Origin of the sequence: Aeromonas sp. QDB54 (assembly GCF_027707385.1) — a bacterium.
Classification (GTDB): domain Bacteria; phylum Pseudomonadota; class Gammaproteobacteria; order Enterobacterales; family Aeromonadaceae; genus Aeromonas; species Aeromonas hydrophila.
In genome coordinates this window covers 1-57671 of the sequence record NZ_JAPCIT010000008.1, presented here as the reverse complement: position 1 = coordinate 57671, position 57671 = coordinate 1, and the positions used below count along the sequence as shown (strand labels likewise).

The 57671-nt window shown below is 62.4% G+C and carries 50 protein-coding genes, 1 tRNA gene and 1 rRNA gene (1 of these 52 running past the window's edge); 19 read left to right on the top strand and 33 right to left on the bottom strand.

Annotated elements, in window-relative coordinates; genetic code table 11:
- Together PG881_RS09840 and PG881_RS09835 are read right to left on the bottom strand one after the other, a co-directional pair.
- A protein-coding gene (locus tag PG881_RS09840) for an ATP--cob(I)alamin adenosyltransferase (protein WP_146062447.1) crosses the window boundary here: on the bottom strand, positions 1–529 show its 5' portion. It extends 5 nt beyond the left edge of the window; 529 of the gene's 534 nt are visible here — the first part of the coding sequence; its start codon is at positions 527–529; its stop codon lies beyond the left edge, outside the window.
- A gap of 87 nt (positions 530–616) precedes the next feature.
- Positions 617–1759, bottom strand: coding sequence for a DUF5610 domain-containing protein (locus PG881_RS09835; protein WP_113994443.1), 1143 nt, complete (start codon positions 1757–1759; stop codon positions 617–619).
- A gap of 170 nt (positions 1760–1929) precedes the next feature.
- Between PG881_RS09835 and trmA the strand changes: the two genes are divergently transcribed.
- The 4 genes from trmA to PG881_RS09815 all read left to right on the top strand — a co-directional run bounded on the left by trmA (position 1930) and on the right by PG881_RS09815 (position 5602).
- On the top strand, positions 1930–3063 hold the full coding sequence (gene trmA / locus PG881_RS09830) for a tRNA (uridine(54)-C5)-methyltransferase TrmA (protein ID WP_270799636.1): 1134 nt from the start codon (positions 1930–1932) through the stop codon (positions 3061–3063).
- 149 nt (positions 3064–3212) lie between these two features.
- Positions 3213–3923: a two-component system response regulator RstA gene (rstA, locus tag PG881_RS09825; protein ID WP_025202500.1), complete on the top strand. Its 711-nt coding sequence runs from the start codon at positions 3213–3215 to the stop codon at positions 3921–3923.
- A gap of 116 nt (positions 3924–4039) precedes the next feature.
- The gene (gene rstB / locus PG881_RS09820) at positions 4040–5365 is read left to right on the top strand and encodes a two-component system sensor histidine kinase RstB (protein ID WP_017409702.1); all 1326 of its coding nucleotides are present in this window, start codon (positions 4040–4042) and stop codon (positions 5363–5365) included.
- 54 nt (positions 5366–5419) lie between these two features.
- Positions 5420–5602 carry a hypothetical protein gene (locus PG881_RS09815; protein WP_010635722.1) on the top strand — a complete coding sequence of 61 codons (183 nt, stop codon included), beginning with the start codon at positions 5420–5422 and terminating at the stop codon, positions 5600–5602.
- 76 nt (positions 5603–5678) lie between these two features.
- On the opposite strand, the gene PG881_RS09810 is transcribed toward PG881_RS09815, so the two are convergent.
- The 3 genes from PG881_RS09810 to rpmE form a co-directional block, all read right to left on the bottom strand.
- Complete coding sequence (locus PG881_RS09810) at positions 5679–6935, bottom strand: malic enzyme-like NAD(P)-binding protein (RefSeq protein WP_024945532.1); 1257 nt, start codon at positions 6933–6935, stop codon at positions 5679–5681.
- Positions 6936–7116: 181 nt separating this feature from the next.
- Positions 7117–8550, bottom strand: coding sequence for a DUF2867 domain-containing protein (locus PG881_RS09805; RefSeq protein ID WP_065475069.1), 1434 nt, complete (start codon positions 8548–8550; stop codon positions 7117–7119).
- Positions 8551–8717: 167 nt separating this feature from the next.
- Entirely contained in the window at positions 8718–8933 is a 216-nt protein-coding gene (rpmE, locus tag PG881_RS09800) for a 50S ribosomal protein L31 (RefSeq protein ID WP_016352348.1), read from the bottom strand.
- A gap of 147 nt (positions 8934–9080) precedes the next feature.
- Here rpmE and priA point away from each other — a divergent pair, with 147 nt between their 5' ends.
- Positions 9081–11288, top strand: a complete 2208-nt coding sequence (gene priA, locus PG881_RS09795; RefSeq protein ID WP_270799626.1) for a primosomal protein N' — start codon at positions 9081–9083, stop codon at positions 11286–11288.
- Between the two features lie 79 nt (positions 11289–11367).
- On the opposite strand, the gene PG881_RS09790 is transcribed toward priA, so the two are convergent.
- From PG881_RS09790 to ilvG, 7 genes are all read right to left on the bottom strand, one after another.
- Positions 11368–12489, bottom strand: a complete 1122-nt coding sequence (locus PG881_RS09790; RefSeq protein ID WP_270799625.1) for a hypothetical protein — start codon at positions 12487–12489, stop codon at positions 11368–11370.
- A 152-nt stretch (positions 12490–12641) separates the two neighbouring features.
- Positions 12642–13748, bottom strand: a complete 1107-nt coding sequence (gene ompA, locus PG881_RS09785) for a porin OmpA (protein WP_270799621.1) — start codon at positions 13746–13748, stop codon at positions 12642–12644.
- 245 nt (positions 13749–13993) lie between these two features.
- Positions 13994–15514 carry a threonine ammonia-lyase, biosynthetic gene (gene ilvA / locus PG881_RS09780; protein ID WP_011707857.1) on the bottom strand — a complete coding sequence of 507 codons (1521 nt, stop codon included), beginning with the start codon at positions 15512–15514 and terminating at the stop codon, positions 13994–13996.
- A gap of 3 nt (positions 15515–15517) precedes the next feature.
- Positions 15518–17359, bottom strand: a complete 1842-nt coding sequence (gene ilvD, locus PG881_RS09775; RefSeq protein ID WP_113994435.1) for a dihydroxy-acid dehydratase — start codon at positions 17357–17359, stop codon at positions 15518–15520.
- A gap of 145 nt (positions 17360–17504) precedes the next feature.
- Positions 17505–18449, bottom strand: a complete 945-nt coding sequence (locus PG881_RS09770) for a branched-chain amino acid transaminase (protein ID WP_270799616.1) — start codon at positions 18447–18449, stop codon at positions 17505–17507.
- A 12-nt stretch (positions 18450–18461) separates the two neighbouring features.
- On the bottom strand, positions 18462–18713 hold the full coding sequence (gene ilvM / locus PG881_RS09765; protein ID WP_005306810.1) for an acetolactate synthase 2 small subunit: 252 nt from the start codon (positions 18711–18713) through the stop codon (positions 18462–18464).
- Positions 18710–20356 carry an acetolactate synthase 2 catalytic subunit gene (gene ilvG / locus PG881_RS09760; protein ID WP_270799613.1) on the bottom strand — a complete coding sequence of 549 codons (1647 nt, stop codon included), beginning with the start codon at positions 20354–20356 and terminating at the stop codon, positions 18710–18712. The genes ilvM and ilvG overlap by 4 nt, the downstream gene beginning before the upstream one ends.
- Before the next feature lie 383 nt (positions 20357–20739).
- On the opposite strand from ilvG, the gene PG881_RS09755 reads away from it, so the two are divergent.
- From PG881_RS09755 to PG881_RS09745, 3 genes are all read left to right on the top strand, one after another.
- Positions 20740–22254, top strand: a complete 1515-nt coding sequence (locus PG881_RS09755; RefSeq protein WP_270799611.1) for a YifB family Mg chelatase-like AAA ATPase — start codon at positions 20740–20742, stop codon at positions 22252–22254.
- Between the two features lie 120 nt (positions 22255–22374).
- Positions 22375–23289 carry an acyltransferase gene (locus PG881_RS09750; protein ID WP_270799608.1) on the top strand — a complete coding sequence of 305 codons (915 nt, stop codon included), beginning with the start codon at positions 22375–22377 and terminating at the stop codon, positions 23287–23289.
- On the top strand, positions 23283–24239 hold the full coding sequence (locus PG881_RS09745) for an acyltransferase (RefSeq protein ID WP_016352357.1): 957 nt from the start codon (positions 23283–23285) through the stop codon (positions 24237–24239). Before PG881_RS09750 ends, PG881_RS09745 begins: the two co-directional genes overlap by 7 nt.
- On the opposite strand, the gene PG881_RS09740 is transcribed toward PG881_RS09745, so the two are convergent.
- A complete protein-coding gene (locus PG881_RS09740) occupies positions 24185–24670 on the bottom strand; it encodes a DUF523 domain-containing protein (protein WP_270799606.1) in 486 nt (161 codons plus the stop codon). The two genes, PG881_RS09745 and PG881_RS09740, sit on opposite strands and share 55 nt — an antisense overlap.
- A 96-nt stretch (positions 24671–24766) precedes the next feature.
- Positions 24767–25417: an NUDIX hydrolase gene (locus tag PG881_RS09735; RefSeq protein WP_270799603.1), complete on the bottom strand. Its 651-nt coding sequence runs from the start codon at positions 25415–25417 to the stop codon at positions 24767–24769.
- A 75-nt stretch (positions 25418–25492) separates the two neighbouring features.
- Between PG881_RS09735 and PG881_RS09730 the strand changes: the two genes are divergently transcribed.
- Both PG881_RS09730 and pncB read left to right on the top strand, forming a co-directional pair.
- Positions 25493–26128 carry a nicotinamidase gene (locus PG881_RS09730; protein ID WP_011707867.1) on the top strand — a complete coding sequence of 212 codons (636 nt, stop codon included), beginning with the start codon at positions 25493–25495 and terminating at the stop codon, positions 26126–26128.
- Positions 26129–26229: 101 nt separating this feature from the next.
- Positions 26230–27408 carry a nicotinate phosphoribosyltransferase gene (pncB, locus tag PG881_RS09725; protein WP_270799601.1) on the top strand — a complete coding sequence of 393 codons (1179 nt, stop codon included), beginning with the start codon at positions 26230–26232 and terminating at the stop codon, positions 27406–27408.
- A gap of 75 nt (positions 27409–27483) precedes the next feature.
- Here the strand turns inward: pncB and PG881_RS09720 are convergent, their stop codons facing one another.
- From PG881_RS09720 to rph, 9 genes are all read right to left on the bottom strand, one after another.
- A complete protein-coding gene (locus tag PG881_RS09720; protein WP_043126077.1) occupies positions 27484–28092 on the bottom strand; it encodes a thiol:disulfide interchange protein DsbA/DsbL in 609 nt (202 codons plus the stop codon).
- A 137-nt stretch (positions 28093–28229) separates the two neighbouring features.
- Positions 28230–29219, bottom strand: coding sequence for a serine/threonine protein kinase (locus PG881_RS09715; RefSeq protein ID WP_017409685.1), 990 nt, complete (start codon positions 29217–29219; stop codon positions 28230–28232).
- Between the two features lie 91 nt (positions 29220–29310).
- Positions 29311–30759, bottom strand: coding sequence for a cytochrome c oxidase accessory protein CcoG (ccoG, locus tag PG881_RS09710; RefSeq protein WP_016352365.1), 1449 nt, complete (start codon positions 30757–30759; stop codon positions 29311–29313).
- Positions 30760–30958: 199 nt separating this feature from the next.
- Positions 30959–31222 carry a YihD family protein gene (locus PG881_RS09705; RefSeq protein ID WP_005306857.1) on the bottom strand — a complete coding sequence of 88 codons (264 nt, stop codon included), beginning with the start codon at positions 31220–31222 and terminating at the stop codon, positions 30959–30961.
- A gap of 30 nt (positions 31223–31252) precedes the next feature.
- Positions 31253–32407, bottom strand: a complete 1155-nt coding sequence (locus PG881_RS09700; protein ID WP_270799596.1) for a GGDEF domain-containing protein — start codon at positions 32405–32407, stop codon at positions 31253–31255.
- Positions 32408–32532: 125 nt separating this feature from the next.
- Positions 32533–32922, bottom strand: a complete 390-nt coding sequence (gene cueR / locus PG881_RS09695) for a Cu(I)-responsive transcriptional regulator (protein ID WP_010635698.1) — start codon at positions 32920–32922, stop codon at positions 32533–32535.
- Positions 32923–32932: 10 nt separating this feature from the next.
- Complete coding sequence (locus tag PG881_RS09690) at positions 32933–35365, bottom strand: heavy metal translocating P-type ATPase (protein WP_270799594.1); 2433 nt, start codon at positions 35363–35365, stop codon at positions 32933–32935.
- Between the two features lie 179 nt (positions 35366–35544).
- Positions 35545–36198, bottom strand: coding sequence for an orotate phosphoribosyltransferase (gene pyrE / locus PG881_RS09685; protein ID WP_270799592.1), 654 nt, complete (start codon positions 36196–36198; stop codon positions 35545–35547).
- A 74-nt stretch (positions 36199–36272) separates the two neighbouring features.
- Entirely contained in the window at positions 36273–36989 is a 717-nt protein-coding gene (rph, locus tag PG881_RS09680; RefSeq protein ID WP_039213069.1) for a ribonuclease PH, read from the bottom strand.
- 146 nt (positions 36990–37135) lie between these two features.
- Here rph and PG881_RS09675 point away from each other — a divergent pair, with 146 nt between their 5' ends.
- On the top strand, positions 37136–37999 hold the full coding sequence (locus PG881_RS09675; protein ID WP_042067209.1) for a YicC/YloC family endoribonuclease: 864 nt from the start codon (positions 37136–37138) through the stop codon (positions 37997–37999).
- Between the two features lie 166 nt (positions 38000–38165).
- Positions 38166–39233: a glycosyltransferase family 9 protein gene (locus PG881_RS09670; protein ID WP_270799587.1), complete on the top strand. Its 1068-nt coding sequence runs from the start codon at positions 38166–38168 to the stop codon at positions 39231–39233.
- Here PG881_RS09670 and PG881_RS09665 read toward each other — a convergent pair.
- The 6 genes from PG881_RS09665 to rfaD form a co-directional block, all read right to left on the bottom strand.
- A complete protein-coding gene (locus PG881_RS09665) occupies positions 39169–40281 on the bottom strand; it encodes a glycosyltransferase family 9 protein (RefSeq protein WP_270799585.1) in 1113 nt (370 codons plus the stop codon). The two genes, PG881_RS09670 and PG881_RS09665, sit on opposite strands and share 65 nt — an antisense overlap.
- A gap of 55 nt (positions 40282–40336) precedes the next feature.
- Positions 40337–41365, bottom strand: a complete 1029-nt coding sequence (locus PG881_RS09660; protein WP_270799583.1) for a glycosyltransferase family 9 protein — start codon at positions 41363–41365, stop codon at positions 40337–40339.
- An 82-nt stretch (positions 41366–41447) separates the two neighbouring features.
- Positions 41448–42113, bottom strand: coding sequence for a glycosyltransferase family 25 protein (locus PG881_RS09655; RefSeq protein WP_270831933.1), 666 nt, complete (start codon positions 42111–42113; stop codon positions 41448–41450).
- On the bottom strand, positions 42110–43324 hold the full coding sequence (locus PG881_RS09650; protein ID WP_270799580.1) for an O-antigen ligase family protein: 1215 nt from the start codon (positions 43322–43324) through the stop codon (positions 42110–42112). The genes PG881_RS09655 and PG881_RS09650 overlap by 4 nt, the downstream gene beginning before the upstream one ends.
- Positions 43325–45088, bottom strand: coding sequence for a polysaccharide deacetylase family protein (locus tag PG881_RS09645; protein WP_270799577.1), 1764 nt, complete (start codon positions 45086–45088; stop codon positions 43325–43327).
- Between the two features lie 109 nt (positions 45089–45197).
- The gene (gene rfaD, locus PG881_RS09640; protein ID WP_024945510.1) at positions 45198–46154 is read right to left on the bottom strand and encodes an ADP-glyceromanno-heptose 6-epimerase; all 957 of its coding nucleotides are present in this window, start codon (positions 46152–46154) and stop codon (positions 45198–45200) included.
- A gap of 156 nt (positions 46155–46310) precedes the next feature.
- On the opposite strand from rfaD, the gene PG881_RS09635 reads away from it, so the two are divergent.
- The 5 genes from PG881_RS09635 (at position 46311) to PG881_RS09615 (ending at position 52373) form a co-directional block, all read left to right on the top strand.
- Entirely contained in the window at positions 46311–46955 is a 645-nt protein-coding gene (locus PG881_RS09635; RefSeq protein WP_011707886.1) for a TetR/AcrR family transcriptional regulator, read from the top strand.
- A 115-nt stretch (positions 46956–47070) separates the two neighbouring features.
- Positions 47071–48261 (top strand): glycine C-acetyltransferase, encoded by a 1191-nt coding sequence (locus tag PG881_RS09630; protein ID WP_219255706.1) that lies wholly within the window; start codon positions 47071–47073, stop codon positions 48259–48261.
- A 56-nt stretch (positions 48262–48317) separates the two neighbouring features.
- Positions 48318–49346 carry an L-threonine 3-dehydrogenase gene (tdh, locus tag PG881_RS09625; protein WP_270799573.1) on the top strand — a complete coding sequence of 343 codons (1029 nt, stop codon included), beginning with the start codon at positions 48318–48320 and terminating at the stop codon, positions 49344–49346.
- 200 nt (positions 49347–49546) lie between these two features.
- On the top strand, positions 49547–50002 hold the full coding sequence (locus PG881_RS09620; protein WP_024945508.1) for a c-type cytochrome: 456 nt from the start codon (positions 49547–49549) through the stop codon (positions 50000–50002).
- A gap of 85 nt (positions 50003–50087) precedes the next feature.
- Complete coding sequence (locus PG881_RS09615) at positions 50088–52373, top strand: putative bifunctional diguanylate cyclase/phosphodiesterase (RefSeq protein WP_041216899.1); 2286 nt, start codon at positions 50088–50090, stop codon at positions 52371–52373.
- Positions 52374–52380: 7 nt separating this feature from the next.
- Here PG881_RS09615 and rep read toward each other — a convergent pair whose 3' ends face one another.
- Positions 52381–54393 carry a DNA helicase Rep gene (gene rep, locus PG881_RS09610; protein WP_270799570.1) on the bottom strand — a complete coding sequence of 671 codons (2013 nt, stop codon included), beginning with the start codon at positions 54391–54393 and terminating at the stop codon, positions 52381–52383.
- Positions 54394–54545: 152 nt separating this feature from the next.
- Here rep and PG881_RS09605 point away from each other — a divergent pair, with 152 nt between their 5' ends.
- A complete protein-coding gene (locus tag PG881_RS09605; RefSeq protein ID WP_270799568.1) occupies positions 54546–55766 on the top strand; it encodes an aminotransferase class V-fold PLP-dependent enzyme in 1221 nt (406 codons plus the stop codon).
- A gap of 13 nt (positions 55767–55779) precedes the next feature.
- The gene (locus PG881_RS09600) at positions 55780–56214 is read left to right on the top strand and encodes a SufE family protein (protein WP_270799566.1); all 435 of its coding nucleotides are present in this window, start codon (positions 55780–55782) and stop codon (positions 56212–56214) included.
- Between the two features lie 21 nt (positions 56215–56235).
- Here the strand turns inward: PG881_RS09600 and tcdA are convergent, their stop codons facing one another.
- The 3 genes from tcdA to rrf form a co-directional block, all read right to left on the bottom strand.
- Complete coding sequence (gene tcdA, locus PG881_RS09595) at positions 56236–57072, bottom strand: tRNA cyclic N6-threonylcarbamoyladenosine(37) synthase TcdA (RefSeq protein ID WP_270799564.1); 837 nt, start codon at positions 57070–57072, stop codon at positions 56236–56238.
- A gap of 147 nt (positions 57073–57219) precedes the next feature.
- Positions 57220–57296: transfer RNA gene (locus PG881_RS09590), tRNA-Asp, on the bottom strand.
- A 96-nt stretch (positions 57297–57392) separates the two neighbouring features.
- Positions 57393–57507, bottom strand: a 5S ribosomal RNA gene (rrf, locus tag PG881_RS09585).
- Positions 57508–57671: the final 164 nt, after the last annotated feature.

Here is a 57671-nt window from a genome sequence, read left to right as displayed (position 1 = left end):
AGTTGATGCTGACGTAGGGTACCTCGTCCACCTGCCACAACTGCTTGAGGTAGACGGTCAGCACGAAGAAGAAGTTGGCCAGCAGGTTGGCGAACCGATAGAGGATGGGGTCGAAGCGCACCCCGCTCTCTTCCAGCCGCACCAGCAGCCGCACCACCTTCTTGCTGCCGCAGCGGCACAGGTGCAGGGTCGGGATCGGCTGCGGCCCTTGCGGCAGCACGAAACCGGTGACCCGGCCGCGACTCGCCTCGTTGTAGTGATCGTAACGCCCCTTCAGCCACACCAGATCTTCCTCGAAGATGCCGAGCCTGCCGCGCACCGAGCCGTTGAGGTTGTAGATAAGCCGCTGCAGCGCCGCGAGATCCGCCTGCATGGGCGCAATCTCGGCCTCCGGAGCCAGGTGTGACAATACGGCGCCCACCTGGCAGCAGAGCTCGTCGGTGGCGATCTCGTAGTCACACTGGAACTGGGTTTCGAAGATGAAGGGGTAGCAAAGCTCGCGCTTGTCTCTGGGCTTTTTCGGGTTCATGGGCTGACCGGATCGGGAAAAAGGCCAGTTTGCCAGCCCCCGCAGGAGCTGGCAAACGGCCGGTCATAGTCCTCGATTCGAAACGGTTCAGACGCTCTTGCTGCTGGCATCCGTCGCCGGCTGGAACTGGCCGATCATCCGCAGCGCATCCAGCATCCGCTGGTTGAAGCTGGTGAAGCTGCCCACCTGGGCCGGATCGCTCTGGCCACGGGCCGCCAGCACCGCCGGCGTCAGCGCCTGCTGCTGGGATGCCGGCAGCAGAGAATCCGCCTGCTGCTGCACCTGATCCAGCTTGGGCAGGTAGTCCGCCAGCGGCTTGAGCATCTCCTGCAGGGAGTGCGCCCCCTGATAGGTCTGGCTTAGCTTGAGGCTCTGCTTGAGCTTGAGCGAATAGGAGGCCAGCTGGCTGTCATCCAGCTTCAGCTCGCCCGCCTTCTTCAACAGGTCGTCGAAATTGCCGGAGAAGAAGTTGCCGGCCAGATCGTCGATCCCCTTGACCAGCTTGCCGATGGAGTCCATCTCCTCGCTGCTCAGGTTGCCCTCCAGCGAGAAGCTGAAGCTCTGGCTCGACTTGAGGCTGAACTGGCTGCCGCTGTCATCCTTCTGGGACTTGGTCTGCCAGCTGTCGTTGAAGCGCAGCACCACCTTGTCGCCATCCTTGGTCTGGATCTCCAGCGAGCCCTGCTGGCGGCTGGCCATCTCGGCCTGGCCCATGTCGGTGGTGGAGACCTTGCCGAAGAACTCCTTCTCGAACTGGTCGAGCCCCTCCTGGATCAGCTTGTAGCTCTGATCCATGCCGGTCTTGATGTCTTCGTTGTCGGCCCAGTCGCCGAGCTGTTTCCTGGCGTCACCAAAGCCCTTGTCCACCCCCTTGCGGGCCTGTTCCATCATGCCGGTCAGGCTGTCATCCGACTTGCCGTCGGCCCGGGCAGCCCCCAGCCGGCCGGTGACGAACTGCAGCACGTTGTCGGCCACCGACTGAAAGTCGAACAGGGTATCCGGGGTCACCGCCTCCGGCTGATCCTGCGCCTTGGGCGCCTTGTAGCCCTGGCCATTGATCTCCAGCGCGAACTGCAGCGCCTGCTGCACCAGCACCTGCGCCCATTTCGGCGCCTTGTGCAACGAGACTTCGTCCCCGTTGCTTACCGGCTTCGAGTCCGCCTGCTGGGGCGATTTGGGAGCAACACCCACTCCCTTGGGTTGGGCCGCGCCCACTCCGTCGATCTGCATAATGTGTCCTCCCACCATGCCTGTAGATCAGCTATCGGCCTGACTGCACACTTCTTGACCACAAAATACTGGACAATCTGCGGCGGCCTTTTAAAATCGGCCCCCTTTGGGTGGCTGCAGGCTTCCCCCGATTTCGACCCGGCCAGACCGGTGTGCATGTGAGGTAAATCATGACCCAATCCCAGCAGGTTTCCGCCGACCCGGCGCCCCTTCGAACCCCGGCCGACTACCAGGCCCAGCTCGACGAGAAGCGCGAGCGCCTCTGCGGGTTGTTTGCCGACTTCACCCTGCCTGCGCTGGAAGTGCACGCCTCCCCCGCCGAACACTACCGGATGCGCGCCGAGTTTCGCATCTGGCACGACGGTGACGACCTGTACCACTGCATGTATGCGCCGGCCACCAAGGAGATTATCCGGGTCGACCAGTTCCCCACCGCCAGCCGTCTCATCAACCAGCTGATGCCGGTGCTGCTGGAAGGGCTGCGCCCGCACCCCGTGCTGCGCCGCAAGCTGTTCCAGATCGACTACCTCTCCACCCAGTCCGGCCAGATCTGCGTCAGTCTGCTCTACCACCGCAAGCTGGAGAGCGAGTGGCAGCAGGCCGCCGAAGCGCTGCAGGCCGACCTGCGGGCCAAGGGATTCGAGCTGCAGCTGATTGGCCGCGCCCACAAGCAGAAGATCTGCCTGGGGGAGGAGTTCGTCATCGAGCGGCTGACCGTGCAGGGCCGCGAGCTGGTCTACAAGCAGGTGGAAAACAGCTTCACCCAGCCCAACGCCGCCATCAACGAACAGATGCTGGGCTGGGCGCTGGACGTGACCAAGGGGAGCGAGGGCGACCTGCTGGAGCTCTACTGCGGCAACGGCAACTTCTCCATCGCCCTGGCGCAGAACTTCCGCAAGGTGCTGGCCACCGAGATCGCTAAGCCGAGCGTGGACTCCGCCCAGTTCAACATCGCCGCCAACGGCGTCGACAACCTGATCATCCTGCGCATGTCGGCCGAGGAGTTCACCATGGCGATGCGTGGCGAGCGGGAGTTCAACCGCCTCAAGGGGGTGGATCTCGGCGCCTACCAGTGCAACACCATCTTCGTCGACCCGCCCCGGGCCGGCCTCGACGACGCCACCGTCAAGCTGGTGCAGGATTACGACAACATCCTCTACATCTCCTGCAACCCCGAGACCCTGCAGGCCAACATGGCAGTACTCGGCGAAACCCACGATATCGCCCGCTTCGCCCTGTTCGACCAATTCCCCTGGACTCACCATATGGAAGCCGGCGTCTATCTCAAACGCAAGGCAGGCTGATGCCGCCGGGGCATAATTCCCAGCTCGACCAGCAAAACAAGACAGGGCCCGCGGGCCCTGTTTGATTATTTAACCCTGTGCATGGGGCGGCCGGAGCCGCTATGCTGGCGGCACGCGCATCCGCGCCACAGTCTGGGTGTCATGCCACCATGCAACGCATTCTTTTTGTTGAAGATGATCCCGAGATAGGCCAGCTCATCAGCAGCTGGCTGGCCCGCCACGACATGGAGGTGCTACTGGAGCCGAGGGGCGATCGGGCGCTGGCCAGGGTCGAGGCCGAGCAACCGGACCTGGTGCTGCTCGACATCATGCTGCCAGGTCAGGATGGTCTATCCCTGTGCCGGGATCTGCGCCCGCGCTTTGCCGGCCCCATCGTCATGCTCACCTCGCTGGACAGCGACATGAACCAGATCCTGAGCCTGGAGCTGGGCGCCAACGACTACATCCTCAAGACCACGCCGCCCCCCGTGCTGCTGGCCCGGCTGCGGGTCCAGTTCCGCCAGCAGGGACAGCAGGCCCCGCAGCCCGTGGTCGCCAGCACGCCGCCCCAGCGCCTGCAGTTCGGCCGGCTGCAGATCGACGGCCCGGGCCGGGACGTGCGCCTTGACGGCGACAGCATTCCGCTCTCCACCGCCGATTTCGATCTCTTGTGGGAGCTGGCCTGCCACGCCGGCCAGATCCTGGGGCGGGAGGCGCTGTTTCGCAGCCTGCGCGGTCGCGACTACGACGGCCAGGATCGCAGCATGGACGTGGCCATCTCCCGCCTGCGCCGCAAGCTGGGGGACGATACCAGCAACCCGACCCGCATCAAGACGGTGCGCCAAAAAGGCTACCTGCTGGTGCCCCACGCCTGGGAATAAGCCCCGCCGAATGACCTTGATGCTCTCTGCTCCCTTCTCCCCTTGCGGGAGAAGGGTTGGGGATGAGGGGGCAACAAGGCAATGCCCAGACGCAACCCAGGCAAGAGGAGAGCCCGATGCGCCGCCTGTTTATCCAGTTCTATCTGCTGCTGATCGGCTGTTTCACCCTGGCCATCCTGCTGGTCGGCATGGTCTATCAGGTCACCGCCGAGCGGGCGGGAGATCGCTATCTGGAGCGGATGATGCAGGGCTCCCTCGGCCTGCTCACCGGCGAGCTGGCCCGCTTGCCGCCGGAGCACTGGCCCGCCCGCATGGCGGAGCAGAGCCGCCAGCTCACCCTGCCACTGCAGATCGGCGCCCTCGCCAACCAGCCGCTGGCCAACGAGGATCAGGCCTTTCTGGAGGCGGGCAACATCGTCATCGTCGAGGAGGATGACACCTTCCTGCAGCGCATTCCGGGCACCGATCAGGTGCTGATCGTCGGCCCCGTCCCCTATCTCTCCTACCTGCACGAACTGCACTGGGTCGACGTGGGGCTGCTGCTGGTCATCGGTCTCTCGCTGGGGCTGCCGATCCTGCTCTGGCTGCGCCCGCACTGGCGCGGCCTGCAACAGCTCGAACAGACCGCCCGCCGGGTCGGCGACGGCGATCTCTCCTGCCGCACCCGTTTGCCGCCCGGCAGCAGCCTGGGCCGGGTCGGCCGCACCTTCGACCAGATGACCGAGCAGCTGCAAGCCATGCTGGCCAGCCGCAAGCAGCTGACCGATGCCATCGCCCACGAGCTGCGCACCCCGCTGGTGCGGCTGCGCTACCGGCTCGCCATGCTGGATCCGGCGCCCTCGGCCGAGGAGCAGCAGGGGCTGGAGCGGGATCTCGGCGCGCTGGACGCCCTCATCGAGGAGATGCTCACCTACGCCAGACTCGATCGCCCCGAGCTGCCGCTGCAGTGCAGCGAGCTGGAGCTCGGCAGCTGGGCGGGCAGCCGCCTTGCCGACTGGCAGGCGCTGCGGCCGGACAAGCGGCTCGACTTCGTGCGCCCGGCCATGGCCCTGCCCTGGCGCGGCGATACTCGTCTGCTGGATCGGGCGCTGGAGAACCTCATCGGCAACGCCCTGCGCCACGCCGCCGGCCGGGTGACCCTCAGCATGGCGCGTCAGCAGGATCTCTATCTGCTGGAGGTGGCCGACGACGGCGCCGGCATCGATCCCGCACTCGCACCACAGATCTTCGAGCCCTTCGTGCGGCTGGATCAGAGCCGCGACCGACGCACCGGCGGCGCCGGGCTGGGGCTGGCCATCGTACGCAGCATCGCCCGCCACCACGGCGGTGAGGTGCAGCTGCTGCCCAGCAGCAGCGGTGCCCGTTTCTGCCTGATGCTGCCTGTACATTTGGATACAAACCGTCACCAGTCACTCACTGAACCGCAGGTCGAACAGCCCTAGGATGAAGTCATGGAGAAACGCTCCATGTCATCAACCCGAATGAGGAACTGGAATATGAACAAGCTGATCCCCCTGAGCCTGGCTGCTGTCTTCGCCCTGACCTCCGGCTTCACCATGGCTGCCACCCCGACCAAGGCTGCCGCTCCCCAGGCTACCCAGACCAAGGTCGTGAAAAAACACCACAAGGCTGCCCACGCCAAGGCGCCGGCCGTCAAGGTTGCTCCCAAGACCAAGTAATCGACCAACAAGCTTCCCGTAATAAAAAGGGGCCCCGACATGGGGCCCCTTCTGTTTTCTGCGCGCTTGCCTTGGCTCAGCCCAGCATGTAATCCGCTGGCAGGGCGATGCGGGCCACCCCGGACTCCACCGCTGCCAGTGCCACGGCACGGGCGACGCGCGGCAGCAGACGGGCATCCATCGGCTTGGGAATGACGTAGTCCTTGCCGAAGGCTAGCTCGCTGACGCCGGCGGCGGTCAGCACCTCGGCCGGTACCGGCTCCTTGGCCAGACCACGGATCGCCTCGACTGCGGCGATCTTCATGGCATCGTTGATGCGGCTGGCACGGGCGTCGAGGGCGCCGCGGAAGATGAAGGGGAAGCAGAGCACGTTGTTGATCTGGTTCGGGTAGTCGGAACGACCCGTGCCCATGATGAGATCCTTGCGCACTGCGTGAGCCAGCGCCGGCTTGATCTCGGGGTCCGGGTTGGAGCAGGCGAAGATCACCGGGTTGGGCGCCATCAGCGCCACCGCTTCGGCAGGCAGCACATCCGGGCCAGAGACACCGACGAACACGTCCGCCCCGTCGATCACCTCCATCAGGGTGCGCAGGGGGGTGTCATTGGCGAAGCGCTGCTTGTACTGGTTGAGATCGGTGCGACCGCTGTGGATGACGCCCTGACGATCCAGCATGAAGATGTTGTGGGGCTTGGCACCACACTTGATCAGCAGCTCCATGCAGGCGGTGGCGGCAGCCCCGGCGCCCATGCAGACGATGCGGCTGTCGCCAATCTGCTTGCCCTGCACTTCCAGCGCGTTGAGCAGGCCGGCGGCGGTGACGATGGCAGTACCGTGCTGATCATCGTGGAACACCGGGATGTCGCAGCGCTCGATCAGCGCCTGCTCGATCTCGAAGCACTCGGGGGCCTTGATGTCTTCCAGGTTGATACCGCCGAAGGTGTCGGCGATGGCGGCGACCGTGTCGATGAACTGGGCGCTGGTCTCGTGCTTCACTTCGATGTCGATGGCGTCGATGCCGGCAAAGCGCTTGAACAGCAGGGCCTTGCCCTCCATCACCGGCTTGGAGGCCAGCGGACCCAGATTGCCCAGCCCCAGGATGGCGGTGCCGTTGGAGATGACGGCCACCAGGTTGCCCTTGCCGGTGTAGCGGTAGGCATCAGCCGGGTTGGCGGCGATCTCGCGTACCGGCTCGGCGACGCCCGGGCTGTAGGCCAGCGCCAGATCGCGGGCGGTCTCGGCGGGCTTGGTGAGGGCGATGGCGATTTTGCCCGGCACGGGCTGGGCGTGGTAATCGAGTGCTTGTTGACGAAGATCGTGACGCTGATCGGACATGGGGGACCCCGATACGGTAGTGAATTGAGTGGTGCATTGGCTCGCCCACGGGCGAGGGCTGGGGATCATAAAGAAAACCATCGGGCTTTCACAGAGGAAAGTATCGTCACCCAGCCACTGACAAGCCAGTAATTAGCATGTCATGCCAACCAATAATACCCATTTAGTTATAGATATGGTTTCACCCCATCACCGGAATGCCGGCTTTCGCCTCCGCCTGTCTGGCGATCGCCTCCGTCATGCCCTGGAAGATGAAGAGGTGGAACGGCAGCATGGCGAGCCAGTAGGCCAGTCCCCAGGCCCCCTGTGGATGCCAGTGGGCCGTCACCTTGAGCCGGGTCAGCCCCGACTCCTCCGGCAGTATGTTGAACTCCAGCCGGCCGACGCCGGGGGCCCGCATGTTGAACAGCAGATCCAGCCTGCGCCCCTCGTCCACTCCGAGGATCTGCCAGGAGTCCAGCATGTCCCCCTTCACGAAGCGATCCGGATTGGTGCGACCGCGGGTCAGCGCCGGGCCGCCGATCAGGTGGTCCATCCATTCGCGCACCACCCACAGCTGGTTCATGTAGAAGTAGCGCTGCTCGCCCCCCAGCTGCTGCAGCACCTGCCACACCACCTCGGGCGAGGCGAGGCAGATGGCATCGCCGCTGGCGGTGCGATCATAGAAGCCGTACTCGGGATGGCGCCAGCGCAGGCCGAGCGGGGTCTCCTCCCCCTGCTGCTCGGCGCCCAGCCGCTGCTCCAGAGAGAGGCTCTCGGCCAGCGCCTCGTCGAAGCTGAGCAGGGTTTGCGGCAGCAGGGCCCGCAGCGGGCCGTCGTCGGCCGGGATGTCGTGCTTGAGGCCACCCACCAGCGCCTTGGCCACCGGCTGCGGCACCGAGGTGACAAACTGCAGCCACCAGGCGGAGAGGCGCGGGCTGAGAAACGGCAGCGGGATGATGGGGCAGCGCTTGCCGATGTGGGCGGCGAACTTCTGCAACTGCTGCTGATAGCTGAGCAGCTCGGGACCGGCGGCGTTGAAGATCTGGCCATCCACCCCGTCGGCCTCCACCAGTCCGCCCAGATAGTGCAGCAGGTTGGAGAGCGCAATGGGCGGCGTGCGCGAGCGCACCCACTTGGGCGTCACCATCATCGGCAGGTTGAACACCAGATCCCGCATCACCTCAAACGCCGCTGAGCCGGGCCCCACTATGATGCCGGCGCGCAGCTCCACCGTCGGCACGCCGGCGCTCCGAAACAGCTCGCCGCAATAACGGCGGGAGTTGAGGTGACGGCTGTTGCACTGCGCCGGCTGGATGGCGCCCAGATAGATGATGCGACGCACCCCGGCGGCGCGGGCGGCGGCGGCGAAGTTCTTCACCCCCTGCTGCTCCAGCCGGTGGAAGTCGGCCCCCGCCCCCATGGCGTGCACCAGATAGAAGACGGTGTCGATGCCGGCCAGGGCGGGCAGCAATGTGATCGGCTTGAGGCTGTCGGCAAGGCGAAACTCTACCCCGGGCGGCAGACGGCAGGGGCGCCGCGCCCCGGCAATCACCCGATAACCCAGTTCTTGCAGATGGGGTACCAGGTAAGAACCTATGTAGCCCGCCGCCCCCATCACCAGACAATCACGCATCTGCACACTCCCTGTCTTGCCCATGTTACCGCCCCTCATCTCCACCCCTGCTCCCGCAAAGGGAGAAAGGAGAGTCCCACCATAGGGCAAAGCGGGCCGTTACAGAACGCCGACCAATAAAAAAGGCGCCCATCGGGCGCCTTTTTCAGAATTCTTCAGAAGTAGAATTACTTCTTGGTGGTCATCGCACCGAAACGCTTGTTGAACTTGTCTACGCGGCCGCCGCTAGAAACTTCTTTCTGCTTGCCGGTATAGAACGGGTGGCACTCGGAGCACACGTCCAGGTTCAGATCTTTACCCAGGGTAGAGAAGGTGTTGATGACGTTACCGCAAGAGCACTTGGCGGTGATGGCTACGTAGTCAGGATGGATACCAGCTTTCATGGACAACCTCAATTATCAGGCCGTGTCGCTATCCGATCTTCTGTCGGACACCACACGATTGTTGAACACAGTTTCAAAGGCTGCGAATAATATAGGAAATGCCTGAGTTCAGGCAAGTGGCTTCGCAGAAAAAATAGGCAATCTCTGGTGAATTCTTCCCAAACGCTGGATCTGGTTCGTGTGGCTGTGCCGGTGCCGTTACGCCGTCACTTTGACTATCTCTCCCCCTTACCTTTGCCTGCTCCCGGCTGCCGGGTCGAGATCCCGTTCGGCCCGCAAACCCTGGTCGGGCTGGTGGTGGATCACCCCGTCGACAGCCAGGTGCCGCGCAACAAGCTCAAGCCGCTCAAACGCGTGCTTGATAGCGCCCCCGTGCTGGGGCCCGACATTCTGGCGCTGATGAACTGGAGCGCCAGCTACTACCAGCATCCATTGGGGGAGGTGCTGCCCCACGCCCTGCCGGTGCTGGTGCGCAAGGGGGAGCCCGCCGCCTATCGCGAACTGGAATTCTGGTTCGCCACCGAGGCCGGCATGGCGATCGATCTCAACGAGCTCAAGCGGGCCGCCAAACAGCAGCAGGCCCTCGCCCTGCTGCGCAAGGGGCCGCAGACCCCCTCCGCCCTCAAGCAGGAGGAGATTTCGAGCGCCGCCCTCACCGCGCTGGAGAAGAAGGGACTGCTGGAGAAGCGCTCGCTGGAGCCGAGCCATGACGGCGACTGGGTCGCCCGCTTCGAGCCGGGTGAGGGGCTGCGCCTCAACGGCGAGCAGGCGCTGGCGGTCTCCGCCGTCACCAGCCAGAGCGACCAGTTTGGTGCCTTCCTGCTGGATGGCATCACCGGCTCCGGCAAGACCGAGGTTTATCTGAGCATCCTCGAGCCCCTGCTCAAGGCAGGCAAGCAGGCACTGGTGATGGTGCCCGAGATCGGCCTCACTCCGCAGGCCATCAACCGCTTCCGGCGCCGCTTCAACGTGCCGGTGGTAGCGATGAACTCCGCCATGAACGACCGGGAGCGGCTCGACGCCTGGCTCGCCTGCCGCGACGGCGGTGCCGCCATCCTGATCGGCACCCGCTCCGCGGTGTTCACCCCGTTTCACAACCTCGGCATCATCATCATCGACGAGGAGCACGACGGCTCCTTCAAGCAGCAGGACGGTTTTCGCTACCACGCGCGGGATCTGGCGGTGATGCGGGCTCATCGTGCCGGTATCCCCATTTTGCTTGGCTCGGCTACCCCGTCGCTGGAGACGCTGCACAACGCCCGCAGCGGCAAGTATCACCACCTCACGCTCACTCGCCGCGCCGGTAACGCCCAGACTGCTCGTCAGGTGATCCTGGACATCAAGAATGTGCGGCTGCAGGCCGGGCTCTCCCCCCAGCTGGAGCAGCTGATGGCGGAACATCTGGCGGCGGGCAATCAGGTGATGCTGTTTCTCAACCGCCGTGGCTATGCCCCGGCTCTGATTTGCCACCAATGCGGCTGGAGCGCCGCCTGCGAGCGCTGTGACGCCTGGTACACTTGGCATCAGGCCGGGCGGCGGCTGCACTGCCACCACTGCGACAGCGTCCGACCCCTTCCCCACCACTGCCCCGAGTGCGGCAGCAACGAACTAATCGGCTCCGGCGTTGGCACCGAACAGCTGGAGCAGCTGCTTAGCACCGTGTTCCCGCAATATCCGGTGGTGCGCATCGATCGGGACAACACCCGTCGCAAGGGGGAGTTGGAAACCCACCTCGGCGACATCAAGGCGGGCAAGTACAAGATCCTGATCGGTACCCAGATGCTGGCCAAGGGCCACCACTTCCCGGATGTGACGTTGGTGGGGCTGCTGGATGTGGATGGCGCCCTGTTCAGCGCCGATTTTCGCGCAGCCGAGAAGCTGGCCCAGCTCTACACCCAGGTGGCGGGCCGCGCCGGCCGCGCCAGCAAGCCGGGGTTGGTGGTGCTACAGAGCCACCATCCGGAGCACGCCCTGCTGCAGGATCTGACCCAGAACGGCTATGGCCACTTCGCCGACACGGCGCTGAAAGAGCGCCGCCTGCTGGGGCTGCCACCGTTCAGCTATCAGGGGCTGTTTCGGGCCGAGGCCAACGGCCGCGACGAGGTGCAGCTGTTCCTCAGCCGCCTCGCCGATACCCTGCGCAGCGCCCGTTATCCCCATGTTCAGGTGCTGGGGCCCATCAGCGGCTTCATGGAGCGCAAGGCGGGCAAGTTTCGCATGCAGTTGCTGGTGCAGGGGCCGAACCGGGCGCCACTGGCCCAGTTGCTGGATTGGGCGGTGAAGGAGCTGGAGGGGTGGCCCGAGACCAAACGGGTGCGCTGGAGCCTCGACATCGACCCCACCGAGCTGAATTGAGTCAGGTTCTGGTCGCAGAGGGTGAAACGGCCGCCGACGTGCGGCGTCAGCGACCGGGTTTGCCATGCGGGTGCGGGGGTCAGACCCGCAGGTCGACCTGCTGCACCCAGCCTCCCTTGCCCTGCTCGGTCACATAGAGACCGGACTGGCGCAGCACCCCTTGATTGCCGCTTTCCCCCAGATGGTTGAAGGGGGTCTCGAGAGGATGCAACAGGATGGCGCCGATCCCCAGCTCCACCAGGGCAATAGGAGACTGTTCCGGTTGCCAGAACTGCAGCGCCGAGAACTGGCTGTCCCGCTCGTCCAGCACCCCGTTCCCATCCTCATCCAGGGTCGCCAGCTCGCCAAAACCGTTGCCGGAGCGGGCCCCGAACAGCTCGCCGCCATCATCTATGGTACCGTTGCCGTTGCGATCCAGCGCCACGAAGCCGCTCCCCTCACTCAGGCCGGGCAGGCTGTCCGCCTTGCCATCCTGATCGATGTCGAAATTGACCCGGGCGTCGGTCAGGCCGGCTATCTTGCCGTCCAGGCTGAGCACCAGCGGATCCTTGAGGGCATTGAGGGTGGTACGGCGCTGGCTGATGTCGAGCTGGCGCCAGTCCAGCACAAAACCCAGATCCAGCTGCAGGGTCTGGCCATCCTGGGTCTGCACGTTTGCCGCCGCCACCACGTTGAGCTGCTCTTTTTGCAGCAGGCTGTCGGTCACCTCCACCAACTGATCCGGCTCGGCGGCGGACTGAGTCCCCTCACCCGTCGGCGCGGGTACTCCCTCCGCGCTCTGGTCGGCCGGTTTGATCGGATCCGGCAACTCTATCTCGTGGCCCAGCATCGCCTCGATCATCAGCTTGATGAGCCGCTGGCGGTTGTCGAGCCCGTCGTTGGGAATGCCATCCTGCTCGCCCTTGCCGGCCTCGGCAGGCTTGGCGGGTGCCGGTGTGGGGGCCGCTGGCACCGGGCCGGCAGCAGTACGGCTGACCATCTGCAGCGTCAGCAGGCTGCTGCGGGTGAAGGTGAGCTGGCTGCTGCCTGCCGCAGGCGTCGAGTCCGCCGGCACCGTGGCAGGGGACTGCACCTGGCTGGCAGCCGGCACGGGGCCGAGCCGGCGCACCTTGCGGGACTGCGCCTGTTGCTGCTGGTATTGCACCTCCCCCTGGAGGTCGTAGTGATCGATGCGCATATCTTCGCCCTCGGCGCCATACATCTGGTCAGTTATCGACCAGCTGCCGGGGTAGGCTTAACACCGATTGGCTATATCAGGAGGCTGCGGTATCGGCATCTGCACATAACCGCCCCCGCTGGCGGCAATGAAAAGGGAAGCCTAAGCCTCCCTTGTCGTTCATGCTGCCACCGTGGTCATTGCGCCGGTTGGGAGACCCCTTCCAGCCGCACTTCCACTCGCCGATCCGGTGCCAGACAGGCGATCAGCGCCGGTTTGGAGCCGCTGCTGCAGTTGTTGCCGGTGATCGGAGAGGACTTGCCGCGCCCCTCGACCCGCACCTTGTCGGCAAACAGTCCCTTGGCGATCAGGTAGTCGGCGACGCTGCGGGCGCGCTGCTCGGAGAGCGCCTGGTTGTAGGCGTCAGAGCCGATGCGATCGGTGTGGCCGATCACGGTCGCCACCCCGTCTTTCGGATTGGCCGCCACTATCTGGCTGAACAGGTTGTCGAGCGCCTGGCTGGCAGCCGGCTTCAGGGTCGCCTTGTTGAACTCGAACAGTACGTCCGAGCTCAGGCTGAAGGTCTTGGGCACCACCACCACGGCGGGAGCCGGCGCCGCAGCCGGGGCCGGAGCAGGCGCCGCCACTTCGCCACCCTGCTGGCCGAAGCGATAGAGCATGGCAAACGCCAGCATGCCGTTGTCCATCTCGATGCCGGAACGATCGAGGGAGGTATCCCCGAGCGGGGTGGTGTACTGGTATTCGAGGCGGGCGGCCCAGTCACGGTCGATGGCGTATTCAGTCCCCAGCGCCCCGACGAACACGGCGCCATGCTTGTTGCCGGTATCCTTGATGAAGTCGGTGGCCGTCTGGGCCGACAATTCGCTGTTGGTCCAGGCGTAGCCGCCGCCGAGCCGGCCGTAGAGATCCAGCGCATCGTTGACCGGGAACCCTATCTTCATGGTGGTCTGAATCATCTGGCTCTTGGCTTCCCCTTCCACCCTCACCCCGCTCAATTCGCCGGACGAGGTGTACTTGCCGAACCAGTCATAGCCGAATTCGAAGCCCAGGTTGGGGTTGAGCTGATAGCCGGCAAAGGCGCCCAGCCCGAGCGTATCCTTGCTGGTGCTGGTGTTCTGCAGCGCCCCCAGAGTGTCGGAGACGACCTGCTTCTGATCCACGTCGAAGAACTTGGACCAGCCGGCCTTGCCGCCGGCGTACCAGGTGTTGTCCTGAGCGGCAGCCTGCACGGCCCCGCTGACGAGCAGGCCGCTGACCAGCACGGCAAGTATCGATTTGTTCATGGTGAAAGCCTCTGCAATGAGTCGTGATGGGCGCTCTTGCGCCTCTCTTCCCTGATGGGGCAAACGGCCCCGTCCATCAGGTTATCCCATCTGTTGCCAGCCTCAAATGACTTGGGACTCAAGAGTGTGAAGCGCACGGCATTCCCGGCAGGAAAACGCCCCATGCAGGGGGTATCCGCGGATGTGCCGGCCAGCGCCATGAAAAAGGGAGGCCGATGGCCTCCCTCTTGTTGCTTGCAACCCACCTAGCTGGCCAGAAACAGCCGGTAGGCGGGGTCGTCACTCACCTCTTTCCAGCCGTAGCCAATCTCGTGCAGGTAGTCGTGAAAAGCCGCCACGTCCTCGTCCGGCAGCTCAAACGCACAGAGCACCCGGCCATAGTCGGCGCCGTGGTTGCGGTAGTGGAACAGGCTGATGTTCCAGCGACAGCCGAGGGTCTCCAGAAAGCGCATCAGGGCGCCAGGCTGCTCCGGAAACTTGAAGCTGTAGAGGCGTTCACCGAGGGGCCGGGCCGGGCGGCCGCCAATCATGTAGCGCACGTGGTTCTTGGCCAGCTCGCTCTCGGTCATGTTGACCACCGGATAGCCGTTGCCACCGAGCTGATCGATGATCTGGCCCAGCTCCTCGTCACCGCCGGTGAGGCGCACCGAGACGAACAGCGACGCCTGCTCGGCATCCGCATAGCGATAGTTGAACTCGGTCACCATGCGCGGCCCGAGCTGACGGCAGAAGTCGAGGAAGGCCCCCTTGCGCTCGGGGATGGTCACCGCCAGCATGCCCTCGCGCTTCTCGCCGATCTCGCAGCGCTCCGACACGTAGCGCAGGCTGTGGAAGTTGACGTTGGCGCCGGACAAAATGGCCGCCATCCGCCCCCCCTTGACCTGCTCCCGCTCGCTGTAGGCCTTCAGACCCGCCAACGACAGGGCGCCCGACGGCTCGGCGATGGCGCGGCAGTCGTCGAAGATGTCTTTCAGCGCGGCGCAGATCTGGTCGTTGGAGACGGTCACCACCTCGTCCAGATACTGGTTGCACAGGCGGAAGGTCTCCTCGCCGATGCGCTTGACCGCCACTCCGTCGGCAAACAGCGAGACCCGTTCCAGATTGACCGGCTCGCCCGCTGCCAGCGCGGCCTTGAGGCAGGCGGAACCCTCCGCCTCCACCCCGATAACCTTCACATCCGGCAGCAGCTGCTTGATGTAGACCGCCACCCCGGCGGCCAGTCCGCCGCCACCCACCGGCACGAACACGTGGGTGAGATGGGTATCCTGCTCCAGCAGCTCCTTGCCGATGGTGCCCTGGCCGGCGATCACCTCGACGTCGTCAAACGGCGGGATCAGGGTGTAGCCCTCCAACTCGGCGAGGCGGCGGCTCTCGCCGTAGGCCTCGTCGAAGCTGTTGCCAAACAGCATGACGTTGCCGCCCTGCCGGCGCACCGCGTCAATCTTGATGTCCGGCGTGGTCTTGGGCATCACGATGATCGCCTTGATGCCGAGCTTGGCGGCCGACAGGGCGACCCCCTGGGCGTGGTTGCCGGCGGAGGCGGCGATGACGCCGCGCGCCTTCTGCTCCTCGGTCAGAGTGGCAATCTTGTGGTAGGCGCCGCGCAGCTTGAAGGAGTGGACCGGTTGCAGGTCCTCCCGCTTCAGGCTGACGTGATTGCCGAGCCGCTCGGAGAGTTTTTTCAACGTTTGCAGGGGGGTGACTCGGGCCGCCTCATAGACGGGGGAGAGCAGCACCTTGCGTAGATAATCCGCCGCAGAGACCATGGTTTATTCCCCCAGCATCGAACGATCGCGCACCGCGCCCTTGTCGGCGCTGGTGGCGAACATGGCGTAGGCGCGCAGGGCAAAGGAGACCTGACGCTGGCGATCGAGCGGCTTCCAGCCACGGGCTTCAACGGCGACGCGGCGGGCAGCCAGCACGCTGTCGGCCACCTCCAGCACCATGCTGCGAGCCGGGATGTCGATGTTGATGATGTCGCCATCCTCCACCAGACCGATAGTGCCGCCGGAGGCCGCCTCCGGCGAGACGTGGCCGATGGAGAGGCCCGAGGTGCCGCCGGAGAAGCGACCGTCGGTGATCAGCGCACACGCCTTGCCGAGCCCCATGGATTTCAGATAGGTGGTGGGGTAGAGCATCTCCTGCATGCCGGGGCCCCCTTTCGGGCCCTCGTAGCGGATCACCACCACTTCACCGGCCTTGACGGTGCCATCCAGAATGCCGGCAACCGCCGTGTCCTGGCTCTCGAATACCCGGGCCGGGCCACGGAAGGTGAGGTTCTCCTCATCCACCCCGGCGGTCTTGACGATGGCACCGTTCAGCGCCAGGTTGCCGGCGAGCACGGCCAGGCCCCCTTCCAGGCTGTAGGCGTTGTCCAGCGAGCGGATGCAGCCTTCGGCGCGGTCCAGATCCAGCTCGGGCCAGCGGCAATCCTGGCTGAAGGCCTTGGTGGTGCGGATCCCGGCCGGGCCGGCGCGGTAGAAGTCCACCACCTCCTGACTGGGCTGGCGGCTGACGTCATATTCGGCCAGCAGCTCCAGCAGCGAGGTTCCCAGCACGTTGCGGGTGTCCCCGTGCACCAGGCCCGCTTTTTCCAGCTGACCCAGAATGGCGACCACGCCGCCGGCGCGGTGCACGTCTTCCATGTGGTATTTCTGGGTGGAGGGTGCCACCTTGCACAGCTGCGGCACCTTGCGCGACATGCGGTCGATGTCGGCCATGGTGAAGTCGACCCCGGCCTCCTGGGCCGCCGCCAGCAGGTGCAGCACGGTATTGGTGGAGCCGCCCATGGCGATGTCGAGCGCCATGGCGTTCTCGAACGCCGCCTTGGTGGCGATGTTGCGCGGCAGTGCCGAGGCATCGTCCTGCTCATACCAGCGTTTGGCCAGGGTCACGATGCGCTGGCCCGCCAGCTTGAACAGCTGCTCGCGGTCGCTGTGGGTTGCCAGCAGCGAGCCGTTGCCCGGCTGGGAGAGGCCCAGCGCCTCGGTCAAGCAGTTCATGGAGTTGGCGGTAAACATGCCGGAGCAGGAGCCGCAGGTAGGGCAGGCACTGCGCTCCACCTGTTCGCTCTGGGCGTCTGAAACCTTGGGGTCGGCGCCCTGGATCATGGCGTCCACCAGATCCAGCTTGATGATCTGATCGGAGAGCTTGGTCTTGCCCGCTTCCATCGGGCCGCCGGAGACGAAAATGACCGGGATGTTGATGCGCAGGGCGGCCATCAGCATCCCCGGGGTGATCTTGTCGCAGTTGGAGATGCAGACCATGGCGTCGGCGCAGTGGGCGTTGACCATGTACTCCACCGAGTCGGCGATCAGCTCGCGCGATGGCAGGGAGTAGAGCATGCCGCCGTGGCCCATGGCGATGCCGTCATCCACGGCGATGGTGTTGAACTCCTTGGCCACACCGCCGGCGGCTTCAATCTCCCGCGCCACCAGCTGGCCCAGATCCTTGAGGTGGACATGGCCCGGCACGAACTGGGTGAAGGAGTTGACCACGGCGATGATGGGCTTGCCGAAATCCTGATCGGTCATTCCGGTGGCACGCCACAGGGCGCGGGCCCCGGCCATGTTACGTCCGTGGGTGGTGGTGGCGGATCTCAACTTCGGCATGTCTCTACTCCCTGAATGCCCAGCGGGCTCATTATCTTTGGAAATGAAAAAGTGACTCTCGGATCGGGAATCGATCCTGGTGAGGGCACCGCGCAGTGCCCTGACCGGAAGCGACTCGGGGAGGCATGACGCCTCCCCTCTCTCATCAGTCGTTGACTGGCGTCAGCCAGCCCCACTTGTCTTCGGTCTGACCGGTGAACAGGCCGAAGAAGGCGTTTTGCAGCTGCTCGGTCACCGGGCCGCGGCAGCCAGCACCCACCTTCATCCGATCGACGGAACGCACCGGCGTCACCTCGGCCGCCGTGCCGGTCATGAAGATTTCGTCTGCCACATAGAGCGCCTCACGGGGCAGCGCCTGCTCGCGCACCTCGTAACCGAGATCGCGGGCCAGCGTCATGATGGTGTCACGGGTGATGCCGGGCAGGATGGCGGCGGTAGCGGGCGGGGTGAACAGCACACCGTTCTTCACCAGGAACAGGTTCTCCCCCGCCCCTTCGCTCAGGTAGCCGTTCACATCCAGCGCCAGCCCCTCGGCGAAGCCGTTGCGCTTGGCCTCGCGGCTGATCAGCTGGGAAGACAAATAGTTGCCGCCGGCCTTGGCGCCGGTGGGAATGGTGTTGGGAGCGAGCCGGTTCCAGGAGGTGACGCACACATCCACCCCGTTTTTCAGCCCCTCTTCCCCCAGATAGGCGCCCCACGGCAGGGCAGCCACCATCAGGTCGGCCTTGGCATCCAGCGGCGGATGCAACCCCAGCCCCACGTTGCCGACAAAGGCCAGCGGGCGCAGGTAGCCACTCCTCAGGCCGTTCTCGCGCACCACGGTGCGGCAGGCTTCATTCACTTCGGCCTCGCTGTAGGGGACGTCCATCCAGTAGATCTTGGCGGAGTCGAACAGGCGGCGGGTGTGCTCCTGCAGACGGAAGATGCAGGTGCCCTTGGGGGTGTCGTAGGCGCGCACCCCTTCGAACACCGAGGAGCCGTAGTGCAGGGCGTGGCTCATCACGTGCACCTGGGCATCCTGCCAAGGCACCAGTTTGCCGTTGAACCAGATGTATTGCGGGTGGGTGGCGGATTGGGAAGGCTGTGACATTGGCTTGGCTCCTTAAGCTCTGATCCGGGGTTGCTGTTCCAGTGCATCGACCCGGGAAACGTCCACCAGCTTCACCAGCTGGCTCCACAACTGCTGGATGGGACGCACCGACTCGACAGTAACCGTGATCCGCAGTTGTTGGCAATCCTGCTCCATGTTGAGGGCGCAGAGGTTGAAACCGCGGTGACGAACCACCCGCAGCACCCGCTCCATCACTTCGGGTCTGGGCTGGGCATGGATTTGCAAGGTATTGAACTGACTCATGGGCGTTGCTCCATCATCTGGTGGTTGGCGACTCCTGGCGGAACCAGGGGCCAGACGTTTTCTTCCTCTGAAATGGCCACATGCAGCAGGTAGGCACTCTCGCTTGCCAGCAGGCGATCGAGGGCGCCGGCTATCTGATCCTTGCATGTGATGGTTTCGCCGGGGATGCCGAAGGCGGCAGCCAGGGCGATGAAATCGGGGTTGTCGGAGAGGATGGTCTCGCTGTAGCGGCCGTCGAAGAACAGCTCCTGCCACTGGCGCACCATGCCGAGGCGCTGGTTGTCCAGCAGCACCATCTTCACCTTGAGCTGGGCACGGCGGATGGTGCCGAGCTCCTGCACGTTCATCATGAAAGAGCCATCGCCGCTCACCAGCACCACTTCATCCTCCGGGCGCGACATCTTGGCGCCGATGGCGGCGGGCAGGCCGAAGCCCATGGTGCCGAGACCAGCGCTGGAGAGGTGGTTGCGCGGGCTGGTGAAGCGCATGTGCTGGGCCACCCACATCTGGTGCTGACCCACGTCGCAGGCCACCACGCTGGTCTCCGGCAACCTGGCAGAGAGCTGCTTGAGCAGGGCCGGGGCATAGATGGGCTGACCGGGATGGTCGTAGCGAAAGGCATACTCGCGGGCCATGTTCGCGCAGTGCTCACGCCATGGGTCGATGGAGAGGGACATGGCGAGGCGCGGCAGCACCTGTTTCAGATCCTGAGTGATGCCCACCTCGGCGGCGCGGCGCTTGCCGAACTCGGCGGCGTCCACATCGAGGTGGATCACCTTGGCTTCGGGGGCGAACTCCTCCAGCTTGCCGGTCACTCGATCATCGAAACGGGCACCCACCACCAGCAGCAAGTCGCACTGCTGCACCGCATAGTTGGCCGCCTTGGTGCCGTGCATGCCGAGCATGCCAAGGTAAACGGGGCTGTCGGGGTCGAGTGCACCTATCCCCTTGAGGGTGGTGACCGCCGGCATGCCGGTGGCGGCGGCAAAGTCGCGCAGCTGCTGCTCGGCATTGGCCATGCCTACCCCGCCACCAACGTAGAGCACCGGGCGCTCGGCAACGGCCAACAGGGTATGGGCGGCCGTCAGTTCGGCCTGGCTCAGATGCTCGGGCTCAGCCACCGCAAACAGCGGACTCTGGGTTGGCACCTTGGCCAGTTGCACATCCTTGGGGAGATCGATCAGCACCGGGCCCGGGCGCCCTTCACTGGCGATGGCGAAGGCTTCGGCAATGACCTGCGGCAGATCGGCCACATCGGTCACCATGAAGGAGTGCTTGGTGCAGGAGAGGGACATGCCGAGCACGTCGACCTCCTGAAACGCATCGGTCCCGACGGCGGCGCAGGGCACCTGACCGCTGATGGCCACCAGCGGCACCGAATCGAGCAGCGCCTCCGCGAGGCCAGTTACCAGATTGGTAGCGCCGGGGCCGGAGGTGGCGATGCAGACCCCCACCTGACCGGAGGCGCGGGCATAACCCACCGCCGCCATGGCGGCACCCTGCTCGTGGCGGCAGAGCTGATGGGCCAGGCCACCGTCATACAGGGCATCGTAGACCGGCATGATGGCCCCGCCCGGGTAACCAAACACCTGAGTCACACCCTGTTGCTTGAGAGCCTGTACCAAAAACTGCGCGCCGTTCATCTGGAAAATCCTGTCCTGTGGTCGAAAAAAAACCCCCGAGCTGTGAGGCTCGGGGGTCGCTTGTTTCGTTCTGTCCGGTGGTGGGTCTATCCCTTGTTCCGTGCAGCTAAACGAGCCCCGAGCGGTGAGATAATAATCACCACTAGGACCACAATAATGCTGACGAAACGGGAGGCCATGTTCATAGTTACAACCGGAAATCCTGTGAAATTGGGCGGTTTTTACCGCGAATGGCTATTAGAACTAGCACGGTGATTTTTATTGGGCAAGCGTTTTTTGCCTGACAAGACTCTGATTTTGACTGAGTCCGAACGCGTCGATTGGAACAAAAAACTGATAAAAAACGGTTAACCAGCATATACATCAAACCAAGGACGGGATTTATGTCATTAGCTGTGGTTTATAGCCGTGCCAGCTTGGGTGTCGCGGCCCCGCAAGTGACGGTGGAGGTACACCTCTCCAACGGTTTGCCCGCCTTCAACATGGTGGGCCTGCCGGAAACCTCGGTGAAGGAGTCGCGGGATCGGGTGCGCAGCGCCCTGCTCAACGGCAATTTCGAGTTCCCGAGCAAACACATCACGGTCAATCTGGCCCCCGCCGATCTGCCCAAGGAGGGGGGCCGTTTCGATCTGGCCATCGCCATCGGCATTCTCGCCGCTTCCAAGCAGATACCCGCAAAATACCTGCTCGATCACGAATTTTTAGGCGAATTGGCCCTGACCGGCGAGATCCGTCCCGTGCTCGGGGTGCTGCCCGCCGTGCTCGCCTGCCGGGATGCGGGGCGCACCCTGCTGGTACCGCGGGAGAACGGTCCGGAGGCTTCCCTCATCCAAGACGCCGAAGTGCGCACCGCCCACCAGCTGCTGGCCGTCACCGCCTGGCTGGCAGGCCAGTACGAACTGCCACTACCGGATCCCCAGACCACGGAGGCCCTGCCCGATGTGCCGGATCTGCAGAACGTGATCGGCCAGTCCCAGGCCAAGCGAGCGCTGGAGATCGCCGCCGCCGGCAGCCACAACCTGCTGTTCATCGGCCCGCCCGGCACCGGCAAGAGCATGCTGGCCAGCCGCTTGCCCGGCATCTTGCCGCCGCTGAGCGAACAGGAGGCGCAGCAGACCGCCGCCATCCACTCCATCGGCGGCCTCACCCCGCGCGCCGGTCACTGGCACCATAGGCCCTACCGCACGCCGCACCACAGCGCCTCGGCAGTGGCGCTGGTGGGGGGTGGCAGTCACCCGCGGCCCGGTGAAATATCCCTGGCCCACAACGGGGTGCTGTTTCTGGATGAACTACCCGAGTTCGAGCGCAAGGTGCTCGACTCCCTGCGCGAGCCGCTGGAGACCGGCCATATCACCATCAGCCGGGCCGCCCGCCAGGTGGATTTTCCCGCCCGCTTCCAGCTGGTCGGCGCCATGAACCCCAGCCCTTGCGGCCACTATGGCGATGGCCAGACCCGCTCCAGCCCGGATCAGATCCTGCGCTACCTCGGCAAGCTCTCCGGCCCCTTTCTCGACCGCTTCGACCTGACGGTGGAGGTGCCACTGCTGCCCAAGGGCAGCCTGACCGGCAAGGCGGAGCGGGGAGAGTCGAGCCAGCAGATCCGCGAACGGGTGCTGTGGGCGCGGGAGCGCATGCTGAGCCGCAACGGCAAGCTCAACAACCTGCTTGATAGCCGTGAAATCGAAGAAATTTGCCGCTTGTCGCCGCAGGATGCCGAGTTTCTGGAGAACGCCATCCAGAAGCTGGGGCTCAGCATCCGGGCCTGGCACCGCATCCTGCGGGTGTCGCGCACCATAGCCGATCTGGCAGGACGGCAGGTCATCGAGAAGGAGCACCTGATCGAGGCGCTCGGCTACCGGGCCATGGACCGGCTGCTGTCGCGGCTGCGCAGCGGCTGATACGGGGCAGGAAGCGACCGCGATGGCCCCTTGCATGGTCTCGCGGGCCGTCGGCTGATATTATGGCCACAGATCTGACCACTTGATGGCCCCTTATCGACAGCAAGACGGACCCGACCCATGCCCAACAAGCTGATTGAGCGACTGCGCGGCAGCCTCTCGACCCTGCTCTATTTTCTCAACACCCTGTTCTGGTTTATCCCCATCCTCACGCTGGGCCTGCTCAAGCTGTTGCTGCCCCTCAAGGGCTGGCGCACCCTCTGCAACGCGCTGCTGGATGGCAGTGCCAGCTGCTGGATCGGTTTCAACAACCTGATCCAGAAAACCATCATCAGAACCCCTTTCGATGTGGTCGGAGTGGACAAAGGGCGCCGGAATGAGTGGTATATGGTGATTGCCAACCATCAATCCTGGGTCGACATACTGGTACTGCAGCGGATTTTTAATCAAAAAATCCCCTTCCTGAAGTTTTTCCTCAAGAAAGAACTGATTTGGGTACCTTTTCTCGGCCTGGCCTGGTGGGCACTGGATTTCCCCTTCATGCGGCGATATTCGCGCAAGTTGCTGGAAAAGAAGCCACATCTGAAGGGAAAAGACATAGAGACCACACGCCAGGCCTGTGCCAAGTTCCGCCATATTCCGGTGAGTGTGATGAACTTCGTGGAGGGCACCCGCTTCACCGCCCGCAAACACGACAAACAGGCAGCACCCTATCGCCACCTGCTGCACCCGCGGGCGGGCGGCATCGCCTTCACCCTGGCGGCCATGGGTGATCAGCTGCACAAGCTAGTGGATGTGACCATCGCCTATCCGGACGGCATCCCCAGTTACTGGGACTTTATGTGCGGTCGAGTCAAGGAGATCAAGGTTCGAGTCCGCTTTTTGCCGATCGAACGCAATCTGGTGGGGGATTACTTCAATGACCCCGAGTTCCAACAAGAGTTTCAACAGTGGCTGAACGGGATCTGGCACGAGAAAGACCAGACCCTGGATCAGCTGCTGGCGAACAAGACGCCCTCAACGACGCCATGCTAACCCTGCTCCCGGGTCCGCTGGTGCTGCTCATCAGCGCCGGCCTGACCATACTGTTTACCGCCCTGTGCGCCAGCCTGATCCTGCTGGTGTCACTGGCCAAGCTGCTACTGCCGATCCCGGCCTTTGGCCGTGCCTGCAGTCGCCTCAACAACCGTTTCATGCGCCTGTGGCTGGCCTGCAACGCCCTGGTGATCCGCCTCACCACCCGCATCGACTGGCAGGTGGAGGACGACACCCGGCTGCGCAAGGATGGCTGGTATCTGATCGTCAGCAACCACATGAGCTGGACCGATATCGTGGTGCTCGGCCACCTGTTCCGTGATCGGCTACCGGTGCCCAAGTTCTTCATGAAGCACGAGCTGATCTATATCCCGCTGCTGGGGCTGGCCTGCTGGGGGCTCGACATGCCCTTTATGCGTCGCTACTCACGGGAGTTTTTGCTGAGGAATCCGCATCTGCGCGGCAAAGACATCGAGACCACCCGCAACGCCTGCGAGAAGTTTCGCCACATCCCCACCACCGTTATCAACTTCGTGGAGGGGACCCGCTTCACCGAGGCGAAGCGCGACGCCTCCCGCTCCCGTTACCAGCACCTGATGTCGCCCAAGGCGGCAGGGCTGGCCTTCACTCTGGCGGCCATGGGAGAGCAGTTCGACAGCCTGATCAACGTCACCATCAGCTACCCGGACAACCCCGAAACCCCGTTCAAGGATTTCCTGATGGGGCGGATGAAGCGCATCCGGGTACGGATAGAGGAGCTGCCGGTGGATGAGCAGCTGGTGGGGGATTACTTCAACGACAAGCAGTTCAAACGCGGCTTCCAGCAGTGGCTGAACCAGCGCTGGCAGGAGAAGGACGCCGTTCTGGCGCAGTGGCAGGCGGCCGATGCAGCGGCTCAGGCCGAGCCGCAGGCAGCCAAGGCGAGCGCCGAGGCCAGCTCGGGCAGCTGATCCTCGCTGAACACCCGGATGCCGTGGCTGCGCAGCAGGGCCGTGGTCATGCCCTCGCCCGCCACAGAGACACCCTCGAAGCGGCCGTTATAGATGCGACCGCTGCCGCAGGAGGGGCTCCCCTCCTTCAGCAGGGCGAAGCGAATGCCCTGAGCCTGGCAGAGTTGCAGCGCCAGCCGGGCGCCGTGATCGAACTCTGCCGTCACATCCACTCCACCCTCGGTCACCACCCGCTCGCCCTGCCGTTCGGCAGGGGGGCGCGGGGTCGGCAGGCCGCCCGCCACCTCGGGGCAAAACGCCAGCGCTCGCCCTTCAGCCCCCAGCTCGCGCAGCCAGTCGCTGACGATCCCCTTGCTCTGACCGTCGTAGCGCACCGGCTGGCCCAGCAAGCAGGCGCTTACCAATACCTTGTGCACGCTGGCCTCACTCATGCTTTGCTCCCCCGCTGGCTAAAATCTGGGCCCTCGTCGCGCAACGAACATGGGCCCAGCAGGCACTCACCAATATCTTGTGTACACCTGCGCCACTCATGCTTCCGCTCCGTTCATCACCTGATCGAACATCACGCAGCAGGGGCTCTCCATCCGGTAGAGAATGGCGGGGCGCTGCTTGCCGGTGCGCTTGCGACCGGTATCCAGCAGGATGCCGGCACGGTGGATCCGCTTGCGAAAGGCCGCCGTGTTCATCGGCGTCTGCAGGATGATTTCGAAGGCCCGCTGCACCTCGGAGAGGGTGAACTCGGCCCCCAGCAGTTGCAGCGGCAAGGTGCTGTAGCGGCTCTTGATCCGCAGCCGCTCCAGCCCCCGGGCGATCAGCTGGGTGTGGTCGAAGGCGAGGCTGAGCCCTGGCAGGTCACAGAGCGGGTGCCAGCAGCCGTGCACGGCTTCGACCTCGGAGTCCACCAGGCAGAGATAGACCAGGGTGGTGGACCAGCCACGGGGATCCCGCTCCAGATTGCCGAGGGTGCAGACCTGCTCGCTGTAGCAGTGGCCCAGCCCCCACTCGGTCAGCAGGCGATGGCGAGCCGCGTCCAGATCCCGATCCCGGGTCTCGTCGATGCGCAGCGCCGGCAGTTGCCAGCAGCGGGCAAAGGGCGGGCGATCGCGGGTCTCAAGCAGCAGCTCGAGCCGCTCCTCGTTCAACCGCAGCACCACCATATCCAGACTCATTCTCAACATGCCGATCGCCCTGCTCGCCTTCGATTAATGTTTGGTAGATAATATCACACGAATAGTATGTGCAGGAGCCACTCTATGGGAACCGTCGCCAGCCTGGATATTGATGCGCAGAAGGGCTTTACCCCCCTCTGCCCGAACGAACTGCCCGTCGCGGGCGGGGATGATATTGTGGCTGCGCTCAACGCTCAGGCCACCCTCGCCAGCCTGCGGATCGGCAGCAAGGATTCGCATCCCGCCAACGCCGCCTGGGCCGTCAGCGATCCCGCCGGCATGTTGCTGCCGCTGGATTTGCCCAACGCCGACCTTACCTGGCCGGTACACTGCGTGCCGGGTACCCGCGGCTTCGAACTGCTCGACGGCCTGCCGGCCCCGGTCGATTACGACTTCTTCGTCTGGAAGGGGGTCGAGCCGGATCTGCACCCCTACGGCACCTGCTTCCACGATCTGGCCGAGCGCCGCAGCACCGGACTCATCGAGTTTCTGCACGCTCGTGGCGTCACTACCGTACTGGCCGGCGGCCTTGCCACCGACTACTGCGTCAAGACCAGCGTGCTGCAGCTGCGCCGCGCCGGTTTCCGGGTGATAGTCCATCTCGATGCCTGTCGTGGCATCGCCCCCGAGACGGTTGCCAGCGCCCATACCCAGATGATCGAGGCCGGCGCCGAACTCGCCCAGAGCCTGATCGATGTACAACGCCTGCTGGACGCCTGATATGCCCCTCATTCTCATCAGCCTGCCCGATACCGGCGTCTGCAATCTACAAAAGCGGCAGGGGAGCGCTCTTGCGTTCACCCGCCTGCGGGGAGTCTGATATGCCACCCATACTCAACAGCCTGCTCGATACAGATGCTTACAAGCTGCACATGCAGCAGGCGGTGTTCCATCGCTATCCGGATGCCGAGGTGGTGGCCGAGTTCCACAGCCGCAACGAAGAGGATCTGCTGCCCATGATGGGCCAGATCGAGGAGCAGCTGCACCTTGCCGGCTCATTGCGGCTGACCAGGCCCGAGCTCAACTTCCTGGCCGAGCGCCCCTTCTTTACCGCCGATTATCTGGATCACCTGCGCCGCAAGCCGCTGGATGCCTCCCTGCTCAAGGTGTTCGAGCAGGATGGTCGCATCAACGTGCGGGTCGAGGGCCCCTGGCAGGACGTGATCCTGTGGGAAATCCCGGTGCTCGCCATCATCAGCGAGATGCGCAACCGCTTCCGTTACCCCCAGTTTGGCGTCAGTCAGGCGCTGGAGCGGCTCGATCAGAAGATCGACAAGCTGGAGCGGGAGCTGAGCCGGGAAGAGATGAACGAGTTCAACCTCATCGACTTCGGCACCCGACGCCGTTTCTCCCTCGCGGTGCAGGATGCGGTGGTGGGTCGTCTCAAGGAGCGGCTGCCGGCGTTTCGCGGCACCAGCAACTACCTGCTGGCCCAGAAATATGGCCTGCCGGCGGTGGGTACCCAGGCCCACGAGTGGTTCCAGGCCCACCAGCAGCTCGGCTTCCCGCTCGAACACAGCCAGCGGGCCGCCCTCACCAGCTGGCTGGATGAATTCACCAATCACCTCGGCATCGCGCTCACCGACTGCATCACCATGGATGCCTTCCTGCGCGACTTCGACTTCGAGCTGGCCAGCCGCTACCAGGGCTTGCGCCACGACTCCGGCGATCCCGTGGTGTGGGGCGAGAAGGCCATCAGCCACTATCAGCGGCTCGGCATCGACCCCACCGAGAAGACGCTGGTGTTCTCCGATGGCCTCAACCTCGACAAGGCGGTCGAGTTGTTCCGTCACTTCCGTGGTCGCATCAACACCAGCTTCGGCATCGGCACCAAGCTCACCTGCGATCTGCCCGGCGTCAACCCGATGAACATCGTGTTCAAGCTGATGGAGTGCAACGGCGGCCCGGTCGCCAAGATCTCCGACAGCCCCGGCAAGACCCTGTGCCGGGATGCGGACTTCATCCGCAACCTCAAGCAGGCGTTCCACGTCGGGGTCTGACCTCGGCCAATCTGATGGCAAACAAAAAGCCCGCCGGTTTGCACCGGCGGGCTTTTTTCATCGGGTCTGGCGGGATCAGTCTTTCTTGGCCAGCAGGAATTTCACCAGCTGGTTGAACTGCTCCTGGGAAGTAATGGATTCGATCTTCACCATGTACTTGCCATTGACCAGGAAGGCCGGCACACCGCGGATGTTGTAGCTCTCGGTGTTGCGGTCAAACTGGGAGACCATGCCGGAGACGGCGAAGCTGTCGACGGCACCGTCGAACTCCTCGGCCGGCACGCCGTTGTCCACGAAGATCTGCTTCACGTCGGTACGGCTCTGCGGGTACTGACGCTGGGTGTGGATCTTGTCGAAGATGGCCGGGGTCAGCTTGCCTTCAACGTTCAGCAGGCTGGCAACGGCGTAGGCACGCTGCATCTCTGGACCCATCTCGCGGCCCAGGAAGGCCACCGGGTTTTTCTTCATCGGCACGCCTTCCGGCAGGTTCTTCTTCAGATCCTCGGCAATCGGCTCGAACTTGGCGCAGTGGGGGCAGTAGTAGGAGAAGAACTCCAGCACTTCCGGTTGGGCGCTACCGGTCTGTTTGACCACATCGTAGTTGACGCCTTCCTTGAATTCGGGGGCGGCGTGAACCATGGGGATCATCAGCATGGCAGCAAGGAAAAATAGTACTTTTTTCATGACGTTTCCTGTTAAGGGATCACTGTGAGGCACGCCCGGCGAACCGAAGCAGTGCCAAGCCTATTGCGTCACCACTGCGCAGTCAATGGTCAAGCTGGGTGCGCGAGTCCCGTCTGCCGCCCGCTCTCTTTCCCTCATCACCAGCCCGGCGTCAGCGTCAGGGGCGGTGCCTTGAGCGCTTCCAGCTGGTCGTGCAGGGTCGCTATCTGCTGGCGCCAGTAGTGATCGGTGTTGAACCAGGGGAAGTGGCGCGGGAAGGCGGGGTCTTCCCAGCGCCGGGCCAGCCAGGCCATGTAGTGGACGATGCGCATGGCCCGCAGCGGCTCGATCAGCGCCAGCTCGCGCGGGTCGAACTCCATGAACTCCTCATAGCCCGCCAGCAAGGTATCGAGCTGGATCAGCTGCTCGTGCCGCTCGCCGCTCAGCATCATCCAGAGATCCTGAATCGCGGGGCCGCTGCGACAGTCATCGAGATCGACGAACATGGGGCCGTCGCGCCAGAGGATGTTGCCCGGGTGACAATCGCCATGCAGGGAGATCTGGGCCACGTCCAGGGTCATGGCGTCACTGACATGCTTGATCAGCTCGTCCAGTACCCCAAAGAAGGACTTGGCCAACCCGCTCGGCAACCACTCGCCGGACGCCAGCAGCTGACGCGGCTCGTGCAGCATGCTCTCCACATCGAGCCGGACTCGGTGGTGGAAGGGGCGGCTGGCACCTATCTGGTGGATGCGGCCGAGATAGCGCCCCACCCACTCCAGCTGGTCGAGGTTGTCCACCTCGAACTGACGCCCCCCCACGCTCTGCCAGATGGCGAAGGGGTAGCCCTGATGCTCCAGCAGGGTCTCACCGGCAAAGGCGATGGGAGCGGCAACCGGGATCTCCGCCTCATTGAGGCGGGCGGCGAAGTCGTGCTCTTCGAGGATCTGGGCCCGGCTCCAGCGACCGGGACGGTAGAACTTCACCACGTAGCGGCGACGATCTTCATCCTGAAACTGGTAGACCCGGTTTTCGTAGCTGTTGAGTTCGATGAGACCGGAGTCGATACGCAGGCCGCTGAGGTCCAGCGCATCCATGATGAGATCGGGATTGAGGTCGGAATAGTTGAAACGCATGTCATCCACCATGAGAAAGGGGCGCCGTTGCGCCCCATTCTATCACTACTGCTTATCATTGCCGCGCCCGATGACCGGCTAAAACCGGCCATGGCGACGGCGGTCACAGCCGGCTGATGAACTTGCTGGGCTGGCGCAGGATCCCCTTGCTGTCGTCCGCGGCCGCCCCTTCGCGTTTGAGCACGAAGCGGATGTCCAAGGTCGGCTTCTTCAGGTTGAAGGGATCCACCGCCACGCTCACCGGCAGGGTGAAGATCTCGCCCGCCTTCAGAGTCACCTCGCGCGGGCCGAACCATTCGTGCTCCGGCAGCCCCTCCACATCCAGCTGATAGGTCTGGGGATGTAGGGTCTTGTTGAGGATCTTGAGGGTGTAGGTGTTCTCGATGAGCCCCTCGCTGTTCTCGCGGAACAGCTGGTTGCGATCCCGCAGGATATCGAGCCCCATCGGCATGATGGACATGGCGTTGTAGACGAACACCCCCAGCATCACCGCCATCACCAGGCCGTAACCAATCAGCTTGGGCCGCGCCACGTGGGTGGAGTCGTTTGCCAGCTTGTGCTCGGTGGTGTAGCTGATGAGCCCCTTCGGATAACCCATCCGCTCCATGGTCTGATCGCAGGCATCGACGCAGGCACCGCAGTTGATGCACTCGTACTGCAGGCCGTCGCGGATGTCGATGCCGGTCGGGCAGACCTGCACGCAGAGGTCGCAGTCGATGCAGTCCCCCAGCCCCAGCGCCTTGGGATCGGCCTTACGGGCACGGGCGCCACGGGTTTCACCGCGCTTGGCGTCATAGCCGACGATGAAGGTGTCCTTGTCGAACATGGCGGACTGGAAGCGAGCATACGGGCACATGTGAATGCACATGATGGCGCGCATCCAGCCGGCGTTGCCGTAGGTACAAGCGGCGAACAGCACCACCCAGAAGATGACCCAGCCGCTGGCCTGCAGGGTGAAGAAGTCCGGCACCAGCTGGAACACATCCTGGAAGTAGGCGACGAAGGTGAGGCCGGTACCCAGCGACAGCAGGATCCAGGCCAGATGCTTGGCCCCCTTGCGGGCCAGCTTCTCGGCGTTCCAGGGCGAGGCATCCAGCTTGCGGCGCTTGTTGGCCGCCCCTTCCAGCTTCTCTTCGAACCAGATGAACATGAAGGTCCACACCGTCTGCGGGCAGAGGTAGCCGCACCAGACCCGGCCAAGGAAGGTGGTCACGAAGAAGAGCCCGAAGGCGGCGATCATGAAGATCCAGGCCAGCAGGGTCAGGTCCTGCGGCCAGATGGTGGCACCGAAGATGTGGAACTGCTGGTGACCGATGTCGAACAGCACGGCCTGGCGACCGTCATAGCGCAACCAGGGAATGGCGACGAAGAGCACCACGAAGAACCAGCCCATGGCCTTGCGCACCCGCTGCCAGTAGCCGGTCTGGGCCCTCACGTAGATGCGGTTGCCGGGATTGAACCTGTCATCGCTCGCTTTGAAGGTATTGGGGTTGTATGTCCCCGTTACATCGCCGGTGACATCCTTGATATCGATCTTGTCCTGGTCGGCCATTGCAACACTTCGCTCCACTCATTAATTGTTATGGAGCGGATTATATCTTAAACAGCCTGCTAATTGTGTGGGTAAAATGTATCTAATGTTCGAGTGGCGTCGCAATTTCAAGCAACAAAAAAGACGTATCGCCAGTTGACGAAACGCCTTTTTGAGAGATTCTTTTGAACACCAATAAAGGCTCCAGCTGGAGCAATCTTTACTTGATGCCGCGGGCCTTGAGCAGGGCTTCCTTGAAGTCGGGCACGTGATCCTTGGCCAGGCCGGGGATCATCGCCTGCTTGTCGGATTCTCGCATCTTGAGGTGATAGATCAGCATGTCGTCGGTCAGCTCGGACAGAGGACCTTCAAATCCCGCTTCCTCGGCCAGTTTGGCAACAAACTGCACCAGGCTGAGATCCTGTTCCTTGATCCAGGCAGGCTGCAACAACTCCAGCAGCTCTTCGATACGATGACATTGCATAGACGACCTCTTTAATCTGTCTTGTGAAACTCAGGCAACCTTACCCATCAAGGCTACTTCGATACGATCCCGCCCATTATGCTTGGCCTGGTAGAGGGCCGCATCCGCTTTTTGAATCAGCTCGCTGATGGAGAGGCTCTGATCCGGCACCAGGGTCGCCACCCCGAAGCTGCAACTGACCCGCCCGGACACCAGGGATTTCTGATGGGGAATGCTCAAATCCTTCAGCGCCACCCGCACGTTCTCGGCGATCTGCAGCGCCCCCTGCATGCTGGTACAGGGCAGCAGCAGGGCGAACTCCTCGCCGCCGTAGCGAGCGGCGAGATCGTCCTCGCGCCGCTGCACTTCCGCCAGCAGACCCGCCACCTGCTGCAGGCACTCGTCCCCCAGCTGATGGCCGTACAGGTCGTTGAATTGCTTGAAGTAGTCCACATCCACCAGCACCAGCGACAGCGGCGCCCGGGCCCGGTGACAGCGACGCCAGGCGCGCTCGAGGCAGTAGTCGAGGTGGGCCCGGTTGGCGATGCCGGTCAGTCCGTCCAGCCGGGAGGTGAGCTTGAGGTGCTCGGAGACCGCCTTCAGCTCGGCCACCAGATCGGCGTTGGAGAAACGGTGATAAAGCGAGGCCACCTGATCCCGCCGCAGGCGGCGCAGCAGGGTAGGTAGGAAGACGAACAGGTAGCCCGCCAGCATGCAGGAGACGATCCGCTCCTGCTCGTTGCCCGCCCCCAGCTCGAACAGCATGGCCAGCCCGAGCGGCAAGACGGCGCCGTAAAGCGAGCGGCGGCTGCCGAACAGCATGATGGCGCTGCCGGTGAGAATGAGGCTGGAGAGCATCATCATGGCGGCCCGGTAGGTGTCGGGCAGCTTGTCCATGTAGAGCAACACGCCCAGCGCCCAGATGATGGAGGTGATGGTGGCTCCGATGAAGAGCTCGCGCTCCAGCACCGGCAGCGGGATCTGCGCCAGCCTGGGCTGACGCCAGCGCAGGTGCCAGCCTCGGCAGATCAGCAGCAGCAACACCCCGGCCAGCCAGCCGAGCGCTTCGGCGGCGGGCAGGTAGTCGTGGAACAGCAGGCTCCAGCCAAGCGCCAGCAGACCCAGGCAAGGCAGGCTGAATGAGGCGTGGGTATAGAGCTGGGCCATGATGGCCTGCTTCACCTGACGTGTCACACTCTGGGTCAACTGCGTACTCCCTGTACAAGAGCCGCACAGTCTACCACTACCCCTTCGGAGCCAACAATAAAACGTCCGTTATTAAGCGGTTAGTCAGTCGATGATGCCAGGCCCAACCTGCCGGCAGAGACGGTTCAGCCGCGCTCCAGCTCGTCGAGGATCGGGCACTCGGGGTTTTCATCCCCGTGGCAGCAGCCGACCAGCCCCTCGAGGGAGCTGAGCATGGCCTGCAAGCCGGCGATGCGGGCGCGCAGATCGACGATCTTCTCCTGCGCCAGCTTCTTCACCTGGGCGCTGGTTCTGTGCTCGTCCCGATAGAGTGCCAGCAGCTCCTGGCACTCCTCCAGATTGAAACCGGTCTCCCGCGCCCGCTTGACGAAGCGCAGCTCGCGCAGCGCCCCCTCGGTGTAACTGCGGTAGCCGTTGTCGCTGCGGACCGGCGCCGAGATGAGGCCGATGCTCTCGTAGTAGCGAATGGTCTTGGCGGTCAGTCCCGTCGCCTTGGCTACCTTGCTGATGTTCATGGATGACTCCTTAACGGTTCGATTCTGTGCTGACATGGTGGCTGACCTGGGCAAGTGCCCGCGGCTGCCAACGCTTCAATAACAGGGAATTGCTCAAGACTGTGATGCTGCTCAATGCCATGGCCGCCCCCGCCAACTCGGGGCTGAGGTAACCCAGCGCCGCCAGCGGAATGCCGATGATGTTGAACACAAAGGCCCAGAACAGGTTCTGCTGGATGGTGCGCCAGGTGGCCGCCGAGATGTCGATGGCATCAGCCACCAGCCGCGGGTCGGATCGCATCAGGGTGATGGAGGCGGTCTCCATCGCCACGTCGGAGCCGGAGCCCATGGCGATGCCCACATCCGCCGCCGCCAGTGCCGGGGCGTCGTTCACCCCATCCCCCACCATGGCCACCAGCCCGCGGGTTTGTGCCCGCAGCGCCGCGACCTTCTCCACCTTGCCGGCTGGCAGGACGGAGTCGAAGGCCCCATCCAGCCCCAGCTTGGCGGCGATATGGGCCACCGGCGCCGGCGCATCACCGCTCACCAGCCAGCTGGCGATGCCGCGCTGGCGCAGGGTGGCGATGGCATCCGGGCTCTCGGGGCGCAGGGTATCGGCCAGCGCGGCTATGCCGGCCACCACGCCGTCGATGGCCACCCAGACCCGGGTCGCGCCGTCGGCGGCTTGTTCATCCTGTTGTGGCGGTTCAATACCGAGCTGGGCCAGCAAAGAACCATTGCCGATGGCGACCGTGTGGCCGGCGACCTGACCGACAATACCGGCACCGACCCGCACTTCCACCGCCTCCGGCTGGGGCAGCATGGCCTCCTTGCCGACTGCCTCGCGCATGGCCAGCGCCAGCGGGTGTTCGCTCGCCTGCTGCAGGGCGGCGGCGAGGCGCAGTTGCTCGTCGTCGCCGCTCCAGCTGGCCAGCACCGGCCGGCCCTGGGTCAGGGTACCGGTCTTGTCGAAGATCAGCGCCTTGATGGCGTGGGCCTTCTGCAGGGTATCGACATCCTTGATCAGAATGCCGTGGCGCGCCGCCACCCCGGTACCGGTGACGATGGCCGCCGGCGTCGCCAACCCCAGCGCACAGGGACAGGCGATCACCAGCACGGCCACCGCCGCCAGCAGCGCCTGACCGAAGTCGTTGCTGATGGCGTACCACACCAGCAGGGTGAACAGGGCGATGGCCATCACCACCGGCACGAACACGGCAGAGACCTTGTCCACCAGCTGCTGCAGCGGCGCCTTGCCCATCTGGGCGTTTTCCACCAGTGCGATGATCTTGCTGAGGCTGGAGTCCTCCCCCACCGTGGTGGCCTCAATCTCCAGCACGCCGGAGCGGTTGATGGCTCCGCCCAGCACCTTGTCACCCTCGCCGCGCGGTACCGGCAGGCTCTCGCCGGTGAGGATCGACTCATCCAGCTCGCTCTCGCCGCTCACGATTCTGCCATCCACCGGCACCCTCTCACCCACCAGTACCCGCAACCGATCGCCGCGCAGCACCTCGTCGATGGCGACGCTCTGCCAGCTCTCGCCACGCCAGACGGTAGCGGTTTCCGGCCGCAGCGCCATCAGTTCGCGAATGGCGGACTGGGTGCTGCGTCTGGCCCGAGCCTCCAGCAACTTGCCGAGGGAAATCAGGGTGATGATGATGGCGCTTGCCTCGAAATAGAGCTGGCCGCTGGCGGCCATCCCCAGGTTGAGCAGCAGATAGAGGCTGTAGAAGTAGGCAGCACTGGTACCGGTTGCCACCAGCACATCCATGTTGGCGGAGCGGTTCTTGATGGCGAGCCAGGCACCACGATAGAAGCGGGCCCCGATCCAGAACTGCACCGGGGTGGCGAGCACCAGCTCCAGCCAGGCGGGCAGATGCCAGGGCAGCAGACCGGCCATGGCCAGCATGCCCGCCAGCAGCGGCAGGGTCAGCAGGGCCGAGACGATGACCCGGGTTTGCGCCTGACGGGCGCTGGCGGCCTCCTGCGCTTCCCGCTCCAGCAACTGCTGACGGCGACCGCTGGCCGAGCCCTGCGCCAGCTGGGCGCCAAAGCCGAGCGCCTCGATCTGCTCGCGCAGGCCAGCGGGCGTCTGTATCCCGGGGACCAGCACGATACGGGCCTGCTCGATGGAGAAGTTGACGTCGGCGGAGATGACGCCAGGCAGCGCCGCCAGCATCTTGTTCAGGCGGGCCGAGCAACCGGCACAGGTCATGCCGGTGATCTGAAACAGTATGGTCTCGCTGCCGTAGTCGTAACCCTGCGCCTTGATGCTCTCCAGCACCGCTGGCAAACGGTCGGGGCTGGCCAGGTCGATGGCGGCTTGCTCCAGTGCGAAGTTGACGGTGGCCGATACCCCGTCGAGCTTGTTGAGGGCGGTCGTGATGCGGCCGGCGCAGTTGGCGCAGCTCATGCCGCTGAGCGGCAACTGCAGATGAATAGGTGATTGAAGATGAGTGGTCATGTTGTTCCTCCCCGGAACCAGTCGGCCAGAATGAGCACCGACCAACAAACCCTAACCTTTACTGTAAGGGTAAGCTCAAGCCACCTGACTCACTTTTTGCAGATGAAAAAACGGCGCCCGTTTGCTGCCAGAGAGCCAACGGGCGCCGCCTTCAACTATTGCGCGGTGTGAACTGCGACTCAGATACCGTACTGGGCGCGATAGGCCTTCATGGCAGCCAGTTGCGCCGCCAGCTCTGGCTGCTCGGCCTGCTTCTCTTCCAGATAGGCAATCAGGTCACTCATCTGAATGATGGCGATGATGTGGGCGCCGTAGTCACGCTCCACTTCCTGAATGGCGGAGAGCTCGCCCTTGCCCTTCTCCTGACGGTCCAGCGCGATCAGCACGCCGGCCAGCGAGGCGCCGTTGGCCTGGATCAGATCCATGGATTCGCGGATGGCGGTACCGGCAGTGATGACGTCGTCCACCAGCATGATGCGCCCCTTGAGCGGGTTGCCCACCAGATTGCCGCCCTCGCCGTGATCCTTGGCCTCCTTGCGGTTGAAGCACCAGGGCACGTCCACGTCGTGCTGCTCCACCAGTTGCACTGCGGTGGCGGAGGCGATGGGGATCCCCTTGTAGGCCGGGCCAAACAGCACATCAAACTCGATACCGGCATCCATCAGCGCGGCGGCATAGAAGCGGCCGAGACGGGCCAGATCGCGGCCACTGTTGAACAGACCGGCGTTGAAGAAGTAGGGGCTTTTACGACCGGATTTCAGGGTAAATTCACCGAATTTGAGGACCTGCTTCTCCAGGGCGAACTCGATAAATTGACGCTGGTAGGCTTTCATTCTGGCTCCTTGCTTGGCTTGTCGTTTACTTTCGTGGGGTATAAAAAAACGCGGTCAATGCCGCGTTTTTAAAATCATGCAAGTGACTGCTTCTGCAGCGCAATGATGTCGGCGATGCCGCCCTTGGCGAGCGCCAGCATCTCCAGCAGCTCTTCGTGGGTGAAGGGTTCGGCCTCCGCGGTGCCCTGCACCTCGATGATGCGACCATCTTCGGTCATCACCACGTTCATGTCGGTCTCGGCGGCGGAGTCTTCGATGTACTCCAGATCGCAGATGGCTTCCCCTTCATACATACCGACGGAGACGGCGGCGATCATCTGCTTGAGCGGGCTCTGCTTGAGCATGCCCTTCTCGACCATCCAGTTCAGCGCGTCGACCAGCGCCACGCAGGCACCGGTAATGGCGGCGGTGCGGGTGCCACCGTCGGCCTGCAGCACATCGCAGTCAACTGTGATGGAGTGCTCGCCCAGCGCGGTCAGGTCTACCGCAGCGCGCAGGGAGCGGGCGATCAGCCGGGAGATCTCCAGGGTGCGGCCACTCTGCTTGCCGGAGGCCGCTTCGCGGTTCATCCGGGAGTGGGTGGAGCGCGGCAGCATGCCGTACTCGGCAGTGACCCAGCCCTGATTCTTCCCTTTCAGGAAGCGCGGAACACTGGTGTCGACGCTGGCGGTGCAGAGCACGCGGGTGTTGCCGAATTCCACCAGCACGGACCCTTCAGCATGCTTGGTGAAGTGGCGGGTAATGGTGACCGGACGAAGCTGCGCGGCAGTACGATCGCTGGGACGTGACATGAGACGGACCTCTGGGCTGGCTGAATTGGCGCAGGAGTATAAGTGATCCCAGCCCAAATATCAGCCGCTAAAACCACGCTGTCGGCTGACGGAGCAGGGCTGGCTGAGTATACTGGCACCACACTTCATCAAGCCCGGAACAATCAATGATTCACAGCATGACCGCCTACGCCCGCAAGGAACTCAAGGGCGACTGGGGCACAGCCGTTTGGGAAATTCGTTCGGTCAACCAGCGCTATCTGGAGACCTACATTCGCCTGCCGGAACAACTGCGCAGCCTGGAGCCGGTTCTGCGTGAGCGCTTCCGCGCCAAGCTGCAGCGCGGCAAGGTGGAATGCAACCTGCGCTTTGAGGCCGCGCAAGCCGCTGCCAGCCAGCTGCACATCAATGAAGAGCTGGCTAGGCTCATCATCGACAGCGCCAACTGGGTGATGAAAGAGGCGGGCCAGGGCCAGCTCAACCCGGTCGACGTGCTGCGCTGGCCGGGCGTGATGGCTGCCGCCGAGCAGGACATGGATGCGGTCGCCACCGAGCTGCTCGGCGGATTTGACCTGACCATGGAAGATTTTCTCGCCTCCCGTGCCAGCGAAGGGGCCAACCTCAAGGCCCTGATCGAACAGCGTCTGGCCGGCATTCAGGTAGAAGTGAAGAAGGTGCGCGTGCACCTGCCGCAGATCATCGAGTGGCAGCGCCAGAAGCTCACCGACCGGCTGGCCGAAGCCAAGGTGGAGCTGGATCCGGCCCGCATCGAGCAGGAGATCGTGCTGCTGGCCCAGAAGATCGACGTGGCCGAAGAGCTGGATCGCCTGGAGATGCACATCAGCGAGACCAACAAGATCATGAAGAAGGGTGGCGCCTGTGGCCGTCGTCTCGACTTCATGATGCAGGAGTTCAACCGCGAGTCGAACACGCTGGGCTCCAAGTCCATCAACGCCGAGGTGACCCAGTCTGCCGTCGAGTTGAAGGTGCTCATCGAGCAGATGCGCGAGCAAATTCAGAACATCGAGTAATCGATACAAGAAGCCCGTCAACGACGGGCTTCTTTCATTTGACGACGTGCCCGGTTGGCGGCCTGCGCCAGATCGGATTTTCACGTTGCACCGACAGCATCTGACTCACTTGTGCGGTATGCTGTCACGCTGACGATCAACCATGACCTCTGTTGAGGCCTGCCTTATGAAATACCTTGTAGTTCAAACCAAACAGATAGGGGATGTACTGATCTCCACCGCGCTGTGCAACAACCTCAAGCAGAATGACCCAAGCGGCGAGGTTCACTATCTGGTCATGGATTATTGCGCGGGTATGGCGCAGGGCAATCCCAATATCGATCGGCTCATCATCATCGAGAAGGCCAGGCGCAACCAGTGGCGCTACATGAAGGATCTGCTGCTGGCCATTCGCCGCGAGCGCTACGACGTGGTGGTCAACAGCCAGGGCCAGATGATCGGCCTGCTTAGCTGCCTCTTCTCCGGTGCCCGCCTGCGCATCGGCTTTGACTCCTTCCCCTGGCGGCTCGGCCACAACCGTATCGTGCGTTTTCGCAAGGACACCGAATTCCAGGGCAACAGCACCCTGGTTGACGACCGCTTCTCGCTGCTCAAGCCGCTCAAGCTGGCCAGCGAGGATCGCAACTACTACCTCTGGCTGAGTGTAGAAGAGAAGCAACAAGGCAAGGATGCCCTGCTGGCCGCCGGCGTCGACCTGAGCCGCCCGCTGATCGCCATGGGCGTCAACTCGCTCGGGCACTACAAGCGCTGGCCCATCGACTGCTTCGCCAAGGTCGCCCAGTGGCTGATCGAGCAACACGACGCCCAGATCCTGATCTACTGCGGGCCGGGGGAAGAGGAGTACAACCGCGGCCTGAAACCGCTGCTGCCCGCCGCCCTGCAAGCCAGCGTCTTCGACCACATCAAGACCCGCTCGGTACGGGAACTGGTGGGGCTGTTCGCCCACTGCCGGCTGTTTGTCGGCAATGACACCGGCCCCCGTCACATGGCGCAGGCCATCGACCTGCCCCTGCTGACCATAGTGGCTCCCGGTGGCGACAAGATCATCGCCAACCCGGTCAACCACCCCCGTTATCAGGCCATCGATGTGTTCGATGCCAAGGAACCCGATTTCCAGCTGCCGCAAAACGCGGAAAAGGACTTCATCGACGAAGCCCTGCTGCGCGCCATCACTCCCGAGCTGGTGATTGAACGGCTGACAGCGCTGCCTGGTTGGCAAGCAGCCACGCCCTGAAGGTACGCTCGAACTCGGCCAGATCGAGGGAGTTGATATCCTGCTCCCAGGTATTGGTCGAGAACAGCACGGTGGCTGACGGGGAGTTGGGGTGCCACTCCAGGAAGTTCTCGTTGCCACCCCCTATGTCCGGGTTGTAGAGGCCAAGAATGGGCTTGTGCAACCCGGCGGCGATGTGCACCGTCGCCGTGTCCACCGAGATCAGCCCCTGACACTGGCGCAACTGGGCGAACAACCCGGCCAGCGAGGGTGCATCCGGTGACAGCAGCAGGCGCTCCGGTCGGCTCAAGCCGGCCCGGATCCCGGCCACCTCCTCCTCCATACCCGGTGGATAGAGCAGGCAGATGGCGCAAGATCCAGCCGCCAGCATCTGCTCAAGCATCTGGCTGATAAGCTCGGGCCGCAGGCGGCGAGAGCTACCGCTGCCGTAAGGGTTGAAACAGAGTACCGGCTCTGCCGGCCACCAGCTGGCCAGCGCATCGGGCGGGCTCATGGTCGGGACTATGTATTGCTGGTCCGGATTGCTCACGCCAAGTCGCTGCAACAGCAGGGCGAACTTGTCGGAGAAGTGCATGCCGCTGGAGGCCTTGCCCAGCTTGAGGTTGACCGCCTGCAAGGCGTCGTCCATGCCGGCAACCCAATCCGCCCTCACCTGACTGATAAAGTAGATGTCCTTCATTTTCAGCATCTTGCCAAAGTGCACCAGACACTCCACCTCCCCCAGCGAGTGCGCCAGGCGCTTGAGCTGGCCATAGCCAGGCCGCTTGGGCACCTCTATCACCTTGTCCATGCCGAAATGATCGCGAAACAGGGGAGCCATGGCCGCAGTCGTGACGATCCACACTTCCCGCTCCGGGCTGGCGCGCTTGATTTCGCGGGCCACCCAGGATGAGACGATGGCATCGCCCAGCTTGGCATCCCAGCGCAGCAACACTATCTTCCCCTTGCGCTCATGCTGCGGGGCCGGCCGCTTGCGATCGAACAGCAGTTGTCCCAGCTTGCGGCGAAGAATGTCACGCTGGAGTTGCAGATCGTTGATTAATGACATGAATCCACCAGAAGGGCCGTTGAGTTGGAAAAAGGATGATAACAGCCTGATGCGACTAGAGCGCCATCAGGGCATCGACCTGGCGGCTGATCTCCGCCGGTGACAGGGCCGCCAGCTTGTCCGTGGTCGAGCGCAGGATGATATTGCGACCCGCCAGCGGAATGAAGGCATCGCGCCAGCGCTCGTTGTTCATCAACACCAGGGTGGGCACCCCGAAGGAAGAGGAGATATGGATGATGGAGGTATCGGTCGAGATGACCCCTCGCGCATCCTTGATGATCTTGGCGGCATCGAGAATGGTGTCAGGAAACAGCACTCTCATGTCCTGCCGCGGGCACGCCACGGGCTGCCTGGAGAATACCAGGTAGGAGATCCCCTGGTAGGTCGGCAGCTGGGCCAGGATCCCGTCGATCTGTGCCTCCGTCATCGAGTTGCCGACCTGGCTGCCCGTCAGGTTGACCAGCAGATAGCGGCCATATGCGCCGGTATCGAGCTGCTCGTTGCAAGGCGATGGTACTGTGGCCGGCACGCCAGCTGCATCACCAGCCACGCTGAGCATGCGATAGACGAAGTGAGCCCTGACTGGGAGTGACGACACTATGGTGGCCTTCTGGTTGAACAGCGGCAGCAACTTCTGCTGCCCTTCGCTCTTGAAGCGCAGGGGCAGCGACTGCAAGCGCCCGTTGGCCAGCAACAGCAACTTGGCCATGGCGATATCGTCGGGCTCGTCAAACAGATTGATCACCAGGTCATACTGCCGTTGCCTGAGTTCACGCAGCTTGCACCACATGCTCGCCGGCCACAGGGTGTCGTTCAGGGTGAGCACGTGACACTCATCGATCCCGGCGACCGACGCCGCCAGCAGCTGGTTGCGCTGGCTGCACACCAGCTCGAGGCGCGCGGCGGGGTAGATCTCCCTGAGCCGGGCAATGGCGGGCAGGGTGAGAATGAAATCGCCGATGGCGTCATAACCTACCACCAGCACCCGCTTCACCTCCGCCCCGGCGGGGCATGGGGCGGCGTCAGGCGCTCTGCCGATCAGCCATCTGGCAATGGAGTGGGTAAGCAACTTCTTGAGATTCATGGGTTATCCAGCTTGTATGGCCAGCAGCGTCGGCAAAGCTGGCGAGGCAGCCGACCAACAACCGCCGCCGGCACGCCCAGTGCTATTTCAGATAGTGACCGTAGGCTCTGTCATCGATAGTGGTGGTGAACAGATCCACATCCAGACAGCAGGGCTCCACCCCGGAGGCAGACAGGCCGTTGAGCTGCAAGCGACCGGTCAGATAGTCGGAGGGCATCCGCAGCGGATAGGCGCACTGCAATAATTTTTTCGCCCCAGCCAGGGTCAGCACATACCCAGCGGTAGAGAGCACTCCTCGCTTGGAGGAGCGGCTGGGCGTCAGGTATCTGGCAAGCCGGTAGCCGCCGGGCAGGGATGACAGGAATGGCCAGCGTTTGGCTTTGCCATGATGCAGGAAGACGATCTCGGACTGACAGGAGTGCACTATCGTCTCGATGATCGCCTTGCTGTGCATGTGCAGGTAGATGTCATCCTCGAGCACCACGCAGCGATCAATACCCTCGGCGACGATGCGCTCATAAACTCGGATATGGCTCATGGCACAACCGATCTCGCCAAAACTCAGTTCATGGCCACACACTTCTTTGGCCAGCTCCAAATCCACCTTGGCCAGCTCGGCATTGCTCAACGCCTTCCCGTCGGTTGCATCTACAAACTCGAAATCTATGCCCAGATGCGCCATCTGCTGGACAACCATCGCCCGTCGCTCAACGCTGCGAGCCAAACTGATGACAAAAACCGGAATCATGACGTGCGGGTATCCTTTTTAGACTCATGGGCAAACCAGATGAAAACCAGGCTGAGCGTGTACAGATAAAGCACCCCTTGATGCTCAAACGGCACATCGCTTAGGGAGTTAATGGCAAATGCGAGGGGAACCAGCACACCCGCCGAAATTCTGCTTATATTGTTCGCCGCCAGATAGAGCGGCAGACCAAGAAAGATAACCAGTGCAATAAATCCTATGCTGCCGCGAACGACCAGATTCTGCATATATTGATTATGTGAATGGACCAGCGCCGGATGAAATATCAGGGGAGATATCTGATGATTATCGATCTGGGCCTGTTTCAATGCATTGAAACCATCCGTGCCCACCCCTGCCACAGGTGAATCCAAAAATCCCAACCAGGCACTCTGCCAGGCAATGACGCGCAAGCCCCACGATGAGTCGTACGAACCTTTTTCTGCCGAGTTGAGATCCGAGACTGCCTCTGCGACCCGAACCTGAACCAGCTGGTTGGTCTGATAAATGGCGCCCGTTGTTGCCGTACACAGTATGGCTACCGCAATGTATTTCCACGGTTTGAAGTAGGCCTTGTAGCAGATGACGTAGGCAAGAATAATCCCGAAGGCGAGCCAGACCCCCCGGCTCTGGGAGAGATAAAGCGCAAACAGGGCAGCAATCAAGCCAAACAGGCTCCCCCCCCTCAACCATCCAGGCAACTGTTTTTGCTGGAAGACAAACCAGTTGAGGATGGCCAGCGTCAGCGCAGCCTGCGAGAAAAGGATCGCGTTGGTAAACCCTTCCACCCTGGCAATGCCGTGTTGGTATTGCCAGATGCTGAGGATGCCCAATCCCATCCCGCCCAGCACGATGGCCAGGTACCCCAGCATCAGCAGCACGGGTTTGCGCGGCATCATCAGCGCAAAGACGACGACATAAAACAGCCCGCGCATGACTCCGTATTGATCACCGTGGATCAACCGGTTGATGAAGATCATGGCGGCATAGACCAGCAGCCCCCAGAGAATGCGACGGTCTTTGAGCCCCACATCCCGTTGTTTGCCGACAAAGTAATTCAACAAACCGAATATGCCGGTCACGGCCAGCAGATTGGATTGAATGCTCTGGCCGAAAGGGGCCAGAAACAGGCCGCAAAAGGAGAACAGGATGGTCAGCGCAAACAGGGCTGTGGTTGTTCTATCGAGCAAGGCAAGGCTTCTGCTGAGCATCAATCAAGACTTCCTGAAGACATAGTTACCCCGGATTTTGCGCCACAGGCCAAAAACATCGGTACGCGGGAAAATGGCAATGCGGCGGATCCGGAAAGGGTCCTGATGCATGGCTCTGGGCCCGCTATTGGTGGCAACCGCAAAACGGTAGCCCGCCGCCATCGCCTGCGCCTTGGCACTCTCATCCATATCCCCATAAGGGTAGGCGAACGACAGCAGAGGGTGGCCGAGCAGGGCTTCGAGCTGTCGTTTGTTCTCTTGGATTTCATGAGCTTGCTGCTCGGGTGCAAGCTTGCTCAACCTGGGGTGGGTCAGGGTATGCCCGCCGATCTCCACATGACCGGAGGCCGCCAGCGCCTTGAGCTGCTCGCCATTCATCAAGTCCACCCGGGTGTCCGGATTGCTCGCATGCTCCACGTCCCAGCGGTTATACCCTTCCCCCGTGACCACGTATACCACGGCTTTGTAACCATATTTTTCCAGCAGAGGCAGCATGCGGGTCAGGTTGTCCTGATAGCCGTCGTCGGCGGTGATCATCAGGTATTTCTTGCCGTACTGCAGCCGGTGAATGAAGCCCTTGTCCGCCAGATCGCGGAACGTCAGGGTCTCATAGCCGAGCCACTTCAGCAGGCGCAGGTGCTTCTCGAACATGACGATCGGCATCCAGGTGCCGTGCACCCCCTTCTCGCTGTCATGCTCGATGAAGCGGTGATACATGATGACCGGCATCTCGCGGCGCAGGGTCTCGACCACCGCATCCTGATAGATGGATTCCAGGCCGGAGACGACTCCCGCCAACCCATATTCGGCCTGAATGCGCTGACGAATTGTGGCTGAAACGGTGCCACTGGCCAGCGCCGGGGCAATCTGTGCCTTCAGTGCGGCAAAATCGATCGCCAGATCCTGGGGGCCAATATCGCCGAAGTTGCTGGCCAACGCCTCATCCAGATTCTGCTCGGTCACCAGCCCGGTGGCCTTGGCTTCACCGATGGCAAAGGCGGGACGACCGCAGAGCAGGGCCTCCATCGCCACCCGACCGGCACCGATCACCAGATCGCATTGCGCCATCAGCGCAGGGACATCCTCCACGTAGCCGACGAAATCGACCCGCTCCTGAAAACGCTGGAAACGCGCAGGCAGCTGGCTGCCGCTCACCACCTTCACCTGGTAGGCATCCAGATCCAGCACCTCATCCAGCAACCGATAGCAAAGCTCACCTTTGGGGCCGCTCAGCCGGCCTATGATGGCGATCACCGGCCTGGCATTGGTCGGAGCAGGCACAGGCTGGAACTTGTCGGTTTCGATGCCGTTGCGCAGCACCTGCACGATAGCCGGGTCAACGCCAAGGTTGTCGATGATCTGGTGGGCGATATCCTCGCAAACGGCAACCGCCCTGAACCCAAGGGCATGGAAGGCCTTGCGGGAGGCATGCACCGGCTGGCGACCGTGCACCGTGGTGATCATGGGGGTGCCGGTCAGCTTGCAGGCCACATAGCTGCTCCAGCCGGAGGCACGGGAGTGGGCATGCATCAGCTGGATATGATGCTTCTTGATCAAATAGATGAGGTAAAAGACGTGCCAGAAGCGGCGCAGAATGCTGCGCTTGTTGAATCGCAGCTTGAACACCTCACCCAGAGTGGGCTTGGTCAGGGTGTCCGAGACATAGAAAACCTGGTGGCCACGCCGGGTCAGTTCGTTACCGACCGTGGTGGCATAGACCTCAGCGCCCGTCACTTCGAGCTGGGAGAGTGCCATCAATATGTTCATTGCGTGGTTACCCGGTAGAAACTGAGAAAAACCGTGACAAACAACAGAGCCGGAAGCAGGTATGGCCTGCTTCCGGCTTGTCTGCATATGGCGGTGTAAAGCTCACCCGTTAGCGGTTGAGCCACGCCATATAATCCGCGACCCCTTCGGCCACGGTTTTGAACTCGGCGTCATAACCGACGCCGCGCAGCTTGGTCATGTCCGCCTGGGTGAAGCTCTGATAGCGGCCCTTGAGGTGATCCGGGAAGGGAATGTACTCGATGGCACCCTTCTGATGATGCTTGATCACCGCTTCGGCCACGTTCTGGAACGGTTCGGCCCGGCCGGTACCGCAGTTGAAGATGCCGGAGTGCTGCGGATTCTGCCAGAACCAGAGGTTCACCTTGCAGACGTCATCCACATAGATGAAATCGCGCATCTGGCCGCCGTTGGGGAAACCGTCGCAGCCTTCGAACAGCTTGGGATTCTCGCCCTTCTTCACCTGGGTATTGAGGTGGAAGGCAACCGAGGCCATGGAGCCCTTGTGCTGCTCGCGCGGGCCATAGACGTTGAAGTACTTGAGACCGACTACCTGGGAGTTGATCTCCGGCATCCAGCGACGCACGTACTGGTCGAACAGCTGCTTAGAGTAGCCGTAGACGTTGAGCGGCTGCTCGAACTTCGGATCTTCGATGAAGTTGTCGTTGCGCCCGCCATAGGTTGCAGCAGAGGAGGCGTAGATAAACGGGATCTCGCGTTCGATGCAGTAGTGGAACAGATCCTTGGAGTACTCGTAGTTGACCTCCATGATGAACTTGCCGTTCCACTCGGTAGTGGCGGAGCAGGCGCCTTCGTGGAAGATCACCTCGATGCCGCCATCCCACTCTTCAAATTCGTCGCCGGAGACGATCCGCGCCTGGAACTCATCCTTATCCATGTAATCGGCAATGGTCAGATCGACCAGATTGACGAACTTGGTGCCGTCGGTCAGGTCATCGATGACCACCACATCGGTCCGTCCTTGAGCGTTCAGCTGCTTGACCAGATTGCTGCCGATAAAGCCAGCACCGCCAGTTACTACGATCATGGAGTTTGCCTCGCGTACGTTGATGGCCACGTGTGACTGCCTGTTAAAGCTGTGTATAGTGAGCCAATTTGAAATTGCCGAAAAGTTTATCACGGGCCGCAAGGGGATTCGACCTTGACGATTTCACCGGCCAGGGGCCCGGCAGAGGGAACAGCGATGAAAACCAGAGACAGGATCATTCACAGCGCCACCGAGCTGTTCAACGATCAGGGTGAGCGCAACATCACCACCAACCACATTGCCGCCCATCTGGGCATCAGCCCGGGCAACCTCTATTACCACTTCCGCAATAAAGAAGACATCATCCACTCCATCTTCGACCAGTACGCCCGCCACCTGAGCGAGAGCTTCACGCCGGCACGCAGCGACGAGATCAAGCTGGAAAACCTGATGGGCTATCTGGATGCCATCTTCTATCTGATGTGGCAGTTCCGCTTCTTCTACGCCAATCTGCCGGACATCCTCAGCCGCGATGAGCCGCTGCAGCAGAAATACCTCAAGGCCCAGGAGCAGTTGCGCGCCGCCGTGGTGGCCCTGCTCAGAAGCCTGCGCGAGGGCGGCATCATAAATGTCAGCGACGAGGATCTGCCGGATCTGGGCCAGACCATCAAGATGGTGGTCACCTGCTGGATCCCGTTCCAGATTGCCCAGGCCCCCAACACCCGCATCACCAAGCCGTTGCTCTATCAGGGCGTCTTGCGGGTACTGTTCCTGCTGCGCCCCTATGTGCAGCCCCAGGTGGCCGACCAGATCCGCCAGCTGGAACAGCACTATCGTCAACTGGCCCAACCAGCCGGGTGAGATCTGTTTCACAATTGTTGAATGTCAGCACAATCATTTGAATTCACCGCAACAGATTGCAGTAAAATACTGCCCATTGTTGATAATCAGCTGAAATAGCCAATAAGGATCGAGGATGTCTAACGGATTCTATCGTCACCTGACCGAGCAGCTTGAGCAGGTGCAGGCTGAAGGGTTGTACAAGCAGGAGCGCGTCATCACCTCGGCCCAGCAGGCCCGGATTGCGGTGGGCGGCGAGCAGGTGCTGAACTTCTGTGCCAACAACTATCTGGGACTGGCCAACCACCCGGACCTGATCGCAGCGGCTCATCAGGGGCTGGACAGCCACGGCTTCGGCATGGCCTCGGTCCGTTTCATCTGCGGCACCCAGGATCAGCACAAGGAGCTGGAGCAGAAACTGTCGGGTTTCCTCGGCACCGAAGACACCATCCTCTACTCCTCCTGCTTCGATGCCAATGGCGGTCTGTTCGAAACCCTGTTCGGTGCCGAAGACGCCATCATCTCCGATGCTCTCAACCACGCCTCCATCATCGACGGGGTACGGCTGTGCAAGACCAAGCGTTATCGCTACGCCAACAACGACATGGCCGAGCTGGAAGCCCAGCTCAAGCAGGCTGACGCCGACGGCGCCCGCTTCAAGCTGATCGCCACCGACGGCGTCTTCTCCATGGACGGCGTCATTGCAGACCTCAAATCCATCTGCGATCTTGCCGACAAGTACGACGCCCTGGTGATGGTGGACGACTCCCACGCCGTCGGCTTCATCGGCGAGAACGGCCGCGGCACCCACGAATACTGTGGCGTGATGGACAGGGTCGACATCATCACCGGCACCCTGGGCAAGGCGCTCGGCGGCGCCTCCGGTGGCTACACCTCCGGCAAGAAGGAGGTGATCGACTGGTTGCGCCAGCGCTCCCGCCCCTATCTCTTCTCCAACTCGCTGGCCCCCTCCATCGTCGCCGCCACCATCAAGGTGATCGACATGCTGGCCGACGGGCATGCGCTGCGCTCCAGCCTCAAGGAGAACAGCCAATACTTCCGCGAACGGATGAGCGCCGCCGGCTTCACCCTGGCCGGGGCCGATCACGCCATCATTCCGGTGATGCTGGGTGACGCCAAACTGGCCGCCGAGATGGCAAGCCGCATGCTGGCCGCCGGCATCTACGTGGTGGGCTTCTCCTTCCCGGTGGTGCCCAAGGGCCAGGCCCGCATCCGCACCCAGATGTCCGCCGCCCACACCCGTGAGCAACTGGACAAGGCCATCGATGCCTTCATCCGCATCGGCCGCGAACTCGACATCATCTGATTTGAATCAAGGGGCCTGGCGCCCCTTCTTTCTGCATTCATCGTGAAGGAACAACCATGAAAGCGCTCTCCAAACTGCACAAAGAGGTCGGCATCTGGATGACGGACGTACCGGCCCCCGAACTCGGCCACAACGACCTGCTGATCAAGATCCGCAAGACCGCCATCTGTGGCACCGATATCCATATCTACAACTGGGACGAATGGTCACAGAAGACCATCCCGGTGCCCATGGTGGTCGGCCACGAATACGTCGGGGAAGTGGTCGCCATCGGCCAGGAAGTGCGCGGCTTCGCGGTCGGAGACCGGGTATCCGGTGAGGGCCACATCACCTGTGGCCACTGCCGCAACTGCCGTGCCGGCCGCACCCACCTGTGCCGCAACACCATAGGCGTCGGCGTCAACCGCCCCGGCGCCTTCGCCGAGTATCTGGTGATCCCGGCCTTCAACGCCTTCAAGCTGCCGGACAACGTCCCCGATGAACTGGCCGCCATCTTCGATCCGTTCGGCAACGCGGTGCACACCGCCCTCTCCTTCGACCTGGTCGGTGAAGACGTGCTGATCACCGGCGCCGGCCCCATCGGCATCATGGCCGCCGCCGTCTGCCGCCACGTAGGTGCCCGCCACGTGGTGATCACCGACGTCAACGAGTACCGGCTCGAGCTGGCCCGCAAGATGGGCGCTACTCGCGCCGTCAACGTAGCCAAGGAACAGCTCAGCGACGTGATGAACGAACTCGGCATGACCGAAGGGTTCGACGTGGGGCTGGAGATGTCCGGCGTACCCAGTGCCTTCCAGGACATGATCGACAAGATGAACCACGGCGGCAAAATCGCCATGCTCGGCATCCCCCCCGCCACCATGGCCATCGACTGGGGCAAGGTGATCTTCAAGGGACTGTTTATCAAAGGGATCTACGGTCGTGAGATGTTCGAGACCTGGTACAAGATGGCCAGCCTGATCCAGTCCGGGTTGGATCTTTCCCCCATCATCACCCACCGCTTCCACATCGACGACTTCCAGCAAGGGTTCGATGCCATGCGCTCAGGTCAGTCCGGCAAGGTGATCCTCAGCTGGGACAAATAAGCCTTTCGGCCCTCCCGTGAGATGAAACCCGGTGAAAACCGGGTTTCTTTTTTTCGGGCCTGCCTCGCCAGTTTGTGATCTGACGAAGAAACTTTGCACGCAGAGTGCTTAACACTTCACACACAAGCGTTTAAATGGCTGTAACTATTCGGTTATAATCCAGTCGTTTTCTAGGGATAATAAAAGCCTGCTGGGAGTACATGAGCGTGTTGAAAAAACTGAGCTATTTGCTGGCGGTCGGGATGACGGCCGCCAGTTTGTCCGGCGTGGTGCTTGCTGCCGATGATATGTCACCGGAGGCAATTGCCGAGCGGATCAAGCCTGTCGGTCAAGTCTATACCGCCAAGGATCTGGAAGGGATTGCGACCGCAGGCGCAGCCCCTGCGGCGGCAGCGGCATCTGGTCCGCGCGACGGCGAAGCCGTGTTCAAGGGCGCCTGCTTCGCCTGCCACGATGCCGGCATCGCCGGTGCCCCCAAGCGTGGCGACAAGGCCGCCTGGGAACCACGTATCGCCCAAGGTATTGAAACGCTTAAGAAACACGCCATTGCCGGCTTCGCAGGCAAGACCGGTGTGATGCCGCCACGAGGAACTTGCGCCACCTGTAGCGATGAAGAGATCGAAAACGCCATTCACTACATGATCGACAAGCTCTAAGTGATTGAAAGGGCCGCATTTGCGGCCCTTTCAATCTGATGACTTCCGGCTACTCTTTGTAGGGTAGGCAAACCGGGAGTTACTCATGTCAGCGCAACCAATAGCACCCCATTACTCGACTCCCTTGCTGGCGTTGGTCTCCGCTATTATGGATTTCCCCGCCCCCTCCGCCGCCACTTCCAAAGATTACGACACCCTGATCCAGCAGCTGAACCAGCTCTGCCCGCTGCAGCATTTCGGCATGCTCGGCTTGTCGGAAGCCGGCCTGCAGTGGGTATGCGAATACCAGATATCCGACAGCTTCAAGTTGCAGCTGGGGCTGGAAGAGTCGCGCATCACCGATCAACTGACCCAGCTCGATGAAGCCGATGGCTGGTGCTCGCTGCCGGTCGAGCATGGTCAGGTCCAGTGGTTGCTGGCCTGCTGCCAGCCCAAGGAGCTGCCAACCCTGCGCCTGTTGCTGGAGTGCCTGGCCAAACGGTTGAACGAGACCCAGGCAGGCTCCCAGCTGTCGGAGCTGGCCTCGCCGCTGATCCGCAAAGACCCTGACTGGCAGAAGAAGATCGAGAGCATCAACCGCATCATCCGGCTGGCCAACACCTTGCCCAGTCAGGCGCTGTTCTCCCAGCTCGAGGCAGTCCTGCGCCAGATGCTGGCCATTCAGGACATGTTGCTGGTGCGCATCGACAGCCACCGGCTCGAGAAGATCTATCCGGAGCAACCTCCCCACAGCGACGAGTTCATCACCGGGTTGTGCCACAGCACCAACAACATGGAACAACACAAGGAGCAGCTCTACTGGTACAGCCAACCGCTGCGTCTGCAGCAGCAGTACTTCGCCCACTTTCTCATCAGCCTGCAGCACCCGCTGGAAACCGATGACCGGCTGTTTCTCGACTTCCTGCGCAGCCAGCTCACCCTGCTGCTGGAGCTGAGGCGGATCCGCCAGCAGCTGCACGACATCAACTCGGAAGATTCCATCAACCAGCGCCTGCAGCAGTTGCGTCAGACCAACCTCAGGCTGCAAAAGCAGCTCAAGCAGCATCAGGAACTGGAACGCCGGCTGCAGTTCGACGCCCTGCACGATCCGCTGACCCAGCTGCCCAACCGGGCCCTGCTGATGAATCACCTCAATCATGCCATGACCCACTTTCACCGCTACAAGTCGCCCGGATTTTCGCTGATCTTCATCGATGTGGACCACTTCAAGCAGGTCAACGACACTCTGGGCCACAGCGCCGGTGACCAGCTGCTCAAGGAGATGAGCCGCCGCCTGCAGACCTGCATTAGGCAAAACGACATGGTGGCCAGGCTAGGTGGGGATGAATTCGTCATCTATCTGGACAACAGTAAGACCGAGGAGGATATCAGCCCGGTGCTCAACCGCATCATCAGCCGCCTCTCCTACCCTTTTCGACTGATGGGCAACGAGCTGGGCATCACGGTCAGTCTGGGGGTGGCCAGTGTATCGGAACAGACCTCCGACATCAGCCAACTGCTTCATCAGGCCGACTTGGCCATGTATCAGGCCAAACGCAACGGTCGCAGTCGCATCGTCAGCTATTCAGAAGAGTGCTCGGTCCAGACCTGGGCCTCGCCGGAAGAGATGCTGGCAAGAGCGCTGCGCGAAGGGCGCATCGTCCCCTATTTCCAGCCGGTGATCCGGCTCAAGGACAGTCGGCTGACCGGGCTGGAGGTGATGGCCCGCTGGATCACCGAAGAGGGGGTACTCAAGGATGCGTTCGACTTTATCCCGCTGGCGGAGCAGTGCGGCCTGATTCAGGAGCTGGACTACCAGATCCTGAGCCACACCTGCCAACAATTGAAGGAGTGGCTGCCGCTGTCAGGCCAGAGCAAGTTCAAGGTGGCCATCAACTTGTCCGGCAAGCATCTGGTCAGCCATGAACAGATCATGAAGTTGGTTGAAATCATCGAATCCGAGGGGATAGCCCCCGGCTATCTGATCTTCGAGTTCAACGAGCGGGAGCTGTCACGGCAGGACTCCGATGCCCTCACCTCGTTGCACGAACTGAGAGCCAAGGGTATCCAGATCAGTCTGGATGACTTTGGGACCGGGTTTTCTTCCCTCAACGCCCTGTTCCACTTCCCGGTGGACTACATCAAGGTGGATGACAGCTTCACTCATCGCATGCTGCAGTCACCCAAGGATCTCGCCCTCATCCGTGCCATGCGCGACATCTGCCAGGATCTGGACTTCACCCTGGTGGTGGAAGGCATCGAAAACCAGCAACAGCTACAGAAACTGATCGATCTTGGTTGTCTGATGGGCCAAGGGCGCTATATCTCGCCGCCCATGCCCGGAGCCGATATCACCCCCCTGCTCACCCAGACCAAGAACGAGCGCGGCTAACCGCCACTCAATCCTTCTTGAACAGCGCTCTCAGGTTGGCGACCCCGACCTGCCCCTTCTGCTGACGCTCCTCGGCCGTCACCTTCTTCTGGTTTTCCCACTCCAGATCGTCCTGAGGCAGTTCCAGCAGGAAGCGACTCGGCTCCGGCCGCACCGACTCGCCGTACTGGCGCCGCTCCTTGCAGAGGGTAAAAGTCAGTTCGGTCTGGGCCCGGGTGATGCCCACATAGGCTAGGCGCCGCTCCTCCTCCACGTTGTCCTCGTCAATGCTGGTCTGGTGGGGCAGCAAGCCCTCCTCCATGCCCACCATGTAGACGTAGGGAAACTCCAGCCCCTTGGAGGCGTGCAAGGTCATCAGCTGCACCTGATCTGCCTCGTCCTCTCCCTCGTTGCGCTCCATCATGTCACGCAGGGTGAGCCGGGTAACCACCTGAGCCAGGGTCATCGCTTCCTCCAGCTCATCTCCCTCCAGCATCTCGGTGATCCAGCGGTAAAGGGTGGAGACATTCTGCATCCGCATCTCTGCCGCCTTCGGGCTGGGAGAGGTCTCGTAGAGCCACTCCTCGTAGTGGATCTCCTTGATCATGTCCCGCACCGCCTCCACCGGATTGCCGCGCAGCGCCTGATCGCCGAGCCGCACCAGCCAGTTGGTGAAGGCCTGCAGAGCGGATAGACCGCGCCCGGAGAGGTGTTGTTCCAGCCCCAGCTCGAAGCTGGCGGCAAACAGGCTCTTGCCGCGCTGGTTGGCATACTGGCCCAGTTTTTCGAGGGTAGTGGGGCCTATCTCACGGCGCGGCAGGTTGACCACCCGCAGAAAGGCAGTGTCCTCGTCCGGGTTCACCAGCAGCTTGAGGTAGGCCATGATGTCCTTGATCTCGGTGCGGGAGAAAAACGAGGTGCCCCCGGAGATACGGTAGGGAATGCGGTTGGTCATCAGCGCCTTCTCGAAGATGCGCGACTGATGGTTGCCCCGATAGAGGATGGCGTAATCCTTGAACCGAGTTCGGTTCATGAACTTGTGGCCCATCAGCTCGGCGGCGATACGCTCCGCCTCATGCTCCTCATTCTTGGCAAACAGCACCTTGAGCTTCACCCCTTCGTCGAGCTCGGAGAAGAGTGCCTTGTCATAGACGTGGGGGTTGTTGGCGATCAGGATGTTGGCGCACTTGAGGATACGTCGCTTGGAGCGGTAGTTCTGCTCCAGCTTGATCAACTTGAGACTGGGGAAATCTTCGTTCAGCAGCACCAGGTTCTGCGGCTTGGCACCGCGCCAGGAGTAGATGGACTGGTCGTCGTCCCCCACCACGGTAAAACGGGCCCGCTCACCGACAATCTGCTTCACCAGCTCGTATTGGCTGGTGTTGGTGTCCTGATATTCGTCGACCAGCAGATAACGGATCCTGTTCTGCCAGCGGATGCGGACCTCTTCGTTGCTCTTGAGCAGCAGGGTCGGCATCACGATGAGATCGTCAAAATCCAGCGCGTTGTAGGCCACCATCTGGCGGTGGTAACGCTCATAGAGCTGGGCCAGCAACACTTCTTCCGGGCCGCGGGCGATGCGCATGGCGCGAGCCGGCAGGATGAGGTCGTTCTTCCAGTTGGAGAGCTGGCTGATGAGGGCCGAGAGCTTGTCCTTGTCGTTGTCGAGCTCCGCCTCGGTCAGCTCTTTCAGCAGCGCCAGCTGATCGGTATCGTCAAACAGGGAAAAATTGGCCTTGAGGTTCAGGCTCTTGTGCTCGCGGCGGATGATCTCAAGCCCTAGGGTGTGGAAGGTGGAGACCATCAGCCCCCGTGCCTCCTTGCGACCCAGGGTCTGGCCGACCCGTTCTTTCATCTCCCGCGCGGCCTTGTTGGTGAAGGTGACGGCGGCGATGTTGCGCGCGTTGTAGCCGCACTGCTGTACCAGATAGGCAATCTTGTTGGTGATGACGCGGGTCTTGCCCGATCCGGCACCCGCCAGCACCAGGCAAGGGCCGGAGACAAACTTGACCGCTTCGTTCTGATTGGGGTTGAGCTTCATGGGCCGGATCTCTTGGCTTATGATGAGGGGCGGCATTGTAACAGAGATCCCGCAGGCAGCCGAAACCGCAGGCAATATCCCGCTACTGCGCCTTGTGTTTGACCGCCATTTTCCGGATCATGGCCGACTTTTCCAGATGATATGAGGGGAGCATGAACCAGCAACAGCACGCCCGGCTGCGCAGCCAGTTTCCGGCCTTGGCACAAGAGGTCAACGGCCACCCTCTGGTCTATCTGGATAACGCCGCCACCACCCAGAAATCCCAGGTGGTGCTGGACGCCATCGCGCACTACTATCGGGCCGACAACGCCAACGTGCACCGCGCCGCCCATGCCCTCAGCGGCCGCGCCACCCGAGCCTTCGAGGCTGCCCGCGAGACGGTTTCCCGCTTTATCAATGCGCCTCACAGTCGCGAGGTGATCTGGACCCGTGGCACTACTGAGGCGATCAATCTGGTGGCCCAGAGCTGGGGCATGAGCGAACTCAAGGCGGGGGACGAAATCATCCTCAGCACCCTGGAGCACCATGCCAACATCGTCCCCTGGCAGCTGATTGCCCAGCGTACTGGCGCCGTGATCCGGGTCATCCCCCTCGATGAGCGGGGTGATCTCGATCTGGCGGCCTATCGCGCCATGCTAGGGCCACGCACCCGGCTGGTGAGCGTGGCCCACGTCTCCAATGCCCTGGGCACCGTCAATCCAGTCAAAGAGATAGTGGCCGCGGCCAAGGCGGTCGGGGCCCTGACCCTGATCGACGGCGCCCAGGCAGTGGCCCATCTCGAGGTGGATGTGCAGGCCATCGGCTGCGACTTCTACGCCTTCTCCGGTCACAAGCTCTATGGCCCGACCGGGATCGGCGTGCTGTGGGGCCGCACCAAACGGCTGGAACGGATGCCGCCCTGGCAAGCAGGGGGAGAGATGATCGACAAAGTCAGCTTCGCCGGTACCACCTTCAACACCCTCCCCTTCAAGTTTGAAGCCGGCACCCCTCATATTGCCGGCGCCATCGGCCTCGCCGCAGCCGTCGACTTTGTGATGGAGCAGAACAGGGACTCATTGGCCAGCCATGAAGCGGCGCTGACCGACTATCTGGTTGCCGGACTGCAACAGGTGCCGGGGCTGCGTCTGGTCGGCGAACCCGGCCAGCGCGCCGGTGCGGTCTCGTTCCTGCTGGAGGATATCCACCCGCAGGACGCCGCCACCCTGCTCGACATGCAGGGGATCGCACTGCGGGTCGGCCATCACTGCGCCATGCCGCTGATGGAATCGCTCGGTATCGGCGGTACCCTGCGCGCCTCGCTGGCCTGCTACAACAATCGGGACGATGTCGACGCCCTGCTGGCCGCCCTGCACAAACTCAGTGACTTCTTCTAAGGCAGACAATCCAATGAACAGCCTCGCAACCTATACCCGGATAGGCGTTGAGCCCGACGCAAATAGTATCCGTCAGCAGTTTGCCGCAGCAAACGGTTGGGAAAACCAGTACCGGCTCATCATCCAGCTCGGCAAACAGCTGCCTGCCCTGCCCGGTGAATGGCAGCAGGCGGCATTTCGCCTCAAGGGATGTGAAAGCCAGGCCTGGCTGAAGGGGGAGAAGAGCGAGGATGGTAACTGGCATTTTGCCTGCGATTCCGATGCCCGCATCGTGCGGGGCCTTATCGTCATCGTGCTGGCGGCGCTCAACCACCAACCCGCAGCGGCGATCCAGTCCTTCGACATGGAGGGCTATTTCACCGAACTGGGACTTGAGAAACACTTGAGCCCGTCGCGAGGCAACGGGCTCAGAGCTATCGTGTTGGCGATCCGGGAACAGGCAATCTAACCCGCCTTGTTCTGTGGTCGATCAGGCTTCGCCAATCGACTCTGCCTCTTCATTCCCGGCCTCTCTCTCGGCACGAGCTCCCCGCTCGGTAATCTTCTTCAATACCCGGGAGGCCGCGACCAAGCCAAAGGTGGCCGTCACCGGCGTCACGGCGCCAAAGCCAGAGGCGCAATCCATCTTCATATTGCCGTCACTGGCCGCCTTGGCTTGGCAGGTGCCGCCATTGCCATCCGGATAACTCAGCTGCTCGGTTGAAAAGACGCACTCCACCCCGAACTTGCGCGCCGGATTCTTGCTGAAGTTGTGCAGCCGCCGCAGGTCGGAGCGCACCTTCGCGGCCAGCGGATCCTGAATGGTCTTGGCCAGATCGGCCACGGTGATCTGGGTCGGGTCCATCTGCCCGCCGGCGCCACCCGCCACGATCACCGGAATCTTGTTGCGCTTGCAGAAAGCAATCAGCGCCACCTTGGCCTTGACCGAGTCGATGGCATCCACCACATAGTCAAACTCCCGCTTGATGTGCTCGGCCAGGTTGTCGGCGGTGACGAAGTCATCCACCTCGATCACCTCGCAATCCGGATTGATGGCACGGATGCGCTCGGCCATCACCTCCGTCTTGAGACGGCCGACCGTCCCCTGCATGGCATGGATCTGGCGATTGGTGTTGGTGATACAGATGTCGTCCATGTCGATCAGGGTGATCTGGTTGATGCCGGCCCGAGCCAGCGCCTCGGCCGCCCAGGAGCCGACGCCGCCTATCCCGACCACACAGACTTTCGCCTGGCTGAAGGAGCGCAGCGCACTCTGACCATAAAGACGGGCTATGCCCCCGAATCGCTGTAGATACTCTGCTTTCATACCACCACCTTGCTTGAGGGCGGCCATTATAGCGGCAACCTCTCTCAGGGGCGATGATCGGATGATGGTGGTGTTGAGGTGAGGGAAAAGGAGTGCGGTGTCGAAAACGAAAAAAAGCCCAGTCGTTAGACTGGGCTTCTTAAGTAGTGGCGGAGCGGACGGGACTCGAACCCGCGACCCCCGGCGTGACAGGCCGGTATTCTAACCGACTGAACTACCGCTCCGCTGTCTGGTTAGCTTTTTGCTAAATTGTCTGCCGCTTCTATGAGGTGTCATCCTCGCAGCCAGTCATGTGTTTTCACATCACCGTTTAATTGGGTGCCTGGCAGTGTCCTACTCTCGCATGGCGAATGCCACACTACCATCGGCGCTACCGCGTTTCACTTCTGAGTTCGGCATGGGTTCAGGTGGTTCCACGGCGCTATGGCCGCCAGGCAAATTCTTAATCTAGAAAGCTGACGTGAATAATGACGCGGTCATTATCACTGAATTAGTAGTTCACTCATTCGCTACAAGGCTCGAAACACTTCTTGGGTGTTGTATGGTTAAGCCTCACGGGTAATTAGTATGGGTTAGCTCAACACGTCGCCGCGCTTACA

Coding starts and splice junctions, on each gene's coding strand:
- PG881_RS09705 (WP_005306857.1), bottom strand. CDS start 31,222: ATGCAATGTCATCGTATCGAAGAGCTGCTGGAGTTGTTGCAGCCTGCC.
- rstB (WP_017409702.1), top strand. CDS start 4,040: ATGCGCCGCCTGTTTATCCAGTTCTATCTGCTGCTGATCGGCTGTTTC.
- PG881_RS09740 (WP_270799606.1), bottom strand. CDS start 24,670: ATGAGTGAGGCCAGCGTGCACAAGGTATTGGTAAGCGCCTGCTTGCTG.
- PG881_RS09815 (WP_010635722.1), top strand. CDS start 5,420: ATGAACAAGCTGATCCCCCTGAGCCTGGCTGCTGTCTTCGCCCTGACC.
- cueR (WP_010635698.1), bottom strand. CDS start 32,922: ATGAACATCAGCAAGGTAGCCAAGGCGACGGGACTGACCGCCAAGACC.
- ilvM (WP_005306810.1), bottom strand. CDS start 18,713: ATGAGTCAGTTCAATACCTTGCAAATCCATGCCCAGCCCAGACCCGAA.
- rpmE (WP_016352348.1), bottom strand. CDS start 8,933: ATGAAAGCTGGTATCCATCCTGACTACGTAGCCATCACCGCCAAGTGC.
- ompA (WP_270799621.1), bottom strand. CDS start 13,748: ATGAACAAATCGATACTTGCCGTGCTGGTCAGCGGCCTGCTCGTCAGC.
- PG881_RS09655 (WP_270831933.1), bottom strand. CDS start 42,113: ATGATTCCGGTTTTTGTCATCAGTTTGGCTCGCAGCGTTGAGCGACGG.
- PG881_RS09665 (WP_270799585.1), bottom strand. CDS start 40,281: ATGTCATTAATCAACGATCTGCAACTCCAGCGTGACATTCTTCGCCGC.
- ccoG (WP_016352365.1), bottom strand. CDS start 30,759: ATGGCCGACCAGGACAAGATCGATATCAAGGATGTCACCGGCGATGTA.
- PG881_RS09755 (WP_270799611.1), top strand. CDS start 20,740: ATGTCATTAGCTGTGGTTTATAGCCGTGCCAGCTTGGGTGTCGCGGCC.
- rstA (WP_025202500.1), top strand. CDS start 3,213: ATGCAACGCATTCTTTTTGTTGAAGATGATCCCGAGATAGGCCAGCTC.
- PG881_RS09675 (WP_042067209.1), top strand. CDS start 37,136: ATGATTCACAGCATGACCGCCTACGCCCGCAAGGAACTCAAGGGCGAC.
- PG881_RS09635 (WP_011707886.1), top strand. CDS start 46,311: ATGAAAACCAGAGACAGGATCATTCACAGCGCCACCGAGCTGTTCAAC.
- PG881_RS09810 (WP_024945532.1), bottom strand. CDS start 6,935: ATGTCCGATCAGCGTCACGATCTTCGTCAACAAGCACTCGATTACCAC.
- PG881_RS09805 (WP_065475069.1), bottom strand. CDS start 8,550: ATGCGTGATTGTCTGGTGATGGGGGCGGCGGGCTACATAGGTTCTTAC.
- tdh (WP_270799573.1), top strand. CDS start 48,318: ATGAAAGCGCTCTCCAAACTGCACAAAGAGGTCGGCATCTGGATGACG.
- trmA (WP_270799636.1), top strand. CDS start 1,930: ATGACCCAATCCCAGCAGGTTTCCGCCGACCCGGCGCCCCTTCGAACC.
- rep (WP_270799570.1), bottom strand. CDS start 54,393: ATGAAGCTCAACCCCAATCAGAACGAAGCGGTCAAGTTTGTCTCCGGC.
- ilvG (WP_270799613.1), bottom strand. CDS start 20,356: ATGAACGGCGCGCAGTTTTTGGTACAGGCTCTCAAGCAACAGGGTGTG.
- PG881_RS09630 (WP_219255706.1), top strand. CDS start 47,071: ATGTCTAACGGATTCTATCGTCACCTGACCGAGCAGCTTGAGCAGGTG.
- PG881_RS09600 (WP_270799566.1), top strand. CDS start 55,780: ATGAACAGCCTCGCAACCTATACCCGGATAGGCGTTGAGCCCGACGCA.
- PG881_RS09735 (WP_270799603.1), bottom strand. CDS start 25,417: ATGTTGAGAATGAGTCTGGATATGGTGGTGCTGCGGTTGAACGAGGAG.
- rfaD (WP_024945510.1), bottom strand. CDS start 46,154: ATGATCGTAGTAACTGGCGGTGCTGGCTTTATCGGCAGCAATCTGGTC.
- PG881_RS09660 (WP_270799583.1), bottom strand. CDS start 41,365: ATGAATCTCAAGAAGTTGCTTACCCACTCCATTGCCAGATGGCTGATC.
- PG881_RS09835 (WP_113994443.1), bottom strand. CDS start 1,759: ATGCAGATCGACGGAGTGGGCGCGGCCCAACCCAAGGGAGTGGGTGTT.
- rph (WP_039213069.1), bottom strand. CDS start 36,989: ATGTCACGTCCCAGCGATCGTACTGCCGCGCAGCTTCGTCCGGTCACC.
- PG881_RS09615 (WP_041216899.1), top strand. CDS start 50,088: ATGTCAGCGCAACCAATAGCACCCCATTACTCGACTCCCTTGCTGGCG.
- PG881_RS09750 (WP_270799608.1), top strand. CDS start 22,375: ATGCCCAACAAGCTGATTGAGCGACTGCGCGGCAGCCTCTCGACCCTG.
- PG881_RS09745 (WP_016352357.1), top strand. CDS start 23,283: ATGCTAACCCTGCTCCCGGGTCCGCTGGTGCTGCTCATCAGCGCCGGC.
- PG881_RS09690 (WP_270799594.1), bottom strand. CDS start 35,365: ATGACCACTCATCTTCAATCACCTATTCATCTGCAGTTGCCGCTCAGC.
- PG881_RS09730 (WP_011707867.1), top strand. CDS start 25,493: ATGGGAACCGTCGCCAGCCTGGATATTGATGCGCAGAAGGGCTTTACC.
- ilvA (WP_011707857.1), bottom strand. CDS start 15,514: ATGGTCTCTGCGGCGGATTATCTACGCAAGGTGCTGCTCTCCCCCGTC.
- PG881_RS09670 (WP_270799587.1), top strand. CDS start 38,166: ATGAAATACCTTGTAGTTCAAACCAAACAGATAGGGGATGTACTGATC.
- PG881_RS09770 (WP_270799616.1), bottom strand. CDS start 18,449: ATGTCACAGCCTTCCCAATCCGCCACCCACCCGCAATACATCTGGTTC.
- pncB (WP_270799601.1), top strand. CDS start 26,230: ATGCCACCCATACTCAACAGCCTGCTCGATACAGATGCTTACAAGCTG.
- pyrE (WP_270799592.1), bottom strand. CDS start 36,198: ATGAAAGCCTACCAGCGTCAATTTATCGAGTTCGCCCTGGAGAAGCAG.
- PG881_RS09605 (WP_270799568.1), top strand. CDS start 54,546: ATGAACCAGCAACAGCACGCCCGGCTGCGCAGCCAGTTTCCGGCCTTG.
- PG881_RS09645 (WP_270799577.1), bottom strand. CDS start 45,088: ATGAACATATTGATGGCACTCTCCCAGCTCGAAGTGACGGGCGCTGAG.
- PG881_RS09720 (WP_043126077.1), bottom strand. CDS start 28,092: ATGAAAAAAGTACTATTTTTCCTTGCTGCCATGCTGATGATCCCCATG.
- PG881_RS09790 (WP_270799625.1), bottom strand. CDS start 12,489: ATGTATGGCGCCGAGGGCGAAGATATGCGCATCGATCACTACGACCTC.
- PG881_RS09715 (WP_017409685.1), bottom strand. CDS start 29,219: ATGGTGGATGACATGCGTTTCAACTATTCCGACCTCAATCCCGATCTC.
- PG881_RS09620 (WP_024945508.1), top strand. CDS start 49,547: ATGAGCGTGTTGAAAAAACTGAGCTATTTGCTGGCGGTCGGGATGACG.
- ilvD (WP_113994435.1), bottom strand. CDS start 17,359: ATGCCGAAGTTGAGATCCGCCACCACCACCCACGGACGTAACATGGCC.
- tcdA (WP_270799564.1), bottom strand. CDS start 57,072: ATGAAAGCAGAGTATCTACAGCGATTCGGGGGCATAGCCCGTCTTTAT.